The organism is Bacillus marinisedimentorum (assembly GCF_001644195.2).
In the GTDB taxonomy this organism is placed as follows: domain Bacteria; phylum Bacillota; class Bacilli; order Bacillales; family Bacillaceae_O; genus Bacillus_BL; species Bacillus_BL marinisedimentorum.
In genome coordinates, this window is sequence record NZ_LWBL02000013.1 from 1 (window position 1) to 57,671 (window position 57,671).

The 57,671-nt window shown below is 46.7% G+C and carries 53 protein-coding genes and 3 pseudogenes; 25 read left to right on the plus strand and 31 right to left on the minus strand.

The genetic code is table 11. The annotated features are described in order from the left end of the window. Positions 1–316: 316 nt before the first annotated feature. The 3 genes from A4U59_RS03570 to A4U59_RS03580 form a co-directional block, all read right to left on the minus strand. Positions 317–493: a hypothetical protein gene (locus A4U59_RS03570; RefSeq protein WP_169823904.1), complete on the minus strand. Its 177-nt coding sequence runs from the start codon at positions 491–493 to the stop codon at positions 317–319. A 397-nt stretch (positions 494–890) separates the two neighbouring features. After that, positions 891–1,121, minus strand: coding sequence for a DUF2249 domain-containing protein (locus A4U59_RS03575; protein ID WP_070119960.1), 231 nt, complete (start codon positions 1,119–1,121; stop codon positions 891–893). 165 nt (positions 1,122–1,286) lie between these two features. Further along, positions 1,287–3,653 carry a nitric-oxide reductase large subunit gene (locus A4U59_RS03580; RefSeq protein WP_070119791.1) on the minus strand — a complete coding sequence of 789 codons (2,367 nt, stop codon included), beginning with the start codon at positions 3,651–3,653 and terminating at the stop codon, positions 1,287–1,289. 258 nt (positions 3,654–3,911) lie between these two features. Between A4U59_RS03580 and A4U59_RS03585 the strand changes: the two genes are divergently transcribed. The 5 genes from A4U59_RS03585 (at position 3,912) to A4U59_RS03605 (ending at position 6,715) form a co-directional block, all read left to right on the plus strand. Then, complete coding sequence (locus tag A4U59_RS03585) at positions 3,912–4,613, plus strand: Crp/Fnr family transcriptional regulator (protein WP_070119792.1); 702 nt, start codon at positions 3,912–3,914, stop codon at positions 4,611–4,613. A 72-nt stretch (positions 4,614–4,685) separates the two neighbouring features. Next, positions 4,686–4,934 carry a DUF2249 domain-containing protein gene (locus A4U59_RS03590; protein WP_070119793.1) on the plus strand — a complete coding sequence of 83 codons (249 nt, stop codon included), beginning with the start codon at positions 4,686–4,688 and terminating at the stop codon, positions 4,932–4,934. Next, positions 4,924–5,136: a DUF2249 domain-containing protein gene (locus tag A4U59_RS03595; protein WP_070119794.1), complete on the plus strand. Its 213-nt coding sequence runs from the start codon at positions 4,924–4,926 to the stop codon at positions 5,134–5,136. Before A4U59_RS03590 ends, A4U59_RS03595 begins: the two co-directional genes overlap by 11 nt. 5 nt (positions 5,137–5,141) lie before the next feature. Continuing rightward, complete coding sequence (locus tag A4U59_RS03600; RefSeq protein WP_070119795.1) at positions 5,142–6,392, plus strand: hypothetical protein; 1,251 nt, start codon at positions 5,142–5,144, stop codon at positions 6,390–6,392. A 17-nt stretch (positions 6,393–6,409) separates the two neighbouring features. Then, positions 6,410–6,715: a metal-sulfur cluster assembly factor gene (locus A4U59_RS03605; protein ID WP_070119796.1), complete on the plus strand. Its 306-nt coding sequence runs from the start codon at positions 6,410–6,412 to the stop codon at positions 6,713–6,715. Between the two features lie 693 nt (positions 6,716–7,408). On the opposite strand, the gene moaD is transcribed toward A4U59_RS03605, so the two are convergent. The 7 genes and pseudogenes from moaD to A4U59_RS03640 form a co-directional block, all read right to left on the minus strand. After that, positions 7,409–7,642 (minus strand): molybdopterin converting factor subunit 1, encoded by a 234-nt coding sequence (gene moaD / locus A4U59_RS03610; protein WP_070119797.1) that lies wholly within the window; start codon positions 7,640–7,642, stop codon positions 7,409–7,411. Then, positions 7,639–8,109, minus strand: coding sequence for a molybdenum cofactor biosynthesis protein MoaE (locus A4U59_RS03615; protein ID WP_070119798.1), 471 nt, complete (start codon positions 8,107–8,109; stop codon positions 7,639–7,641). The genes moaD and A4U59_RS03615 overlap by 4 nt, the downstream gene beginning before the upstream one ends. Positions 8,110–8,113: 4 nt before the next feature. Beyond that, complete coding sequence (gene mobB, locus A4U59_RS03620; protein ID WP_070119799.1) at positions 8,114–8,638, minus strand: molybdopterin-guanine dinucleotide biosynthesis protein B; 525 nt, start codon at positions 8,636–8,638, stop codon at positions 8,114–8,116. Continuing rightward, entirely contained in the window at positions 8,623–9,891 is a 1,269-nt protein-coding gene (locus tag A4U59_RS03625) for a molybdopterin molybdotransferase MoeA (RefSeq protein ID WP_070119800.1), read from the minus strand. Before A4U59_RS03625 ends, mobB begins: the two co-directional genes overlap by 16 nt. 332 nt (positions 9,892–10,223) lie before the next feature. Beyond that, positions 10,224–10,550, minus strand: a pseudogene (locus tag A4U59_RS03630) (redoxin domain-containing protein); the annotation flags it as partial. A 15-nt stretch (positions 10,551–10,565) separates the two neighbouring features. After that, positions 10,566–10,745, minus strand: a complete 180-nt coding sequence (locus A4U59_RS03635; protein ID WP_070119802.1) for a hypothetical protein — start codon at positions 10,743–10,745, stop codon at positions 10,566–10,568. 226 nt (positions 10,746–10,971) lie between these two features. Then, positions 10,972–11,283 carry a metal-sulfur cluster assembly factor gene (locus A4U59_RS03640; protein ID WP_070119803.1) on the minus strand — a complete coding sequence of 104 codons (312 nt, stop codon included), beginning with the start codon at positions 11,281–11,283 and terminating at the stop codon, positions 10,972–10,974. Between the two features lie 143 nt (positions 11,284–11,426). On the opposite strand from A4U59_RS03640, the gene A4U59_RS03645 reads away from it, so the two are divergent. Next, the gene (locus tag A4U59_RS03645) at positions 11,427–11,615 is read left to right on the plus strand and encodes a hypothetical protein (RefSeq protein WP_070119804.1); all 189 of its coding nucleotides are present in this window, start codon (positions 11,427–11,429) and stop codon (positions 11,613–11,615) included. Here the strand turns inward: A4U59_RS03645 and A4U59_RS03650 are convergent. Continuing rightward, a complete protein-coding gene (locus A4U59_RS03650; protein WP_070119805.1) occupies positions 11,590–12,366 on the minus strand; it encodes a prolyl oligopeptidase family serine peptidase in 777 nt (258 codons plus the stop codon). The two genes, A4U59_RS03645 and A4U59_RS03650, sit on opposite strands and share 26 nt — an antisense overlap. A gap of 332 nt (positions 12,367–12,698) precedes the next feature. On the opposite strand from A4U59_RS03650, the gene A4U59_RS03655 reads away from it, so the two are divergent. The 6 genes and pseudogenes from A4U59_RS03655 (at position 12,699) to A4U59_RS03670 (ending at position 15,415) form a co-directional block, all read left to right on the plus strand. Next, a complete protein-coding gene (locus tag A4U59_RS03655; RefSeq protein ID WP_070119806.1) occupies positions 12,699–13,514 on the plus strand; it encodes a Cof-type HAD-IIB family hydrolase in 816 nt (271 codons plus the stop codon). Positions 13,515–13,526: 12 nt separating this feature from the next. Then, positions 13,527–13,667: a redoxin domain-containing protein gene (locus tag A4U59_RS22475; protein ID WP_083270634.1), complete on the plus strand. Its 141-nt coding sequence runs from the start codon at positions 13,527–13,529 to the stop codon at positions 13,665–13,667. Positions 13,668–13,679: 12 nt separating this feature from the next. Next, positions 13,680–14,042, plus strand: a pseudogene (locus A4U59_RS03660) (peroxiredoxin family protein); the annotation flags it as partial. A 493-nt stretch (positions 14,043–14,535) separates the two neighbouring features. Continuing rightward, positions 14,536–14,691, plus strand: coding sequence for a hypothetical protein (locus tag A4U59_RS21640; protein ID WP_169823905.1), 156 nt, complete (start codon positions 14,536–14,538; stop codon positions 14,689–14,691). Beyond that, positions 14,692–14,940, plus strand: a complete 249-nt coding sequence (locus tag A4U59_RS03665) for a DUF3813 family protein (protein ID WP_070119808.1) — start codon at positions 14,692–14,694, stop codon at positions 14,938–14,940. Between the two features lie 214 nt (positions 14,941–15,154). After that, positions 15,155–15,415 (plus strand): NifU N-terminal domain-containing protein, encoded by a 261-nt coding sequence (locus A4U59_RS03670; protein WP_070119809.1) that lies wholly within the window; start codon positions 15,155–15,157, stop codon positions 15,413–15,415. Between the two features lie 282 nt (positions 15,416–15,697). Here A4U59_RS03670 and A4U59_RS03675 read toward each other — a convergent pair whose 3' ends face one another. Then, a complete protein-coding gene (locus A4U59_RS03675) occupies positions 15,698–16,186 on the minus strand; it encodes a BsuPI-related putative proteinase inhibitor (RefSeq protein WP_083270636.1) in 489 nt (162 codons plus the stop codon). A gap of 27 nt (positions 16,187–16,213) precedes the next feature. Next, a complete protein-coding gene (locus A4U59_RS03680) occupies positions 16,214–17,053 on the minus strand; it encodes a YitT family protein (protein ID WP_070119810.1) in 840 nt (279 codons plus the stop codon). Positions 17,054–17,273: 220 nt separating this feature from the next. Between A4U59_RS03680 and A4U59_RS03685 the strand changes: the two genes are divergently transcribed. Together A4U59_RS03685 and A4U59_RS21035 are read left to right on the plus strand one after the other, a co-directional pair. Beyond that, the gene (locus A4U59_RS03685) at positions 17,274–18,134 is read left to right on the plus strand and encodes a DegV family protein (RefSeq protein ID WP_070119811.1); all 861 of its coding nucleotides are present in this window, start codon (positions 17,274–17,276) and stop codon (positions 18,132–18,134) included. Between the two features lie 78 nt (positions 18,135–18,212). Beyond that, the gene (locus tag A4U59_RS21035) at positions 18,213–18,341 is read left to right on the plus strand and encodes a DUF3941 domain-containing protein (protein ID WP_106406289.1); all 129 of its coding nucleotides are present in this window, start codon (positions 18,213–18,215) and stop codon (positions 18,339–18,341) included. Positions 18,342–18,713: 372 nt separating this feature from the next. On the opposite strand, the gene A4U59_RS03690 is transcribed toward A4U59_RS21035, so the two are convergent. Next, entirely contained in the window at positions 18,714–20,003 is a 1,290-nt protein-coding gene (locus tag A4U59_RS03690) for a purine/pyrimidine permease (protein ID WP_070119812.1), read from the minus strand. 436 nt (positions 20,004–20,439) lie between these two features. Here A4U59_RS03690 and A4U59_RS03700 point away from each other — a divergent pair, with 436 nt between their 5' ends. After that, positions 20,440–20,931, plus strand: coding sequence for a YajQ family cyclic di-GMP-binding protein (locus A4U59_RS03700; protein ID WP_070119814.1), 492 nt, complete (start codon positions 20,440–20,442; stop codon positions 20,929–20,931). Between the two features lie 654 nt (positions 20,932–21,585). After that, positions 21,586–23,307, plus strand: a complete 1,722-nt coding sequence (locus tag A4U59_RS03705) for a CoA-disulfide reductase (protein ID WP_070119815.1) — start codon at positions 21,586–21,588, stop codon at positions 23,305–23,307. 223 nt (positions 23,308–23,530) lie between these two features. Here the strand turns inward: A4U59_RS03705 and A4U59_RS03710 are convergent, their stop codons facing one another. The 3 genes from A4U59_RS03710 to A4U59_RS03720 form a co-directional block, all read right to left on the minus strand. Next, entirely contained in the window at positions 23,531–24,046 is a 516-nt protein-coding gene (locus A4U59_RS03710; protein WP_070119816.1) for a GNAT family N-acetyltransferase, read from the minus strand. Positions 24,047–24,136: 90 nt separating this feature from the next. Then, positions 24,137–24,709 carry a GNAT family N-acetyltransferase gene (locus A4U59_RS03715; protein WP_070119817.1) on the minus strand — a complete coding sequence of 191 codons (573 nt, stop codon included), beginning with the start codon at positions 24,707–24,709 and terminating at the stop codon, positions 24,137–24,139. 39 nt (positions 24,710–24,748) lie between these two features. Next, entirely contained in the window at positions 24,749–25,885 is a 1,137-nt protein-coding gene (locus tag A4U59_RS03720) for a histidine kinase N-terminal domain-containing protein (RefSeq protein ID WP_070119818.1), read from the minus strand. Positions 25,886–26,077: 192 nt separating this feature from the next. On the opposite strand from A4U59_RS03720, the gene A4U59_RS03725 reads away from it, so the two are divergent. Together A4U59_RS03725 and A4U59_RS03730 are read left to right on the plus strand one after the other, a co-directional pair. Then, positions 26,078–26,944, plus strand: a complete 867-nt coding sequence (locus A4U59_RS03725) for an SDR family oxidoreductase (protein ID WP_070119819.1) — start codon at positions 26,078–26,080, stop codon at positions 26,942–26,944. Positions 26,945–26,980: 36 nt separating this feature from the next. Beyond that, the gene (locus A4U59_RS03730) at positions 26,981–27,199 is read left to right on the plus strand and encodes a CsbD family protein (protein WP_070119820.1); all 219 of its coding nucleotides are present in this window, start codon (positions 26,981–26,983) and stop codon (positions 27,197–27,199) included. A gap of 270 nt (positions 27,200–27,469) precedes the next feature. Here the strand turns inward: A4U59_RS03730 and A4U59_RS03735 are convergent, their stop codons facing one another. From A4U59_RS03735 to A4U59_RS03760, 6 genes and pseudogenes are all read right to left on the minus strand, one after another. Further along, positions 27,470–29,764, minus strand: a complete 2,295-nt coding sequence (locus tag A4U59_RS03735; protein ID WP_070119822.1) for a glycoside hydrolase family 65 protein — start codon at positions 29,762–29,764, stop codon at positions 27,470–27,472. A 72-nt stretch (positions 29,765–29,836) separates the two neighbouring features. Further along, positions 29,837–30,859 (minus strand): LacI family DNA-binding transcriptional regulator, encoded by a 1,023-nt coding sequence (locus A4U59_RS03740; protein ID WP_070119823.1) that lies wholly within the window; start codon positions 30,857–30,859, stop codon positions 29,837–29,839. A 367-nt stretch (positions 30,860–31,226) separates the two neighbouring features. Further along, a complete protein-coding gene (locus A4U59_RS03745) occupies positions 31,227–33,602 on the minus strand; it encodes a glycoside hydrolase family 31 protein (protein WP_070119824.1) in 2,376 nt (791 codons plus the stop codon). A 22-nt stretch (positions 33,603–33,624) separates the two neighbouring features. Then, on the minus strand, positions 33,625–35,160 hold the full coding sequence (locus tag A4U59_RS03750; protein ID WP_070119826.1) for an alpha-amylase family glycosyl hydrolase: 1,536 nt from the start codon (positions 35,158–35,160) through the stop codon (positions 33,625–33,627). 39 nt (positions 35,161–35,199) lie between these two features. Next, the gene (locus A4U59_RS03755; RefSeq protein WP_070119827.1) at positions 35,200–36,039 is read right to left on the minus strand and encodes a sugar ABC transporter permease; all 840 of its coding nucleotides are present in this window, start codon (positions 36,037–36,039) and stop codon (positions 35,200–35,202) included. 1 nt (position 36,040) lies between these two features. After that, positions 36,041–36,964, minus strand: a pseudogene (locus A4U59_RS03760) (carbohydrate ABC transporter permease); the annotation flags it as partial. Between the two features lie 471 nt (positions 36,965–37,435). Between A4U59_RS03760 and A4U59_RS03765 the strand changes: the two are divergent. From A4U59_RS03765 to A4U59_RS03780, 4 genes are all read left to right on the plus strand, one after another. Then, complete coding sequence (locus A4U59_RS03765; RefSeq protein WP_070119829.1) at positions 37,436–39,199, plus strand: alpha-glycosidase; 1,764 nt, start codon at positions 37,436–37,438, stop codon at positions 39,197–39,199. A gap of 63 nt (positions 39,200–39,262) precedes the next feature. Continuing rightward, positions 39,263–40,603 (plus strand): MATE family efflux transporter, encoded by a 1,341-nt coding sequence (locus tag A4U59_RS03770; protein WP_070119831.1) that lies wholly within the window; start codon positions 39,263–39,265, stop codon positions 40,601–40,603. A 168-nt stretch (positions 40,604–40,771) separates the two neighbouring features. After that, positions 40,772–41,113: a P-II family nitrogen regulator gene (locus A4U59_RS03775; RefSeq protein ID WP_070119832.1), complete on the plus strand. Its 342-nt coding sequence runs from the start codon at positions 40,772–40,774 to the stop codon at positions 41,111–41,113. A gap of 13 nt (positions 41,114–41,126) precedes the next feature. Then, positions 41,127–42,494, plus strand: coding sequence for an ammonium transporter (locus A4U59_RS03780; protein WP_070119834.1), 1,368 nt, complete (start codon positions 41,127–41,129; stop codon positions 42,492–42,494). 744 nt (positions 42,495–43,238) lie between these two features. Here A4U59_RS03780 and asnB read toward each other — a convergent pair. The 3 genes from asnB to A4U59_RS03795 all read right to left on the minus strand — a co-directional run bounded on the left by asnB (position 43,239) and on the right by A4U59_RS03795 (position 48,783). Next, positions 43,239–45,086 (minus strand): asparagine synthase (glutamine-hydrolyzing), encoded by a 1,848-nt coding sequence (asnB, locus tag A4U59_RS03785; protein ID WP_070119836.1) that lies wholly within the window; start codon positions 45,084–45,086, stop codon positions 43,239–43,241. A gap of 133 nt (positions 45,087–45,219) precedes the next feature. Next, positions 45,220–48,153, minus strand: coding sequence for an EAL domain-containing protein (locus tag A4U59_RS03790; RefSeq protein WP_070119838.1), 2,934 nt, complete (start codon positions 48,151–48,153; stop codon positions 45,220–45,222). A gap of 285 nt (positions 48,154–48,438) precedes the next feature. Further along, complete coding sequence (locus A4U59_RS03795; protein WP_070119840.1) at positions 48,439–48,783, minus strand: YisL family protein; 345 nt, start codon at positions 48,781–48,783, stop codon at positions 48,439–48,441. 158 nt (positions 48,784–48,941) lie between these two features. On the opposite strand from A4U59_RS03795, the gene A4U59_RS03800 reads away from it, so the two are divergent. Next, entirely contained in the window at positions 48,942–50,144 is a 1,203-nt protein-coding gene (locus A4U59_RS03800) for an ornithine--oxo-acid transaminase (protein WP_281183315.1), read from the plus strand. A gap of 523 nt (positions 50,145–50,667) precedes the next feature. Continuing rightward, a complete protein-coding gene (locus A4U59_RS03805) occupies positions 50,668–52,095 on the plus strand; it encodes an NAD-dependent succinate-semialdehyde dehydrogenase (RefSeq protein ID WP_070119844.1) in 1,428 nt (475 codons plus the stop codon). A gap of 71 nt (positions 52,096–52,166) precedes the next feature. Here A4U59_RS03805 and A4U59_RS03810 read toward each other — a convergent pair whose 3' ends face one another. Both A4U59_RS03810 and A4U59_RS03815 read right to left on the minus strand, forming a co-directional pair. Beyond that, on the minus strand, positions 52,167–53,081 hold the full coding sequence (locus A4U59_RS03810; protein ID WP_070119846.1) for a fumarylacetoacetate hydrolase family protein: 915 nt from the start codon (positions 53,079–53,081) through the stop codon (positions 52,167–52,169). Between the two features lie 21 nt (positions 53,082–53,102). Beyond that, the gene (locus A4U59_RS03815; RefSeq protein WP_070119848.1) at positions 53,103–53,873 is read right to left on the minus strand and encodes a TatD family hydrolase; all 771 of its coding nucleotides are present in this window, start codon (positions 53,871–53,873) and stop codon (positions 53,103–53,105) included. A gap of 156 nt (positions 53,874–54,029) precedes the next feature. Here A4U59_RS03815 and A4U59_RS20775 point away from each other — a divergent pair, with 156 nt between their 5' ends. After that, positions 54,030–54,191, plus strand: a complete 162-nt coding sequence (locus A4U59_RS20775; protein ID WP_083270640.1) for an aspartyl-phosphate phosphatase Spo0E family protein — start codon at positions 54,030–54,032, stop codon at positions 54,189–54,191. 51 nt (positions 54,192–54,242) lie between these two features. Here the strand turns inward: A4U59_RS20775 and A4U59_RS03820 are convergent, their stop codons facing one another. From A4U59_RS03820 to A4U59_RS03830, 3 genes are read right to left on the minus strand one after another with little or no spacing between them, the layout of a single operon-like run. Continuing rightward, a complete protein-coding gene (locus A4U59_RS03820; RefSeq protein WP_157888130.1) occupies positions 54,243–54,779 on the minus strand; it encodes a GDYXXLXY domain-containing protein in 537 nt (178 codons plus the stop codon). Next, positions 54,772–55,968: a DUF2157 domain-containing protein gene (locus A4U59_RS03825; RefSeq protein ID WP_070119852.1), complete on the minus strand. Its 1,197-nt coding sequence runs from the start codon at positions 55,966–55,968 to the stop codon at positions 54,772–54,774. The genes A4U59_RS03820 and A4U59_RS03825 overlap by 8 nt, the downstream gene beginning before the upstream one ends. A 2-nt stretch (positions 55,969–55,970) precedes the next feature. Then, complete coding sequence (locus tag A4U59_RS03830) at positions 55,971–57,191, minus strand: DUF418 domain-containing protein (protein WP_169823908.1); 1,221 nt, start codon at positions 57,189–57,191, stop codon at positions 55,971–55,973. Positions 57,192–57,671: the final 480 nt, after the last annotated feature.

A 57,671-nucleotide genomic window follows, 5' to 3' on the forward strand; every position in this document is an offset into this window, starting at 1 on the left:
GGGAAAAATCATGGTATACGGCGCGAAAGCTGACTTCCGGCAGGACATCCTCCCATTTGCGGCGCGAAAACCCAAGGATTTGGCGTGAAACCTGCCAGTTATGGCGCGAAAGGAAGGCTTTGGCGTGAAACTACTCCTCTTCGGCGCGTAACAAACGGAAAAAGGCGTGAATCCCGACGGATTCGGCGGGAAAATCATGGTATACGGCGCGAAAGCTGACTTCCGGCAGGACATCCTTCCATTGGCGGCGCGAAAACCCAAGGATTTGGCGTGAAACCTGCCAGTTATGGCGTGAGAGGAAGGCTTTGGCGTGAAACTACTCTTCTTCGGCGCGTAACAAACGGAAAAAGGCAATAAACCCGACGGATTCGGCGGGAAAATCATGGTATACGGCGCGAAAGCTGACTTCCGGCAGAACATCCATCCATTTGCGGCGCGAAAATCCAAGGGTTTGGCGTGAAATTTTCAAGTTATGGCATATAACCTCGATCATACAGCGTGAAACGATGGTTTCCTTCCCAAAGTCAGATTCAAATTTCACAAAAATAAACCTTCACTTTATGATGAACAGCCCTTTACCAACCAAATCATACTTAACTCCCAAGTCCATGTCTGTTACTTGTGTGTTTCATCCTCTACCTGCAAGATCAACACATTAACTTCGCCGATTTAATCCGCTCACCTCCCCCGCGTAATCCCGAATAGGAAAATCATCAAAAAAATAATCCTGCAAACCACACACAGTGCAGCTTGCAGGATTTGGGTGAGGTCCGTTTTTTGCCTGTCTACACAAAAAACGTAATTCACCATGATTATACAATGGTTTACAGCAGTAAAGCAATATAAAAATTACAAATTTTTAAACGTTCTAAATATTTACGTTCTTCTTTTTATTTTTTTGCAATGATGACCTTCCATTGGTCAGGTCCTTCTTCGATATATTCCCATGTAAATTGGTTTTCGCGTTCCATCATGAACTGGTAATGAAGCGGGCGCGGGTCATGGTCGTTGCTCAGTTCAAACGATTCCCCTGCCTCCAGCTGGTCAAATGCATCAAAAATGTAAGGGTGCCTGTGTTTCGGTTCAATATCAGGTGCATGGATTTTTAATTTTACGCTCATTTGTCTTTCCCCTTTCCTGTTTGGGTTGATTTTATTGTACTTCTTTGCAGACAGGCCTGCAGTGATATACAACACTTGCACGTTGTTTAACTCCTCACTGACTCATTGCCTGGCAATTGCCAGGGAAGTGCCAGGCAATTGCCAGGCACTCCCCGGACTTTTGTCTCACTCTTCTTCTGCCAGATCTTTCACCGGGAGCTGTACGTTTTCTTTGTGTGTCGGTTTTCGCAGGTTGAACAGTGCTTTGACGGCAAATATGGCGATGCCGGCTGCGCCGATCAGGAAGATGGTGTCCGGTACGGCTCGCCAGGTCAGAAGTCCTTCAACAACCGGCTGCTGCAGGAATTCAGGTGAGCGTGAAGCCCAGTAACCGTTATCGAATGCTTCTTTCAGCTGCAGGAAACCGACCGGGAGCAATGTTATGGCAACCATTCCTGCTAGCCCGATGTTAAGCGCCCAGAAGGAGAATTTAATCCATTTGTCGTTCCAGGCCGATGGTTTCACGATATTGCGCAGTGAATACATTAATACTGCCAGGCCGAACATTCCATATACGCCCATCATTGCCGCATGCCCATGTGCAGGTGTCAGGAACTGGCCGTGCTCGAAGTAGCTGACCGCCGGCAGGTTGATCAGGAAGCCAAGTACACCGGCTCCGATAAGGTTCCAGATGGCTGTGGCAATCAAAAACCAGAAAGTGGACTTGTAAGGGAAATCGACACCGCCGTCTCTCATCATTCTGTATTGTTCATAGGCTTCCAGGACTAGCAGGGTGAGCGGGATGACTTCAAGCGCTGAAAATACTGCGCCAAGGGCAATCCACGCTTCAGCGGAACCATTGTAATAGTAATGGTGGCCAATACCGATGACACCGCTTCCAAGCAGGATTGTCAGTTGGAAGTACAGTGCCCGTACAGTTGATTTTTTCGTGACAAGGTTCATCTGTACGAGCAGGAAACCGATGATGACGACTGCAAATACTTCAAAGATCCCTTCCACCCATAGATGGATGATCCACCAGCGCCAGTAGTCTGACATCGTGAAGTTTCCGCCCGGATTGATGAAGAATGCAAAGATATAGAATAATGGAACCGCAATGGCTGCATAGAACACAAGGTGGATAAGTCCGCCTTTGTCGCTTTCTTTCTTCAGCCCGCTCTTGATGCCGCGGAAAACGATGAACAGCCAGATCATCATGCCTGCTGTCAGAATGACTTGCCAGATGCGCCCCAGTTCAAGGTATTCCCAGCCCTGATGGCCGAACAGGAACCACATGTTGCCAAGGTAACCGTTGACACCGAGCCATTCACCAATCATGCTGCCGCCTACAAGGACAACGAGCGCCCAGAATAGGATATCGACGAGGAGTCCCTGTTTTTTCGGCTCATGACCGCCGACGAGGGGTGCAGCATAAATGCCCATGCCCAGCCAGGAGGTCGCAATCCAGAAAATCGCCAGCTGCAAGTGGTAGCCTTTTGTGATGCTGAACGGCAGGATATCGTGAATCCATTCTATACCGAAAAAACTGTCCGGTTCGATATAATAGTGGGCCAGCAATGCGCCAAACAGTGATTGTACAAGGAACAGAACCGTCACGATTGCAAAGTATTTCCCTGTTTTAACTTGTGACGAAGTCAACGGCTGGCTTTTCAAATCAAATTCCGGGAATTTCCCGTCTTTATAAGCTTCCTGCATTCCTAAATGATATCGATAGAAGACAAATAAAATAATAGCTACAAACAAGATCAATACAGTGACACTGGCACCGCTCCACCATACGGCGGAAAACGCCATTGTGTTGCCGGCATCTTCATAAAACGGCCAGTTATTCGTATAGGTAATATCATCATCTGTTCGATAGGTGCTTGAAAGCCATGCTGTCCAGAAGAAGAAATCTGCTATTTGTGTAATCTGATCTCCTTCAGCGACGTGGGCACGGTTTTCATCTGGCATGTGGCTTTCCTGGATGAGTCCTTCCTTCAGCCCCCAGCCATCGCCTTCCGTGAACACTTCCCGGTAATAATCACGGACACGCTCAACCCCGTATACTTGCGCATCTGTCAGCGGCAAGGTGTCTGTGGAAGAATCATAGCGATTCACCCGCATTTCTTCAATGACGGCCTCTTTTATGACGACCTGTTTTTCAGGAGCAAGATCGGCATAGTTAGCGCCATATGTTTCCTGTGCCTTGAAATCCTGCATGCCTTCTGTATAAATTTTCAATGACTCAGCTGTGTAATCCGGCCCCATGTAAGAACCGTGTCCGAGAACCGTTCCGTAATCCATCAGCCCGTACTTTTGGAAAACGCCCTGCCCACCGATGATCGATTCCTTCGACATCACTTCTTCCCCGGCCGGTCCGGTCACTTCTGCCGGGCGCGGCGCCATTCCTTTAAAGATCCAGAATCCGCCGACCAATAATACGGTGAAGCTGGCCACCAGGGTCAATACTAAAATTGACTTCAGCATGCCGTTCTTCACACCCGGTTTTTTCTCCGGTTCCAGGTGCTGTTCAAGTTTTCTGGCTTCCATCACTCTCATCTCCCTTTTGTTTTCTGAGTCAAGGTTACCACCGTTGCAAAAGGAAGAACTGTGCGCTATTTGGGAGCAACCAAGTGAAAAATATCACCAATCCGCCGTTTGTTTGTCAATCAGGTGACAGATGGCACCCTAAAGGCAAATTCTATGACATTTGTCACTTTTCTGCTCATGTGAGTCCGTTACACTAACACTAAGAACAATAAATACCTTTCCTATGATGGAAAAGCAAGAAAGGAAGGATGCAAATCAATGAACCATCATCATTCCATAAAGTCCCTTTTACAGAAAATGCATATATTCAAGGAATTGAGTGATACAGAACTTGATCCGATCCTTAATATTTCATACCCGCGCCAATTCAAGAAGCGTACGCTTGTATTCATGCAGGGCGATCCGCTTGATAAGGTATATTTCATCTACTCCGGGAGTGTGAAAATTTATAAAACGGATATGACCGGAAAGGAACAGATTGTCTCCATTTTGCAGGCGGGTGATATGTTTCCGCATGTCGGCTTTTTCCGGAAAGGTGATTATCCGGGCCACGCTGAAATCCTTGAAGATGCGACATTGATCGTCATTCCCATTGAGGAGTTTGAAAACATCATCATGACTTATCCGGACATCAGCATCAAGCTCTTCAGGGTACTGGGAGAAAAAATTGTGGATTTGCAAAACCGGCTGGAAGAACAGATTCTTTCCAACTCTTATGAACAAATCATAAAACTGCTGCTTCGTCTCTCCAAAAATCACGGTGTCGAGATTGAAGGTGGAAAATTCCAGCTGACCACCAATTTTACTAACCGTGAAATGGCGAATATGATCGGCACATCGCGTGAGACAGTGAGCCGGACACTGAATGGGTTTAAGAAAAACGGCATCATTACAATAGAAGAAAATGGCTTTTTCATTATTGATTCGGTCAGGTTGAAAGATGAACTGATTTACGGGTAGTGACCTGGTTCACTTCATCATTGACTGAGAATGAGTATAATTTTCATTAATCAAACACAGGGAGGAATTCATATGGCAGCACCATCAGTTGTTGAATTGGATGTACGCGAGGATTTATTGAATAAACGGGAGCCTTTCCAAAAAATCATGGAGGCGGTCGGTTCACTTCAGCCTGAAGACGTATTTGTCCTTCATGCGACCATCAAGCCGGTGCCTCTTATCTCGCTTATGAAGGCAAAAGGCTATAAAGCGGAAAGCGAAAAGATCGACAGCAAACATTGGCAAATCACATTCAAAAGAGGCGATTCCGATGAAGCTTGACAACAGGGGCCTTGAACCGCCCGAACCGATGATGAGGACGCTCGCAGCGCTGGAAGACCTTGCGGATGGCGAACAGCTGATCATCCGGAACGACCGCCGCCCGATGTTTTTGTTTGCGGAATTGGATGAACGAGGCTGGAGTTACGCATACGAAGAAATGAACGACAGCAGCTTTGAAATTACCATTACCAAGAACGGGTGATCGTGATGATTCCTACAGTCAACGCCAAAACGGAAACGAATGTTAAATTACCGTTTTCCTTCATTTTTTATAGCCTTGCAGCTTTCATCGTTTCCCAAATCCTTCTTCTGGCCAACAGTGATTTGATCGTCCAGGGCATATTCCGGGTTCCAGTCATCTGGGCCGCAGCCCATTTGCTGCTGCTTGGCTGGGCGGTGATGGTGACGATGGGGGCGATGTACCAGCTTATTCCTGTCGTCTTTTTGACGCCGATTTGGAATGAGCGGTTCGGTTTTGTCCAATTTGCCGTAACGGCAGCTGGCATCACCTCTTTTGCGGCAGCACTTGCGCTTTATCCGGCCGCAATTGTATGGACAGGCACACTTACCTTGATCGGCATCCTGATGTTTTTATTCCAGATGGTCATGACGATAAAATCACAGCCGAAGTGGGATATCCTGCACCTGTTCATCGCAACTGCGCTCGCCTTCTTATTTGCGGCTATCGGCATGGGCATCATGCTTGCGGTAAACCTGCAGTCAGGAGTCGGCTGGGTCAACCATGAAGCGCTTCTGAAAACCCATATCCTGTTTGGAATAAACGGCTGGTTCACACTGTTGATCTTCGGGTTTTCATATAAAATGGTACCCATGTTTTCCCTTTCGCACGGATTCACGATGAAATGGAGCAAATATGTATACAGCTTTTACATGGCCGGCCTCGCTGTTTTGACTGCTTCTTACTTTCTCAGCAGTAAATCGCTCATGCAGGCTGGAGCTGTACTGCTCCTGGCCGGATTCAGTTTTTTCCTGTATCACATAAAAGAAATTATCGGCAAACGCATCAAGAAAAAACTCGATAAGCCGTTCATGTTCTCTCTGGCGGCAGCCGTCTTTGGCTGGCTTGTACACGCGGCCGGGACGATCGCCGTTTTCACACCTGATGTGACACCAGTTATGTATGCAATTCTCATTTACCTTTATATCATGGGCTGGATCATTTTCAGCATTCTCGGTTATTTATACAAGATCGTCCCGTTCCTCTGGTGGACACACCGGTACAGCGGCGAGATGGGCAAAGCGGGAGTCCCTGCGCTTAAAGACCTCATCAATGAGAAAGCAGGTGTCATCATTTTCATCGCACTTGCGATCGCACTTGCCGGCATCAGCGGGTCAATCTTATTTACTCAGAAACTTTCATTCCTTGTTTTCCAGACGTTATTCGGCGCGGCGGTTCTCGCGTACAGCGGCACAGTCGCAAGCATTGTGAAAAAATAATCAAGGGGGCAATAAAAATGAATTCACTAGATAAGACAGTCGTTCAGGAAAGATTGAAAACGGTGATTGACCCTGAGCTTGGCATCAACATTGTAGATCTCGGCCTCATTTATGAAGTGGCAGCGGATGAATCCGGAAACCTTAAAATAACAATGACACTGACAACTCCGGGCTGCCCGCTACACGACAGCATTGTCGGCGGAGTGAAAAGCTCGCTGACTGATGTTGAAGGTGTCGCATCGGTAGACGTCAATGTCGTATGGAGTCCGCCGTGGACTCCTGACCGGATGAGTGAAGAAGCAGCCAGAATGCTGCATGGATAAACTGAAAGACTGAAAGCTCAGAGTTTATGAATCATGAAACTCTGGGCTTTTTGTTTTTTGCCAAATTCCATTAAGCATCCTTTAACGGAATAAAAATCCGGGAAAATGATAGCAGACTATTCTGGATGTTATCCGTTCCTTTCCGCTGCAGGCATTCGCTTTCCACGGGGCGACCGGGAACCTGTTCGCGCCGGTGGGGTCTTCCCTGTTCGCTTCCCCCGCTGGAGTCTCATGCCTTCCACTTAAATTCACTTAGTTTTTGAATCATTATTAGTACAGGAAAAAGGACATCTGTGTTCAACTGTCCGTTTCAAAATGCTATTGATTGAAAGTCTCTCCATCTTCCACAACCCTGTCCATTAACAGAAAATGTTTTCCACCTCCCTCTATCACTTTTTGTCCATCAAGAACAAATGCGAAAGGCGACCGCTTAGCGGCGTAAGCATAAGCCGAGGTACCGGCAGGTAGATGCTCTTTCCTTCCGGAGGGGATCACCGGTTATGACGATAGCCTCTGGCGCCTGGAGCTGGACGATTCCCTTCTGGCTCCACAATATTTAAATTTTTATAATTTCCTAAACAACAAAAATCAAGCAGGCAACCCTTTAAGGATTTCCTGCTCGATTTTTGAATTGATTTTTACTATTTTCCGAAATGCTCCGATCGAAGGAGAGTATTGAGATAGAACTGTTTATTATCCCCCGCTTACAGGAGGAATGAAAGCGACGGTATCGCCGTCTTTAAGCTCGGTGTCTTCGTCGGCATACTCCTCATTGACAGCCGTCATCGCACTTTCAAGCGTTGTAAAGCCGTACTTTTCCTTCATGATGCCGCGAAGTTCTTTCACTGATCCTGGAACAGTATCCAGTTCAACCTCATTCGTCCCTGCTGTTTCCTGCAGCTGTGCGAAGAGCAATACTTTTATCATGATAAATCACCTTCTTCTGGGCGTCCGGTCGGATAGGCGGTTTTTTCAAGCTGATCGCCGATCCATTTTTCGCCGTCTTCCCAGTGTTCTTTTTTCCAGATTGGCACAATTTCTTTGATGCGTTCGATCGCATAGCGGCTTGCCTCGTAGGAATCGGCCCGGTGCGGGGTTGAAACTGCAATCACTACTGCAATATCAGAAATCTCCAGTCTCCCGATCCGGTGTGTGATGGCTGTTTCCGCATCCGGCCATTTTTGCTTGATTTCGTCGCCTATTTGCGCAAGCTTTCTTTCAGCCATGCTTTTATAAGCGTCATATTCAAGGTGCAGGGTGCGCTTGCCTTTTGTAAACTCCCTGACGGTGCCGATAAATGTGTTGATTGCACCTGCTTCCGCCCTGAACACCTTTCTCGATACTTCTTCTATGGAAATCGGTTCCCGTATAATCAAAAAACGGTTATCGTTCATGTCATCACCCTTCCAGTTCTTTTAGAATGGATGTTAAATATTCGTCTTCTTCATTGATATGGAATACAGGCAGCTCAGACACTCCCGCAGATTGCAGGTCAAACCAGCAAATAACGGCTTTGATGTTCTCCAATTCATCAAGCAAATGAAGGTCCTCTTCGGTCCTTAACAGGACAGCTTTCGGATATGGCTCTTTTTTGTATCCTTCAATCAGGATGACATCAACCGGCAGCTGTTCGTATATCTTCAAGAAATCTCCTGGTTCCCAGCCGTTTTCACTGGCTGCACTCAGGTTCAATAAGCCTCCGCCTTCCACCAATACTGAAGAAGCACCTGCTTCCCGGTGACGGGCGGTATCTTTTCCCCGGTCTCCTATCTCCGGCATCCCGCCGTGCCCGTGATGCTTGATTGTTCCTGCTTTGACCCCTGCCGCGGACAACCTTTCTATCAGTTTCACAGTGAGTGTCGTTTTGCCGCTGTCCTGATAGCCGACGACCTGGAAAACGGGTTTTGTCATTCCCAGGGCCATTCGCTTCCTTCAAAGTCTTCAAGCAGCAGCACTTCAACCATGTCACCGGATGCGAATCCTCTTGTTCCGCCCGGCAGAATCATCAGTGAATTCGTATTGATCAGGGAAGTCACGACATTTGACTTGTCCATGCCGCTTGGTTCCACGACTGCTCTTCCATCTGAGAAGCCGATCGTGCTGCGGACGAAGCGTGTGAATGGATTTGCTTTCGGGAAATCCGCTGTCAATTCGGCCGTCACCTTTTTAAGGTGCGGTTTGTCTGTTTCAAGCATGGCCTGTATTACCGGGCGCGCATAGATTTCAAATCCGACATAGCTTGCTGATGGATTGCCGCTGAGCCCGAATAAGAGCTTGCCGTCCAGTTGGGCCACAGTTGTTACGCTGCCCGGCCTCATCGCTACTTTGTTAAATAGGACTTCCGCTCCGAGGCGTTCATAAATCGCTGGCATGTGGTCATAATCACCTACTGCCACTCCGCCTGTTGTTACCAGGCAATCGACTTCCTTAAGCATTTCTTTAACTGAATTATACGTAATATCCAAATCATCGATGAGCTGGCCGAAATATTTCACTTCCCCGCCGGCACGGACGATTTGGGATGACATCATATATGAATTGCTGTTTCGGATTTTCCCCGGTTCGAGCTCTTCGTGGACATCAAGAAGTTCTGATCCTGTCGCAAACAGGCCGACGACCGGCTTTTTCATGACAGGCACTTCCGCATAGCCGAACGTGGCGAGTACCGCTTTTATGCCAGGGTTGATTTTGCGCCCTTTTTTGACGAGGATATCGCCTTCAGTTGTTTCTGCCCCTTTGTAAGAAACATTATCTCCCGGCTTATAGCCGCGTTTGATCGACATATATGTTTTTCCATCTTCTCTGAATTCCTTCGCAAGTTCCAGCATGACAACAGCATTGGACCCTTCAGGCATCTTTGCCCCGGTCATGATCCGGATCGCCTTCTTGTCCCCGACAGCATTGCTGGCAATTGACCCTGCTCCGATTTCTTCTATCACTTCAAACGTTACCGGGTTATCCTGTGAGGCCCCTTCGGAATCCTGTGCACGAATGGCGAAACCGTCATAGGGCGCTCGATCAAAATGGGGAATATCATGATCGGCGATAATATCCTCGGCAAGGTATCTGCCGTCACATTCATTGATGGAAACGGTCTCTTTTGTACCCTTGCGTGCATATTTCATTACCTTTTCTGCCGCTTCAGAAACAGGTATCGGTTTACGGTGCAATCCCATGATTCGCTTCAACTCCTATTCAGTCACTCTTTTCCATTGTACCAGAGGTGCCGCTGCTTGATTATGACATCTTTTTAACTCTTTCCACCGTCCCTATGATCCTTAGCATGGATAAAAATGCCTATTTCCTGTTTTATGTTTGTAATAAAGAGGGAATATAGTAGACGGTATTCAATTATCGGTGCTAACTCTTTTTAGGGAAGTTCTGTTTAACTTGATGGGATTGATAACGGTGGAGAGTTGATTTGTGCTTGCTTCGATTCCCTGCCACTGACTGCGATCCGGCATAACAGTGCCTATAGAAAAGAGAACTGAGCTTACTGCTGCCCAGTTCATTTCACTTTTTCATATTCTTTTTCAAGGCGGTTCAGCGTCTCATCAAACTGCTCGCCCCAGTAATCATCAATTTCGTGGAAGATCATTTCACCATTTTTATCGATCAGTCCAAAACCGCGGAATGCTGTTTCATCGTTCCTCATGTCCATTGCTTCAATAAGTTTGAAATCAGGGTCAGATAAAAAATCCACCCTTTTGTCGTAGCGTTCATCAAGAGCGTCCGTCAATTGTTTCAGTTCACTTGGTCTATCATGGGAGATGGCATAAACATCCGCATCAAACTTGTCCAGCTTATCGAGATTTTCATGCAACTCAACTAGTTGCTGCTGACAAGTCCCTCAGGTGTATGTTGTGAAAAAAAACAGGATAACAGGTTTGTCAGCAGGGACTGTCACTTCTTCTCCATCCTGGTTTTTCAGCGTGAACTCACCTGTCTGTTCATCGCCTCCTCCACATGCGGTCAAGGCCAGCATAGCTGCAAGAATAAGTGTGAGAAAATAAAGCTGTTTGTTTTTCATGCCGTTCTTCCTTTCCTAAATACATTGACATAACATTTGAAAAATAGAATGAGGCCTTTTGCTGAATTGATAACAGCACAGTAGAGATGCTCACTTTCTGGGAACGGTCTCGAAGGGCTCGCTTACCCCATTTCATCTAAATAAAATCAATAATGGAATATAACCTGGCAATGCCGTTAAAAAGGAAGCACCCTGTTCAAAGAGTGCCTCCTTCATTATGCCTCAATCAATCCGGTACACCAAGGGCAATTTTCGCAAAACGTGACATTCTGTCTTTTGTCCACGGCGGATTCCATACAATGTCCACTTCTACATCATTCACTTCCGGCAAGTCGGAAAGCGCGCGTTTCACGTCGTTTGAAATCGTGCCGGCAAGCGGGCAGCCCATAGCTGTCAGTGTCATTGTAACCTTTGCATTGCCGTCGTCGTCCATATCGACACCGTATACAAGTCCCAGATTGACAATATCTATACCCAGTTCTGGGTCAATTACGTTTTCAAGTGCACCCATCAAACTTTCTTCCATTTCTTTTTCCATCGTGCCACTCCTTTCAATCATTGTCTTTTCCTATTATAACTGATTTTGATTTTCAATAAAAATGTACTGAACTAAAAAATCACCGCATACGCTTGTTTTACACGAAATTCACTATTGTTTCACACAGGAGGCCTGGGTAATCAATGCCTGAACAATATATCTTTTTTCATCCGAATGGAAAACGAATCGTCATTAAGGATATCCCCCGTGTACAATCAGAGAAACAAGCCTTTGCGCTTAACAGCGCCCTGCAAAAGCAAATTGATGAAATTTGCAGGTCCATCAATCCCCAGGATATATATCGGTTCACCTGGCCAGCAGATGAGACGTAAACCAATCGACTGTGTTCAGAAGGGCTTCGCGAGACACTTTATGTGCCGCCTGCGGATCCGAAATAAATTTAAGCTTCCTGCCGGGGTCTCCATAGTGATCAAGCACTTCCATGTAAAATTGCTCCGAATGGGAATATGGGACCACATTATCCTGCCGGCCATGCCATAGAAGCAAGGGCCTCTCCTGCAGTGCCTCAATATTTTGCCCGAGATCGAAACGGTCAAGCAGATCCAGCGTTTCCTGGAGCTCATTGTGTGAAATTGGAAGCTCCTCTCCATTGTTCTCCATATAACGAATTTGTTCTTCGGCGAATTTTCGATAATACGGTGATCCCATCAAGGTGACCGCTGATCTGATCCAGTCATATTGCGTCAGCGCACCGTATGTCGTGATTCCTCCCATCGAGGTGCCGGCAAGTCCGATCCGGCTGTCTATCAGCCCCTGCTCTTCAAGACGGTTCTTTATGGCGCCGATTTCTTCTATTTCATTAATCACGATACTCCAGAAAAGCGGCCCCATATCACTATTCGAAAGGCCTTTTTCATTCCGTTCCCCGTGATGCAGAGCTTCAGGAAGGACAACCCGGAACCCTTCTTCCGCCAGTAAATAGGCAAAATGCAAATTGTGTTCCTTTGCACTTGTGAATCCATGAATGAAAATGACAAGCGGAAGTTCTGAGTAAAAAGCATCCTCCGCTGCCACATGCAGTGCGGGTATGTCTGCTATCCTGTCATGTTTGATTACAATCATCGGTTCTTCCCCTTTGGTATAAATATGATTATCATTCAGCACAATTTATTTTAACGGCTGCGGGAATGTCTTGCCAGTCATTGACCCGAGATTTTCTGGCCCGTAATTCCAGGCGTCATACTGTTTCTTAAAACGGTATGTAAAGGCTATTTACATCTTTTTAAAAGTTTTCTGTTAGAACTCTTTTTAAAAAAAGGTTAAACTAACAATACCAAATATTTTAAAAAAACCAAAGAAAAGCCACTTCCATTCATAAACGGCTTTCAGGGTAATATTTACACTTTAAAATGCGAAAGCGTTTTTGCTTCCATTTTTGAAATGAGGGTGACACATTGGATAAACATTTAATCGCCGTCGACCTGGACGGCACATTGCTTACGACAGAAAAAACAATTACAGACCGCACAAAACAGGCGCTTCACGAGGCGGCAGCAGCTGGACACCATGTTGTCATCGCAACCGGGCGGCCGGTACGGGCCAGCATGCCTTATTACAAAGAACTGGGCCTTTCCACTCCGATGGTCAACTTCAACGGCGCCTTCGTCCACCATCCCGGCGATAAGAATTGGGGGATCTATCATACGCCGCTGCAGCTGAAAACAGCACGGCATATCATCGAATCTGCCAATGATTTCGATGCCAAAAATATTCTCGCTGAGGTCGTGGATGATGTCTATTTGCATAAATATGACAAAGAATTTCATGCCGTCTTTTCGATGGGAAACCCGAAGGTGACAACCGGGGACCTGCTTAAGTACCTGGCTGATGACCCAACTTCGATTTTGATTCATCCGCATGATCATAATGTGGATGAAATCAGAGAACACCTCGACACGAGGCATGCTGAGGTGATCGAGCACCGCAAGTGGGGTGCACCATGGCATGTCATCGAAATTGTCCGCAAAGGCCTCAACAAAGCAGTCGGCCTGAAGCGCATCGCCGATCACTTCAACGTCCCGAAAGACCGAATCATTGCATTCGGTGACGAAGACAACGACCTGGAAATGATTGAGTATGCCGGGCACGGCGTCGCCATGGGGAATGCAATCGATGCCTTAAAAAACATCGCCAACTCGGTAACAGCCCACAACGATGAAGATGGTGTCGCATTGATGCTTGAAGAGAAACTTGGAATCAAAACCGTGTAGGGGGGACCATCCATGCCGCTCTCTGAAAAAGGTCTGAAGCCCGGCCAGCCTTGCCCGCCCTTTTCCCTGCCTGCAATTGACGGCAGGACATACAGTCTCGAGACGTTTCGCGGAAAACCGCTTCTGCTCCATTTCATGAGGGGAACGTGGTGACCCAATTGCCGAAAGCAGCTCGGGAAGCTGCGTGAACAATATGCGACATTCAAAAATGCAGGTGTTGAGATTGCGGCCATTTTCGGCCAAAAGGCAGATATGGTGAAAAAATTTGCACAAAGCGAACCTTTCCCGTTTCCGCTCCTTATCGATGAAAACCGGAGCGAAATCAAAGCCTTCGATGTCTATCACCCAATCGGCATAGACGCTTTTAATATTGCCAGGCCAAGTACCTTTTTGATCGACGCTGACGGCCGCATCGCCTTTTCTTATATCGGCAAGAGCCAATTCGACCGGCCCGGGAACTCACTGGTGTATAAAGAAGTCCAGCCAATCCTCGGTGAGACATTCAATGACCATGACAATGGACAATGACCTAGATCATTAACCCGGACAGTGTGCCGGGTTTTCTTTTTGAATGGCTCCTGTTATTTAGAGGAAGACTAACTTTTCAGGCCGCAATCAAACTGCCGTGCCTAAAAATAGAGAATAATTGAATTTATAGGGACTGAACCCTCATTCAGTGCGTCTAATTAGTGAAAAGCCACATTTACAGGTGCTGAATCCCTGTTCAGTGCCCCTAACTAGTGGAAAGCCACATTTTCAGGTGCTGAATCCCTGTTCAGTGCCCCTAATTAGTGAAAAGCCTAATTTACAGGTGTTGAACTCTCTTTCACTCCCTTTAGTCAGATAAATCAACAAATTATGAGCATACAAACACACCCCTGATTCCCTATAAACAAGCAAAATCAACATGACAGCCACTGAACTAACATTCCTTGCCGCATCGCACATAAAAATAACGCTTTTGCCTGAAACTAACCATGCAGTACGATATGTCTTAAAACTATTCAGGAGGGATTTTGTCATGAGCAAAAGAAGCAAATCCAAGCGCTTTGTTCAACAAGGTTCTGATTCGGTCAAAAAACATTCTGAACGTTTTCCATACCGTAAGACACTCTCCGACACTGATGCTGAAATACAAGCTGAAATGATCGACCTCACCTCGCGGGGTGGCGCATAGATGGAAAACAAGCGGGTTCAGCTTGCAAAAGCAGCCGTACACCGCGCTGAAACATCCAGCCATGCCGCCATTACACCCGAGGAATTCCGTGAGGCCCGTAATAAGCTGACAGCAGCCAAAAATGACGTATCGTCTGCCATTGCAGACTCATCAAACACTGAAAGAATCTGGCTCAAGGATATGGAGAAGCGGCTGGACGACGCCCGTATGTATATCCAACAAAAAGGGAACAAGCCGAAATACTTCTGAATTGTCCGGTGCCGGAAGATGCGGTTTGCAGTGAAAGCAGCGGGGGCCGGTTTGGGCCGGAATCCCCGCTGTACTATGTTGACAGCGGGAACAACAACTGTACCAGATTGAGTTTATTGCAATTTCCGTCTTTTCTTACTATCCTATACATACATCCACAAAAGAGTTTTCAAATGAAATGACAAGTTCCATATCATGATGAGGAGGTACTTTAATGAATGTATCAGTTGAACATACGCCTAACCCAAACGCGGTCAAAATAACAGCGCCGGAAAACCTTTTCCAGGAAGGGAGTGTTTCCGCAAGCTCGGCCGATCAGACCGAACATCCAGTATTGAAATCACTCCTTTCAATCGCCGGCGTAGATAATGCCTTTGGAAACAGCAACTTTGTCACGGTAACAAAATCCCCTTCGGTTGAGTGGGCAGCCATCATGCCGGAGATCGAAGCGTTTTTTGATGAGTACGGCAAATAAGCTGTTGTGAAACTTCTATAATATTGTGGACCAAAAAGGATGGGAGGCGCTCCCATCCTTTTCATCTTCCTGCAATTTGCAGACAAGCGGTGCCCGTGTCCTGGTTTAGTCAGCGTGAATAATGGCCAGTGCTGCGTGAAAACCATGAGCTGCGAGGGTGAAACCGCGGCACAACTGCTGCCCTTCTGCCCTAACATGAAGAAAGGCCCTGCTGAATGCTGTACATGACCAACAATCAGCAGAAGCCTCCAACAGAAACCGCTATCCTGCTTTCTTACCGTTTCACGGCTGCTCCAGCGTAAACATCTTAACAACTGTCAACTTTTCCGGTTCTGCTTCTTCTCCATCAACCTTTGAAGCTGTTACGGTCAAAGCTGCTTCATATTCACCTGCCGCTGCCTGCTCCGTTTTCCATTCATCAGACCAGCTTTTCGATTCACCGGGCTTGAGGGTGATGGTTTCAAGCGCCTGAGTGAACATTCTGCCGTCCGAGTATCGGTATACCTCATTCCCCGCTGAATCGGTTACGATTATTTCAAATTTCTGTCCGCTGGTAAACTCGATATCCGACTCATTATCCCCTTTGTTCGCGATGGTTATCGTAAAAGCAACAGCGTCCTCTCCAGGTGCGGCTTCACCTGATACTTCAAGGCCGCCAGCCTTCTGTTTTTCATCATCACTGTCAGAACCGTTTACAGGAGCACTTTTTTCAGATCCGCAGCCTGCCGCCAATAACAGCAGGGCTGCAGCAAGAACCCATTTTTTCAGCATAATTGCCGACCCCTTTCATCTCTAAAACTATTCGCGCCGGAAGAAACCGAATATCCCGGTTGTCTCGACAATGTTTGTAAATGCCTGAGGGTCCACTTCCCTGATAATATGCTCAAGATCATAAAGCTCATAACGAGTAATGACCATAATAAGCATTTCCTTATCTTCCTTTGTGAAAGCACCTTTAGCAGGCAGTGTGGTAATGCCGCGGACGAGCTTCGAATGAATCGCCTTTTGCAGCTCTTCACCCTTTTTCGTGATGATCATTGCCGTCAGTTTCTCATGTCGTGTATGGATCGCATCTATGATCCTTGTTGAAACATAGAGGGTGACCAGCGTATAAAGCGCTTTTTCCCAGCCAAACAGCAAACCTGCAGTAACAATAATGACACTGTTCAGGACAAAAATATAATTTCCAACCGGACGGTCTTTCATACGTGAAAGAACCATCGCCACAATGTCAAGCCCGCCTGTCGAAGCACCCCACTTCAGCGTGAACCCGATGCCGAGTGCGGCTATGACACCGCCGAATACAGCATTCAGCAGAATATCCTCCGATAACGGATAAATAGGGATTACTTCCAGAAAAAAGGTGGTTGTTGCAACACTGACGAAGCTGTATATCGTAAAAGACTTGCCGACCTTTTTCCAGCCGAGTACCGTAACCGGGATATTCAGGACAAACAACAGAATACCAGTCGAAATATGTATCGAAGTGAATGCAAAAATACTCGATAACAGCTGCGCTACTCCTGTAAAACCGCTGGCATAGACATTTGCAGGGATTAAAAACAGGTTAAGGGAAAGTGCATTCAAAAGTGCACCGATTACTACAATGACGAATTTTTTCGATTCCAGCAGCACAATCTTTCCTCCTTTTCATTTCCATCAAACCATCTGTCTGTTCCATCATTTATATCCTACCATTTCCTTAATGACTGCAACAGAACAACAGGATGATATATACCCATACCCCACTTGCATTTCTCTTCTAACGCGGAATTGTACAGAATATGGATTGAATTTTTCGATTTTTACGGATAAACTGAAGTAAACTGAGAGTAGAACCGAGAGAAAGGTGAGACGTATGAACGTTAAAATCATTGCTGACAGCGGGACTGACTTGCCGCTTTCCTTCTTCCAGGAAGAAAGCATCGAGTATTTGCCGCTTGTTGTCCACTTGAATAATGAAGACTATTTTGACCATGAAACGATTAAACCGATTGATGTGTATGATGCAATGAGGGCAGGTGCCATTCCTAAAACATCACAGATCTCACCGGTCCGTTTCAAAGACGCTTTCACGAAATATGCCGAACAGGGACAGTCCTGCATCTATGTCGCCTTCTCATCTGAACTTTCCGGCACCTATCAGACAGCCGTCATGATGAAAAATGAAGTCCAGGAAGAATACCCTGATTTCAAACTCGAAATCATTGATTCAAAAGCGGCTTCACTCGGCCATGGCCTTATCGTCAAAGAAGCGGCTAGACTGGCCAAAGACGGCAGATCATTGGATGAAATCAAAGAGCGTGTCCTCTTTTACAGAGACCATATGGAGCACTTATTTACAGTGGACGACCTTGAATACTTATATAGAGGCGGAAGAGTAAGTAAGACAAGTGCGTTTGTCGGTACCCTCCTTAAGATAAAGCCGCTTTTGCATGTTGAAGAGGGAAAACTTATTCCGCTTGAAAAATTGCGCGGCAGTAAAAAGGTGTTAGGCCGGATGGTTGAATTGATGGACGAAAGAGGCGAAGGTCTTGATAAGCAACTTGTTGCCATCAGCCATGCCGACAGCCTTGAGCGTGCGGAAGAGCTGAAAAGCATGATCCAGGATAAATTCGGCACAACTGAATTCCTTATCGAGGACATCGGTGCCGTCATCGGTTCACATGCCGGCCCGGGCACAATCGCGCTATTCTTTTTAAATAAACTTCCACAATAACAAAACTCGCATACATACTGCCTTTCCGCTTGCTGCATCCTATATATAAAGGATTCCAACGGAAAGGAGCGAGCATCCATGCCGACAAAAGATGACGATAAAAAGGCGAAAGACAACAACGCAAAGCGCCAGCTGAAAAATGAACGCCGCGACCAGAACAGACAGCGCGGCGAACGGCAGTTTTCCAAAAAAACAGATCACCTTTAATATTCGAAAACGCACATTTCATCACACCGGGAATGTGCGTTTATTTTTTATTTGGCTGTAGGAAATGCCCCGTTCGGATCGGCAATGTCCCTTTTTTTGCAGCAAGGAGTGTCAGTTTCATGATTGCGTGACAGCTGATGTATGAGTTTTAAACGGTTCTCTGGCAAGTTTCAACCCCAAGCGGAGATTTCACGCGGATTGGACCGCAGCTATGTCATTAAAATGCACGTCACAAATTCGTGTTTTTATGCGGAAATCCCCTATTTCACACCCCAATTTAATATTCAAGCCAGATGATCGCTGTTCCACACCCCACGGCTTCACGGCCACTATGCCCACTCACCCGGCATTCAAACGCCGCACTCAATCCGATCAACCGGCCCTCTTCCATCTCATAAACCTGACAATCTGTTCCATCAGTATGCACACGATAAGGCCAAGGATCAGTCCGTTATTGACCACAGTCTGCAAAAATGACGGCAGGCTGTGTACGGCATCCGCAGGCACAAACATGCCGCCAAAGCCAATCATAATTGAAACAGCAATAATAAAATATTCCGTCTCACTGGGATCAGCCTCCACGTATGACTTGAGACCGATGCCAATGAGACTTGCGATCGGCACGAATACAGTTGCATATCCTACTGGCGCCGGCAGTGCCGCAAAGAATGATGTGACTGCTGGAAAAAGACTGATGGCAGCCAGCAGTCCGCTTCCTATCATAAAAGGGAGCCGTTGCGCCACTTTTGTTTCTTTTATGAAACCAGCTGTGCCAGAAATCGGCACTGGGCCAACTGCTGAAAAAATACCGCTCAGCCACTGGTTCACAGCCATGACGAAACTGGCCTTTTCCATATTGACGGTTTCCGTACGGTGTCCCTGCTTCTCCAAAACAGATTCAACAGCCTGAACGGTCGCAATCATATTTGTCAAAAGGAGCAATCCTACCAAAATGGCTGTCACTCCCATGCCGGCCTGGAAAGATGGCATGCCCCAAACGAAAACTTCGGGAACAGACATCCATCCTTCCGCGGGTTTAACGGCAACGGTTAAATCAAATGCCGCAAACAGGATCCATCCGATGATCAATGTAATTAGAACGGAATAACTGCTCAACAGACGATTGGAAGACTTAGAAAGTAAAATTGAAATGATGACGACTACAAATGACAGCACTGCGACCCGGACATGGATGCCTTCTGTCACATAACCGATGCCGAGCATCCCCTTGATAAAAGATCCGCTCAACTGTGCGCCGAGCAAAATCAAATATGTTCCTGTAACAAGCGGCGTAAACAGCACACGGATATATTTGACAAGCTTAAAAACAGCAAGAAAGGCAAATAAAAAACCGCTGATGAACAGCGCCCCTTCCAACTGCCTCAGCGCATCATAAGGATCGAGACCGCCTGCTGCCGCAAAGCCTGCATAGATTAAAAAGATCCCCCACCACAATCCGGCCGGCCCTTCCATGATCGGCAGCCTATGGCCGAGCGCCGCCTGAAGAATCCCGGCGATGCCAAGGACAAACAGTGTCCGCTGCATAAAAGCAGCGATTTCGGGCAAGGGCAGGCCGAATGCGCTGCCAATGGAAAGCGGAGCAACGATGCTGCCGGCAAGTATGAAAACAAACCATTGCAAAGACCCGAGTGTTGTCCGCATGTTATTCCCCCTTTCGTTTGTGGCTTTTCCTTCCCTTTAGGTTTAGCAGAAAATTAACCGTGACCTTACCTTATTATGAATGCCCATGTTAAGCCTCAAGATTATCATCAGCGTGGTTTTTATCGGACGTAGACTTCTGGTTCCACTGAAAATCACCTCGATTTCCGCGGAGCTTCCGGACAATCTTCCTCACCCGGGCTGCTGGCCTTGTGGCGTCCGTATTCCCAAGGATGTGAATAAGCGTCCCCGGAAGTCCTGTGACTATCCAAACCTCCAGCGAAGCCGGGGCTCGATGGTTCGGCAGCAAAAAGCGAAGACTGGTTTTGACGACCCTCCTATCAACTTGTTAATTCAGCGCCTTCCGTAAACAACTTGATTTTCTTCCGTTAATACAGGATATTATGTATATAAAGAGGTACGGATTGGAGGAATAAAAATGGCAAAAGACAGTTCATTTGATATTGTATCAAAAATTGACATGCAGGAAGTCAGCAATGCAATCAATATCGCAAAAAAAGAAATTCAAAATCGTTATGACTTCAAAGGCTCAAAAAGTGACATATCCCTTGATGACGAAGAACTGGTGCTCATTTCAGACGATGAGTTCAAGCTTGAACAGCTTAAGGACGTCTTGATCGGCAAACTGGTGAAACGAGATGTGCCTGTCAAGAACCTTGATTACGGAAAGGTTGAGCCGGCTTCAGGCGGGACCGTGCGCCAGCGCGCCAAACTCGTCCAGGGCATCGATAAGGAAAACGCCAAGAAAATCAACACGATTATCAAAAACGCCAACCTGAAAGTGAAAAGCCAGATTCAGGACGACCAGGTCCGTGTCACCGGCAAAAGCCGCGATGATTTGCAAAAAGTGATTGCAGCCATCAAAGAGTCCGACCTGCCCATTGATGTACAATTCGTCAACTATCGGTAATCACCTAAAGGAGACATAGGTTTGCAGGATCTGTTTCGGGTAATTCGTTCCCTGAAAAACGGGAATGGTCATGATTACCGGTGTACCATTTCCACTAATCGGATACAAATGAATTTATCCTGCGGCTTTTACAGGAACGATTCACTCAGAATCGTTCCTGTAATTGGGGTATACCTGTTTATGAAGACGATTCCCTTAAAATCGCCCCCTCCCCTAATTGACGAAAATCTAGTTTATAAATGCAACCCTCTCACGCCCTTACCATCCTCCCTGGCCAAAGCAGAAATACAATATGCGAATACTTAGTCATTTATTGAGCTCCACCTGATGCTCCCCCGTAAACTCAGCAGTCCAGTTCCCTACATACCGAGTTTTCACTATTTGTATACAGCTTTCCTGTCTTTCTTCACGTATACTATTGAAAGAATCAGCTCTTTACGTCAAATGGACTTATTCACTTTAAATACGTTAGAAAGTTCACAAACTGTTCAATGAATCCCCATTGATTCCATATACCTCTTCCCGTATTATTGAGGATGTAGATGAGATACCCGCGGGGGTAACAAATAACTCCCCCGCTTTTTAAAAGAAAAAGTTTGTTCATAACTTAACATTTTACTTTTTAAAGGATTAACATCCGTAGGAGGAATTCATATGTCAAAAAAAATCGTAATCGTCGGTGGAGTAGCTGGCGGTGCAACTACAGCAGCGAGACTTCGCAGACTCGATGAAACATCAGAAATCGTTCTTTTTGAAAAAGGTGAATATATTTCATTTGCAAACTGCGGTTTGCCATATTATATCGGCGAGACAATCAAGGATCGTGATGCCCTTTTAGTACAGACAGTTGAAGGCATGTCAAAGAAATTCAACCTGGACATCCGTAATCTAAGTGAAGTTGTCAGCATTGACCGCAATCATAAGACAATTGTCGTAAAGAACGTGCAAACCGGTGAGCTTTATGATGAAACGTATGACAAACTTGTCCTTTCGCCTGGAGCCAAGCCGCTTGTTCCGCCAATTCCGGGCCTTGATAAAGCTGAAGATGTCTTCACTTTGCGCAACATACCGGATACGGACAAAATCAAAGATTTCGTAGATAATGCAAAACCTGGAAAAGCGACTGTCATCGGCGGCGGGTTCATCGGCGTTGAAATGGCTGAGAACCTTCATGAACGAGGCGTGGAAGTGACACTTGTCGAAGCAGCAAACCAGATCATGGCACCTGTTGACTATGAAATGGCATCCATTCTTCATCAGCATTTGCGTGATACAGGGGTCAACCTCATTCTTGAAGACGGAGTGAAGGAATTCAAAGATTATGGCCGCAAAATTGTGCTTAACAGTGGTTTGGAAGTCGAAAATGACCTTGTCATCCTGTCAATCGGTGTCAAGCCTGAAAGCAAACTCGCCGTTGATGCCGGACTTGAAGTCGGGGAACGCGGCGGCATTAAAGTGAATGACTATCTGCAAACGAACGACCCGGACATTTATGCAATTGGTGATGCAATCGAAGTTACCGACTACATCACACGCAAGCCGACAATGATTCCGCTGGCGTGGCCGGCAAACCGCCAGGGCCGGATTGTCGCTAATAACATTTATGGAAAAGAAGAAAGATATCAAGGCACAATGGGTACATCGATTGCCAAGGTATTTGATTATACTGTTGCAGCAACCGGAAACAATGAAAAACTTCTCCAGCGCCACGGTATCGAGTACAAAGTTGTTCATGTCCACCCTGGTTCACATGCAGGATATTATCCTGGATCCTATCCAATTGCGCTGAAATTGATTTTTGATCCGGATACCGGCAAAATCTTCGGTGCCCAGGGTGTCGGCCAGGATGGTGTCGATAAGCGGATTGATGTCATTGCGACTGCAATAAAAGGCGGCCTGACTGTTGAGGACCTGCCAAACCTTGAGCTTGCCTATGCTCCTCCATTCTCTTCCGCAAAAGATCCTGTCAACATGGCCGGATATGTAGCTGTAAATATGATGGAGGAAATGACAGATACGGTCCAGTGGCATGAAATTGATGAAATTGTTGCCAACGGCGGCTACCTGATCGATGTCCGCGAACCGGCAGAACGTAAATTCGGCTATATCAAAGGCTCGAAAAACATTCCGCTTCCTGAACTTCGTGAACGCTTGAATGAACTTCCGAAGAATGAAGTCATTCACGTAACATGCCAGGTCGGCCTGCGCGGATACCTTGCAACAAGACTCTTGACCGAAAACGGCTTTACCGTGAAGAACCTTGACGGGGGATGGAAAACATACTCTTCTGTATTCGGCACAGGAGTTGGAGCCGCTGACACTGAAGTCAATGATTCCGGTGTAGCCCGCGCTGCAAAAAAAGATGAAGAAATATAAGAAATGCGCAAGGCGCCCGCTTAGCGGCGTACGCATAAGCGGGGGTACCCGCAGGAAGGCGGTTTTTCCTTCCGGAGGGGATCACCGCTTATGACGATAGCCGCTGGCGCCTGGAGCTGGACATTGATCCTGCTTGAAAACTTACCTTTCTTACCTATTAAAAGATGAGCCATTTGAAAACCAGGCGTGCGTTTACGCCTGGTTTTTTCGGTCTATAAAGGGATCAGAAATCAAAAAAAACTTCCTTTGAAATGACGAGCATATGCGTGTCGGGATTCCCATCTTCAGCAGGCTTTTCAGGAATGCCTGCCATTTGTTTTTCTCCCTCACTTTTGGCAAACACAAGTGTTTCAAGAGCAGGCGCTGTTAATTCGTTCATTTTATGCACAGAAATATAGACTTCATCAAGCGGCAATGTGCTAAAAGCTGCTTTCAACATTTCTTTAATGGCGGCTGCATAGAAGCCTGGCTTATCCTCCACTATCCACATTTCAAGTTCAGCGTTACGTCTGTCCCTGTCAATGTTAACCAGTGAGGCAATCCCAGCCAGCCGGGCATCCTCATCCAGGATGCCCCTGCTGTAAGTTGTGCCCTTCTCTTCTTCCTCATTCATTTTCTTAATATGATCCATTACATCATAAATCGAATCCATCCGGAAGCCAGGATATTCCGCTTCGTTGTTATTCCGGCTGAGTTTGAATACACCTTCCGCATAACTGCCATCCAACTTGACAAGCATCCTGGAATCACCGTACCTTCCTTTTTCTCTTAAGATATGCCCTTAATCATATCATAAGAAGAGATGTTGTTCAGCGGGTGTATGAAATTGTTACGAGTTTTTAAAACTATCAACGTTTTTAACGAAACGGGACATCAGCAATTCATCGGCATATTCGCCATTTTTCAATTTGATTTGGTTTACTTTCCGGCCTTCTTTACGGAAATTCAGTTTCTCATATAACCGGATTGCATATTCGTTTGTCGCAAACACTTCGAGAGTCACTTTTTCAATAAGCGGGTGGGTGCTGGCCCAGTCAAGCAGGGAAAGAATCATCAGTTTGCCTACCCCTTTGCCGCGCATCTGTTTTTTTACGCTGATCCCGAATGTTCCGGTATGGGCTGTTCGTTTGCGGCGGCCGTTTTTGAAGCTCAGCACGCCGATGATACGGCCATATTCTTCAGCAACGAGCAGAATGTCGCCGTGATGATCGCTGTGTTCTTTGATCCATTGCTTTTCCTGGGTCTCAGAGATGGTGAATTCTTCAGGAGAGGTCAGCATATACTCACTGTCACGGATTACTTTCCATGTATGTTCCATTACAGCGGCTGCATCTCTCACTTCTGCTTCCCGGAGTGTGATGATTTCACCGCTTGCCAGTTTGTATGTCTGTGGAAATGCCATGATTCCCCCGCCTTCCTGTCCCGAATTTTTGTTTTCTGACTAATCTGCCTGTGGAAGAGTGATCATGAAGGTTGTGACACCCTGGCATGATGTGACTTTCACTAAGCCATTATGTTTCTCGACAACTTGTTTGCTTACGGACAGACCCAATCCTGCCTTTAATTCCTTCGTTGTTATAAACGGTTCGAAAATACTGTCCAGAAGATGACCAGGTATCGGCATGCCGTTATTGGACAGGCTCAAGACTATGCTGCCGTCTGTGGAAGGGTGAAGTTTCACCGTAATGCAGCGTTCATTTTCTTTTTTCGTCAGCGCTTCCACTGCATTGTTTAAAATGTTCAGTACAACCTGCTCCAGCTGGTCTTTTGCGCCACATACGATGCAATTGTCTTCAATGTCAGTTGTGACTGAAATATTTTCATCTGCAAAAAGAGGATACATAAATGAAGCCATTTCTGTAACTAAAATGGAAAAATCAATTTTTTCCATGACATCATCAAGTCCTTTTTGCCTGGACAGGAGCAAAAACCGCGATACATTTTCTTCGAGCACCTTCATCTCCTGATCAATCACATCGAAGTAAAGGCCTGTTTGTCCTGTTTCCGATCCGGTTTCTTTCAGCATGCCGATAAAGCCTTTGATACTTGTAAGGGGATTGCGGATTTCATGGGCAAAGCTTGCAGCAAGCTGTCCGAGCAGCGTCAGACGGTCATGGTGCATTTCCTGGATAAACCGGTTTTTGTTCTGGATGACGTAATCTTTCTGACGGGAATATTCTTTTACCGCGTGATACGTGTAAAGATCGAAGACTTCTGCTACAATCCTCATTCCCTTCAGCTTTAAAGTCTCCGTCAAATCCGATTCATAAATGGTTTCATCAATCGCTTTCCGCCCTGCCTGGATGTTGGAAACAAATACACTGATATCCACATCTGCAGCCGTCCGTTCTTTTGCTATTTTATGTGTCAGCTCGACAATTTTGGCTTCATTCGACTTATCCATGAAAGATATAACAAGTTCAATCGTCTGCCAGGCATTCGAAAGGATTTCCCCATAAAATGGATCCTGCTCCGATAAATTCGCTGTTGTTAGCCAGTTATCGATAATGACAGGTCTGTTATCATGCAAGAAATCCTTGAACAGCTTTTGAAAATCATCAGTCACCTGCTCAGCCATCGACAGAATCCTCCCTTCAAAAAACCTGTATAATAGTAGAATTATAACAAATATCCCGACGGGTCTGCCGTTGTTTTTTGTCGATTCCATCTTTTTCCTCACCTTGTTTTTCCATTCTTCAGTTTTAATATCTCTTTGAGGGGATAAAGTATAGTGTTGAAACGATTTTTTTCAACCGAAGGAGGAGCAAGGATGTCAGAAAAGCAAAACAAAAAAACGATGCCTCCGCAGCATCAGAACCATCAGCCTGGTATCGAAGCAGAAATGAATCCTTTGCCTGAGTACGAAGACAAAAATTACACACCAAGCGGAAAACTGAAAGGGAAGACTGCAATCGTTTCAGGCGGAGACAGCGGCATTGGACGCGCAGTATCATTGTTGTTCGCAAAAGAAGGAGCCAACGTCGCCATTTCCTATCTGGAAGAAGACAGTGACGCGGAAAAAACGCGGTCTCTTATCGAAGAGGCAGGCGGCAAGTGTTTGTTGATTCCAGGGGACATCGGTGAAGAGTCTATCGCCCGCGATGTCGTGCAAAAAACAGTCGATGAATTCGGCGGACTTGATATTCTAGTCAATAATGCGGCAGAGCAGCACCCTCAGGAAAAGCTTGAAGATATTTCCGCCGAACAATTGGAGCGCACGTTTAAGACAAATGTATTCGCTTTTTTCCATATGACGAAAGCGGCACTCGCTCATTTGAAAGAAGGAAGTTCAATTATCAATACAACATCAATCACAGCTTACGAAGGGAACCCGCAACTCCTTGACTACTCATCTACAAAAGGGGCAATTGCCGCCTTTACTTACTCGCTTTCCCAGAGTCTTGTCAAAAAAGGCATCCGGGTCAACGGTGTCGCACCAGGACCAATCTGGACACCGCTCATTCCGTCCACGTTCTCTGCTGAAAAAGTCGGGAAATTCGGCGGTAACACTCCGATGAAGCGCCCGGGACAGCCGCGCGAGCTGGCACCGGCCTATTTGTACCTTGCATCTGATGACTCTTCATACGTGTCAGGCCAGGTAATCCACGTCAACGGAGGTACGATTGTAAACAGTTAACACATGAAGACAAACATATTAAAGGAGAGATGAAATATGGCAAACGAAGATCGAATGAAAGGTCAATGGAATCAGTTGAAAGGTGAAGCTAAAAAACAGTGGGGGAAACTAACTGACGATGAGCTCGATATGGTCGATGGCCAACGCGATAAATTATCGGGTAAAATCCAGGAACGATATGGAAAGGCAAAAGAAGATGCCGATCGGGAAGTTGATGACTTTATCGATAACCGTGTCAATACGGACAATCTTTAATATCAAAGAATGAAAAAGAGAAGCGCCCGTGCGCTTCTCTTTTTTTGCTGCCTGGATGGGATGTGGGAATGGGAGCGTGTCTTCCTCTTCTATTGGGTGCAGACTTAACTTCCATATGTCTCGTGACCCAAAGTCTATCTTTATTCGGGTTACGGGCACTGGAAATTGGTTTAAGTGATTAAACCCACTTCATTCCCCATTTCGGGACGCGGCCTCCGTACATTTCGGGCTGCGGCACCGCACCGCCATGCAAATGAATGGCCTCCCTTTTTACAAAGAAACGTTTAAATTTCTATCTTGCGTAAGCGTGTACACCTTTTCAAACACCTGCAGCTCGGCTTTGTCTCCTTTTTCTAGAGTGAACGTCACTTGCTCCTTCATAACACTGATCAGGAAGCGGCGGCCGCGATGGTTGATTTTGAAGGTATATTCATCCCATGCTTTCGGAATGAACGGCTTGAATGAAAGCTTGCCGCCTTCAACCCGCACCCCCGCGAATCCATGCACGATGGACAGCCAGGAGCCGGCCATGCTTGTGATATGCAGTCCGTCTTCGGTATCGTTGTTGTAGTTGTCCAAATCAAGGCGGGCTGTTCGCAAGTAAAGATCATATGCTTTTTGTTCATAGCCGATTTCCGCGCCAATAATGGAATACACACATGGTGACAGCGAAGATTCATGGACGGTGCGGGGCTCGTAAAAATCAAAGTTGCGCTTCTTCTCATCCATGGAATAGCGGTCATTCAAGAAATACAGTCCCTGTAAGACGTCGGCCTGTTTAATGAAACAGGAACGGAGGATTTTATCCCATGACCAGTTTTGGTTCAGCGGCAGATTTCCTTCCGGAAGTTCGCTTACAAGGATTTGTTCTTTATCCATATAACCATCCTGCTGAAGGAAAATACCCTGTTCATCATCAACAGGATAGTACATCTTCTCAATAATCTCCTGCCATCTGGAAGCCTCTTCGCTGCTCAGGGCGAGTTTTTCAACTAGTTCTTCATAGCGGCCGGTATATTTCTCTTTTAAAAGTTCAAAGACTTCGAGCGTATATTCAAGCGTCCATGCCGCAATCCGGTTTGTGTACCAGTTGTTATTGACATTGTTCTCATATTCGTTCGGCCCGGTAACGCCAAGCATCATATATACGTCTTTACGAGCCTGGTAATTGACACGGGATGCCCAGAATCGGCTAATTTCCGCCAACACTTCGAACCCGTATTCAGGCAGGTATCCTTCATCGCCTGTGTAACTTACATAGTTATAGATCGCATGTGCAATTGCACCGTTTCGATGAATCTCTTCGAAGGTGATTTCCCACTCGTTATGGGATTCTTCCCCGTTCATTGTCACCATGGGGTACAGGGCTCCTTTCAAGCCCAGTTTCGCGGCGTTTTCTTTCGCTTTCTCAAGATGTTTGTAACGGTAGATTAATAGATTCCGGGCAATATGCTGATCCGCTGTGCCTAGATAGAAAGGCAGACAGTAAGCTTCAGTATCCCAGTATGTGCTGCCGCCGTATTTCTCGCCGGTGAAGCCTTTCGGGCCGATATTGAGAGTCGGATCCTCGCCGGTGTAGGTATTGTACAGGTGGAAAATATTGAAACGTATCCCCTGCTGTGCTTCCGCATCTCCGAGAATCCGGACATCGGCTCCTTTCCACCGTTCTTCCCATGCGTTTTTTTGTTCATCGAATAGCTGACCGAATCCTTTATTAAATGCTGTTTGCGCCAGTTCACGCGCCCTGTCAGCAAGTACTGTTTTCTCAATGTCCCTGCTTGTTGCGACTGCGGCTACTTTGACGAGTTCAACCGTTTCACCAGCATTCGAACTTACTGCAATCGTGTTTGCGATATATTCTGCTTCATTCACCACTTCTATTACTTCAGCATTCCGTCCGCCGTTAACGCCTGCCTTCATAGCTGATGACACATCGTATTCCGTTTTGCGGGTTCTCATTGTGAGCAAGCCTTCATACTCTACTGCACTGTGTTCCACAGGCATCCAGAAGTCTTCATCATAGTTGGCGTCCTCGTTGCGGACATCTCCATCCAAATACGGAGTAAAGGTAATACGGGCATCATGGTTGAGCGGTGTCACTTTATAGGATACGGCGGCAATCTCCTTTTCGGCGATACTGAAAAAGCGGGTCACTTCCACTTTTGTTCTCCGCCCTTTATCATCAGTCACTGTAAATGTGCGGAAAAGATAGCCGTGCTTCATGTTCAGCTCGCGGTAAAAGTCATTAAACTCAACTTTCGCAAGATCGATCTCGGTATCGTTGATGCTGACATTTATACCTGTTATATTTGTGGCATTCAGCACTTTGGCGAAGTATTCAGGATAGCCGTTTTTCCACCAGCCGACCCTGGTCTTATCAGGATAATAGACTCCGCCGATATATGTCCCCTGGTGTGTATCGCCGGAATACGTTTCTTCGAAGTTCCCCCGCATCCCCATGTAGCCGTTTCCAAGACTCATCATGCTTTCAGCCAGGCGGTTATCTTCTGTATGCAGTTTATCTTCGACGATTTTCCATTCATCCACTTTAAACAGTCTTTTCATCGGTTTCACCCTCTAATCATGTAATGGTAAGCGCAACCGCTTGCACTTTTCTGAAAAAAACGGGTCCCGCGGTTAGGGACGGCTATTGCAGGACTCGCGTTTTACAATATGATGCGGAACAATCACCCGCTTGGCGGGGGTGTCCGGCTGATCTATTTTTTCAATCAGGCATTTGCATGCTTCATAGCCAAGTATATGAATCTGAATATCCACTGATGTCAGGGCCGGACTTGATAACTCGGCAAGCATCAGGTTGTTGAAGCTGATAACGCATACATCATCAGGCACCTTAAAGCCCATATCATCTAGCCTGCTGAGTACACCAAAAGCCATCAAATCATCTGCTACAACGAGTGAGGTCGGCGGCTCTTCAAGGGACATCAATTCCGAAACCGCTTCCCGGCCGCCTTCTCTCAGAAATTCTTCATGAACGATGTATTCTTCTTTCTGCGGCAGCCCGGCCTTCACCAGAGCGGCCCGGTACCCTTCAACCCGGTCGGTTGTAACAGTAAGATCACTTGAACCGCCGACAAACGCGATGCGGCTTTGGCCGGCATCAATCAGATATTCTGTCGCTTCATATGCAGCGTTGAAGTTATCGTTATCAACGTGCATGATCTCATCAGCATGGTCGAGCGGTTTTCCAATAACGGTAAATGGGAAGCCCTGCTCGTATAAATATTCCAGCACGCGATCGTTTTTCCGGGAATATAGAACAATAATGCCATCTACCCTTCTGCCGTGCACCATCCGCACAACGCCTTCGAATATCTCTTCTTCCGTTTGCCCGGTTGTAATGTACAGCGCATATTCCTTATTGTGGGCCATTGTGCTGATCCCGCGGATGACTTCCGGGAAAAAAGGATTTTGCAGTACGTCGTTGGCCGAGCTCGGCATCACGATTCCAAGTGCCTGCGTCGATTTGTTCGCAAGGCTCCTCGCATTGAAATTCGGATGATAATTCAGTTCTGCCATCGCCTCGCGCACACGCAGTTTTGTCTTTTCACTGATGCGCGGACTATCGGCAATCACCCGGGAAACCGTGGAGGGCGCCACTTTGGCCAGGTGTGCTACATCTTTTATTGTGACAGTCATGCTCAACCACTTCCCTATCTGCTTGCTGGAATTTTTGCATATCTTTTTATTTATTTTACACCATTTCCTGTCATGGTAGGACCGGATACTATGAATCCATTCAAAAATCCAGGCTGCTTTCGCAAACATTGCTGCTCTATTAAAAAGGGGACTGATTTAAGCTGCAGGTTCCCGCTTTTCGCACTTGCACAAGCCGTGCTGCCCTATACATTGCCAGGACGCGGCAGCTTTCACCACTGGATCCTTCTTTTTATCGAGCCTCATCATTTCTGTTCCTGCAGGATTAAACATCTTTCGCTACAAACAACCTGTTTTAGAAGCAGAGTATGTTGTCCAATACGATGGTAAAAACAACAATCATTCAAAGTTAAAGTGTTACACGGTAATTGGCAGTACCTGACGTGTCTTTTGCAGAATCCCTGTCCATTTTTTTGCCGTTGACCACCAGTTCTTGATTATCGCCTGCACAATGGACTGAAAGCGTCCAGCTTTTCCAGCCGCTGTCAAATCCGGCACCGCTCTTCTCGATTATCACATCGATTCCGCCGGGAGTAAAACGGGCTTCAAACCCAAGTTCAATATAATTGCCGTCCATATAGGAAAACGTTTTGCCGTCATCATCATAAAGCGTGAAAGATGCGGTCCCGTTTTCAGCTGCAAACAGGTGGATGACCGGGTTTTCTTCTTTTGCTTCGGTCGATTGCTTCACTGTTCCGTGGACAAGGAAAGATCCTTTTTTTATAAATAACGGCAATGTGTCAAGTTCTGCCCTGTATAAAATGAATTGTCCGCCGTCATAGACGGTTCCATCCCAGTAATCCACCCAGGAACCTTCAGGAAGACACACAGCCCTGTGCGTTGTACCAGGTGTCATGATTGGCGCTGCAATGACACTGCTTCCAATCATGAATTGATCGGACATGGTATATGTGTTTGGATCATCCGGATACTCCATGAAAAGCGGACGCATGACAGGAAGCCCTTTATCGCTTGCTTCTTTAAAAAGGGAATATAAATGCGGCAGCCACTTGTAGCGGAGTTCAATATACTTTTTAATGACTGCTTCATATTTTTCACCGAATGACCATGGTTCCTGGCGGACTGTGCCGATTGCGCTGTGATTGCGGAAATACGGCGTGAAAGCGCCGACTTGAGTCCAGCGGGCAAGGAGCTCCCCATTTGAATCATGGGCGAATCCCCCTACATCAGGCCCGGTGAAGGCTACACCTGAAAGTCCGAGATTCATGCACATCGGCAGTGACATTTGCAGGTGCTCCCAGAAACTGCGGTTGTCACCGGTCCATACGGCGGCATAACGCTGCACACCGGAATAACCGGCTCTCGTCAGCAAAAACGGCCGCTTTCCATCAAGCTGCTGTTTCATCCCTTCATATGTCGCCTTTCCCATCAAGAGCCCGTATATGTTGTGGAGTTCACGATGGGTGGCCGGCTTGCCGTCATTTTCATGGATGACTTCCGTGTCCATCGTTTTTGTTTCATTAAAGACGGCCGGTTCATTCATATCGTTCCAGATGCCTTCGATACCGAGATCCGTGTAGAATGAATGTTTTGACCCCCACCACTTGCGGACATCCTTCTGTGTGAAATCCGGAAATGCGCTTTTTCCCGGCCAGACCTCGCCGTAGTAAACATCTCCCTCAATATATTTACAGAACCTGTCCCCGCGGATGCCTTCCTGGTAAGCGGAGTATTCCGGATCCTTTTTCACGCCCGGGTCGACAATCGGGACGATGCGGATACCGGCTTTTTTCAGGTCATCCACCATTTTATCCGGTGACGGGAACCGGTCGCGGTCGAAAGTGAATACACGATATCCGTCCATATAATGGATGTCCAGGTAAATGACATCAAGCGGGATGCCTTTTTCCAGGAACGTGCCGGCAAGCTCACGAACTTCCTGCTCCGTTTCATAACTGTAGCGGGATTGATGATAGCCGAGCGCCCACTTTGGCGGCAGCGGCATCGTGCCGGTCAGTCTCGTATATTGCGATACGACCTCCTTTGGTGACGGGCCTGCAAGAAAGTAGTAATCAAGCTGCCCGCCTTCTGCAAAAAAGGAATATTCTTCTTCGGAAGTTTTCATGTCAAAAACCGTTTTGAATGTGTTGTCGAAGAAAATGCCGTATGCTTTGCCTTTTCCCAATCCCATGAAGTAAGGAATGGATTCATAAAGGGGGTCAGTCTCCGGATTATGCGGTGCATAAACATCCGTGTTCCACATCTCAAATTTTTCTCCCCGTTTATCCAAAAACCCTGACTTTTCTCCGAACCCATAAAAATGGTCCTCAGCAGCCATTTCCTTAAAACAGATCACCTCATTCGATTCTTTGAAGCCCATCCCTTTTTTGCCTTCACTTAAAATTGGCGTGCCGTCCGGGGCGAAAAAAGAAAGCCGGAATGGTTTCTTGCTGATAGAAGCATGTACATTGTCCGTTTGAATGGTGATTATATCTTCCGCTTCCTTAACAGGCACTTCCGCGTTTTCAAATTTGCCGGCAAGTGCTGCACTTGATAAATGCTTCGGCTCAGAAAACGGGTTCATCACAATCCGGATGATATCGGCACTGTATACAATCAAATCAACATTTCCATGTTCACATTGAAAGGAATGGACACCGTTTTTTTCTTCATAATTCACCAGACTGCCAATGTCATGATAAGGTGTGTTATCAAGACTCTTCTTCTTGCCGGGATGAATCGCAAAACTCGTATCGTCTAACATGATGTCCTCCTCCATTGCATTTTTAGGCTCTGGCTTTTTTCCTTCTTTTCAGTGCGAGGATGATGAAAAGGATAAATATGCTGTAGATGATTACCAGCATTGAAATAAACGGAATGTTCAAACCTGACTTTTCTTTTAATAGATATACATTCGCTTTTTCCCTATCCATGATGATGTTATACCCGTTTTCATCGGCCCGCACAAGGTCATCTTCCACAACTCCCTGCAGTTCCATACCTTCTGGAAGCTGGTCATTTCCAAGTGTCACCGATTGCGTCTTCGTTGAGTTGTTGACAGCAAGTACACTCGTTTCCCCTTCATACTCCCTTTTAAAGACAGCCATCCCGCCGTCGCTGTGCAGGAGTTCGAAGGTGCCCCTCCGCAGCGACGGCATATCCTGGCGCATCTGGCCCAGACGTTTCACATTATCCGCATACTGCGTATTGGAGCGGAAGTCCATCAAACGGCGGTTATCCGGGTCAGGGCCGCCATCCATGGCAATTTCTGTTCCCTGGTATAGAATGGGGATTCCCGGTGCTGCATACAAATACGTAAGCGCGAGCTTCAAGCGGGTTTCCGGGTTATGTTTTTTCAGACTCGCTTTGCGGACGAATCTCTCATTGTCATGGTTATCAAGGAAATTCGCCTGCAAATACGGATGGTCAAAAAACGTTTCTGTATGTTTCCAGGTATTGTACATACCTTCCACCTTTGTATCCGGCTCTGAGAAAACCCTCACCGCTTCTTCGTAAAACGGATAATTAACGAACGAATGAATTCCGGTATCCTCGTAGTCCGCTACATAACGCGGATCTTTGTGCCAGACTTCGCCCATCAGGAAAAAATCTTCTTTCACTGTCCGCATTTCCTTTGAAAATTCTTCCCAGAACGGCTTCGGTACGTGTTTTACGGTGTCGAGGCGATAGCCGTCAACATCTGTTTCCTCAATCCACCATTTTGCCATATCAAACAAGTATTCTTTTACTTCCGGGTTTTCCGTATTTAAATCAGGCAGCCCGGCAAGCCAGCCGTTTTCGACCTGCTCCTGGTTTTGCCAGTTGCTTATCGTCATTTCATCATGAAACCAATCCTGCTTATCGGGATCTGGCAGCCACTCGTGCTCATAGCCAGTATGGTTGACGACCATATCAAGCATGACTTTCATGTCACGTTTGTGGGCTTCTTTCACCAGGCGTTTCATATCTTCCATTGTGCCGAAATGTTCATCCACTTTGTAAAAATCTTCAATCCAGTAGCCGTGGTATCCTTTTTCTTCATTGTCCATAACAGGGGTCAGCCAAATGGCTGTCGAACCGAGCTCTTTGATATAATCCAGCTTATCGATGATCCCCTGTATATCCCCGCCTTTATAAGCGCGGGGGTCATCATAATCAACATCATAGTCGTTGCTGTTGTCTCCATTATTAAACCGGTCCACCATAATGAAATAAATTGATTCATCTTGCCAGCTTCGTTCTTCTTTTTCAGCAGCTTCTGCAGGGAAGGCGTAAAAAAGAAGAAACGGGATTAGCAGCAGACTGAAAGCTTTTTTGCTCATCCTCGTTCCTCCTCAGACTAATTATTCATTACCAAAAGATTATCCTTTTGTGCCACCTGCGGTCAAGCCTGAAACGAAGTAACGCTGCAAAGACAGGAACAGGATGCTGATCGGGATGGCGATCAGAACAGAACCGGCTGCAAATTCCGTGAATTTGCTGGCATGCGGGTCTGAAATCAATTTATAAAGCCCGACTGACAGCGTCATTTTTTCAGGAGACCTGAGAACAAGCGATGCCAGGATGAATTCGGTAAATGGCGTAATGAAACTGAACAATGCGACAACAGCCAGGATCGGCTTTGCCAGCGGCATGATGATTTGCCAGAAAATCCGGAAATGGCCGGCCCCGTCCATGCGCGCCGATTCATCCAATTCACGGGGAATCGTGTCGAAATAACCTTTGGCAAGCCATGTGTTCATTGGGATAAGCCCGCCCGTATATAGGAGGATAAGGCCCAGATGGGTATCCATCATTCTTAGCAGGGACATGAGCACATAAATGGCGATGATAGCGATAAACTGCGGAATCATTTGCAAAATCAGGAATGCGATCAAGCCATTTTTGCGGCCGATAAAACGGTAACGCGAAAAGGCATATGCTGTCAGCGAAATCATGATTGTTGCAAACACCATTGTCAAAACGGATACCTTTATCGTGTTCCAGTACCAGATCAGATAATGACTATCTTCCGCGAACAGTTCCTTATAGTGGGAAAGGCTCGCATTTTCCGGAATCATCGATGAACTGGCAAGACTGTTTCCCGGATTGAAAGAGGAACCGATCGTCCATAAAACCGGATAGACCACAATCGCGATTGCCAGGAGCAAAATCAAGTACGAAACAGTTAGCCGGATACGCTTTGATGTTTTTGTATTCATACTACATCATGCCCTCCTCTTTATAAGACTTCGTTCTGCGGAACTGGATCAGCGCGAACGTCATAATGATGAGGGAAAGTACGACTGTGATCGCTGCCGCCTTGCTGTATTGTGCGGAGGTCATCGTCAGGTTGTAAATCCAGGATATAAGGATATCCGTTCCTCCCGCGTTTTGGCCCGCAACCGGCGGCCCGCCGGCATTAAACAGATAAATGATATTAAAGTTATTGAAATTGAATGTATATTGCGTGATCATGATCGGCGCAGTCGCGAACATAATCATCGGAAACGTGATATTTTTGAACTTCTGGAAAATACTCGCTCCATCAATCGTTGCTGCTTCGTAAAGATCATCAGGAATGGATTGCAACACACCGGTGATCATGGCCATAATAAACGGAAAGCCAAGCCACCATTGCATGAAAATCAAAGCAATTCTTGAAAACGTCTGATCTGTCATCCATGGTATGGGATCGATTCCAAAGACTGCCAAAATATCATTATTAATCGCACCAAAAGACTCATTGAACATGTTTGCAAATACCAGGATGGATACGAAAGCCGGAACTGCCCATGGGAGAATCAGCAATGTGCGGATAATCGCTTTATACTTCAGGTCTTTTTGATTCAGGATGATGGCAAGCAGCATGCCGACGGCAATTTGGCCAGTCGTGGCTGCAAGAGTCCAGATGATCGTCCATGACAGAACTCCGAAGAATGTCTTGCGCCAGATCGGAATAGTGAAAATATCAAAGAAGTTTTTGAATGCCACCCAGTCCACCAGCTTTGCAGGCGGCGAATGATATAAATCGTAGTTTGTGAACGCCATGATGATCATGAACAGAAGCGGATACACGACCACAAATGTAAGGAGCAGCACTCCCGGGGAAATCATTAAGTAAGGGAACCCTTTATCAACTACATTTCATAGTCATAAATAAAGCCAAAACCTTTTTCATCGTTGGACCCCCTAAAAGAATGTTTAATAGTTTCGACCGGCAGTACAAACGTTTGCACAAAAACCAAAAAAATAAAAGCGTTTTCAATTTTTGCGAAATCGTTTGCGCAACCTGTCTAGTATCATTATACCTGCTGTGGAAGGTTTGACAACTACTTTTTAATAGAAAATGAATTTTCGCCCTTCACAGAGCCGGATAAAACGCATATTCCCTTAATATTTCACGCTTTTCTATTTTCGTAGCATCTCTTTTACAACGGCCACTTCTACTTTAATTAGTAGTTTTTCACCCTGTTCCCAGAATTCCTTCCCCCTTCAACATAAGATTGAATGTGCTATCTTCACTTATTGACAACAGAAATGGATTCACATACATTTAAACTATTAAATACAAATTGCGCAAACGATTGCGCCCATTCTATTGAAGAGGTGATTCCTTTGTTGAAAGAAGCCATCTATCACCGCCCGAAGAATAACTATGCATACGCGTATGACAAAACAACACTCCATATCCGCATCCGCACTAAAAAAAATGACATGGATGCGGTCGAACTTTTGCACGGTGATCCATATGACTGGATTGACGGCGAATGGCAAGTTTCATACTCGCTAATGCAGAAAAGCGGCAGTGATGATTTGTTCGATTACTGGTTCATCGCCATCAAACCGCCGTTTCGCCGGCTCCGCTACGGTTTCAGAATGTTTAGCGGCACAGAAAAAACAACCTTCACAGAGCGGGGTTTTTATGACGAGTCTCCTGTTGACGACACAGCTTATTATTTTGCGTTCCCTTTTATGAACCCGATCGATGTTTTCAATGCACCAGACTGGGTGCGTGACACAGTCTGGTACCAGATCTTCCCCGAGCGGTTCGCTAATGGAGATTCATCTATCGATCCGGAAGGTGCTCTTCCGTGGGGGAGCACAGATCCGACACCCGAAAACTTTTTCGGCGGCGACTTCCGGGGCATCATCAATCACCTCGATTATATTGAAAACCTTGGAATCACCGGAATCTACTTCACCCCGATATTCAAAGCAAAATCGAACCATAAATATGATACGATCGATTATATGGAAATTGACCCTCAGTTCGGCGACAAGGAAACGTTCAGGGAACTCGTTCAGGAATGCCACAAGCGGGGTATCCGCGTCATGCTTGATGCCGTTTTCAACCATAGCGGCTATCATTATCCCGCTTTTCAGGATGTTCTTGACAAAGGGGAAGCCTCTGAATACAAGGATTGGTTTTACTTACGGGAATTCCCGATCAAAACCGAACCGCGTCCGAACTATGACACATTCGCTTTCGAGAAAAACATGCCGAAGCTGAACACCGAGCACCCCGAAGTGAAGAAATACTTGCTGGACGTCGCCCGATACTGGATCGAAGAATTTGATATCGACGGCTGGCGCCTTGATGTGGCCAACGAAATCGACCACCAGTTCTGGCGCGACTTTCGAAAAGCGGTAAAAGAAGCCAAACCTGATGCGTACATACTCGGGGAAATCTGGCATGATGCGATGCCTTGGCTTCAGGGCGAACAATTCGATGCGGTGATGAACTACCCGTTCACGAACGGCGCCGTCGAGTTCTTTGCAAAATCAACCATGAGTGCCGGTGAATTTGCCGATACGATAACAAAAGTGCTCCATTCCTATCCGGAAAATGTAAATGAAGTGGCCTTTAATCTGCTCGACAGCCACGACACACCGAGGGTGCTGACCCTCGCTGGCGGAAATAAAGAGAAAGTGAAACTGCTTTACCTTTTCCAATTGTCATTCATCGGAACGCCGTGCATTTATTATGGTGACGAAATCGGCATGTCAGGCGGCCAGGATCCGGGTTGCCGTAAATGCATGGTGTGGGAAGAGGCGAATCAGGACCTGGATATGCTCGATCATGTCCGGAAACTGCTGGCATTGCGGAAAAACGTACCAGCATTCGGCAACAGCGGAGGACTCCGCTTTATCCAGGCGAATGATGACTCCAATACGGTTGTCTATGAAAAAGCTGGCGGAGATTCCAGGCTTTTATTCATCATCAACAATTCCAGACAAACCAGAGAAGTTAGCTTTCATTACGACTTTAAAGACAAAACGGCAATAGATTTATGGAACGGGAACCAGATTTATACACAGGACGATTCATTTACCGGCAGTTTCCCGCCTTATTCATTCGCTATTCTGCAAATCAATTAATCGGCAAAGTCAGCCCGGGATAGCTTCCGGGCTTTTGCCTTATGCTTGAAACGGGGAATTGCCATGACAGAAAAAAAGAAACTGACCCTATTCGCCTTAACCTGGCCGATTTTCATTGAAATTTTCCTCCATATGCTGATGGGAAATGCCGATACTCTTATGCTTAGCCAGTATTCCGACAACGCCGTTGCATCTGTTGGTGTTTCGAATCAAATTCTATCAGTCATTATTGTGATGTTCGGTTTTGTCGCAACAGGAACCGCCATCCTGGTAGCCCAGCACCTCGGTGCGAAATCAGGTGAAGAAGCGGCCGAAGTAAGCGGCGCAGCCATTACACTTAATCTCATTTTCGGTCTCCTGTTGAGCGTGATATTATATGTGTTCAGTGCCCCGATATTGAAGATGATGGATTTGCCGGGGGAACTGATGGACAGTTCCAGGAGTTATTTACAAATTGTTGGCGGCCTTGCCTTCATCCAGGCATTGATTATGACGATTTCCGCCATCATCCGCAGTTACGGATACACACGTGATACGATGTATGTCACCATGGGGATGAATGCTCTTAATGTGATCGGAAATTATCTTTTTATATTCGGCCCTTTCGGCATTCCGGTTCTCGGGGTGACAGGGGTAGCCATCTCAACTGCGGCCAGCCGTTTCCTTGGATTGCTCGTCCTTGCATGGCTACTCCATCGCAGGCTATCCCACAACCTTTCGTTCGCTCAATTTATCCGGATCAAAAGAGGCCATGTTGCCAATTTGCTGAAAATCGGCATTCCTTCAGCAGGCGAACATCTATCCTATAACGGGTCCCAAATTGCGATCACCTATTTTGTTGCAGCTATGGGCACAGAGGCACTCACCACGAAAGTCTATGCCCAGAACATCATGATGTTCATTTTTCTCCTTGCCGTCGCAATCGGCCAGGGGACGCAAATCATGATCGGCCGCCTTGTTGGTGCCGGAAAAACAGATGAAGCCTATTACCGCTGTATAAAAAGCTTGAAACTCGCCGTCATCTTTTCCCTTGGTGCTTCAGCAGCCGCTTCCCTGTTTGCTGAAGATTTGCTGCACATTTTTACGGATAACGACCAAATTATCCAGACAGGCGCTTTGCTTATCTATATGACTCTTCTTCTTGAGCCGGGCCGGGCTTTTAATCTTGTCATTATCAATTCACTTCGCGCGGCAGGCGATGTCCGGTTCCCTGTTTATATCGGCATTTTATCCATGTGGGGAGTCAGTGTAACAGTCTCTTACCTTCTTGGAATCACCTTGGGCCTTGGCCTGGCCGGGGTGTGGATCGCCTTCAGCCTTGATGAATGGCTGAGGGGCATCCTGATGCTGAAGAGGTGGAATAACAGGAAATGGGCGTCGATGAGATTCGTCCGGCCGGTATAAGTATGAATATATGTTAGATTTCATAACATATCCGCATCACTTTGATGCGGATATGTTTCTTTTTTTGCTATTTTTCTGAAAAAAACTTGCATACCATGTTCCAGTATCGTAATATTACTTACATAATATGTTAGTTTTTCTGACATTAATAAATTGGAGGGTTGGAACTTGAAAAAAATCGAAACCGTAATCCGTCCCGAACAGTTTCATGATTTACGTAACATGCTAGAAGAAATCGGCATTAGCGGACTTACTGTCACCGAAGCCGCCGGCTGCGGAAAACAGGAAGGGAAACAAGGCGTCTTCCGAGGCAGCCGTTATGAAATCAAATTGTTTCCAAAAGTGAGAGTTGAGATGGTTGTGGAAGATCACCTGACTGGCCAAATCATCGATGTCATTTTACAAACCTGCGGCACCGGGACAGTCGGTGACGGAAAAGTTTTTGTTATCCCGATAGAAGACGCCATTCGCATTCGGACCGGCGAAACCGGTTTGAACGCTATTATTTAAAGGAGGAAAAAACGTGAAAATAAAAGCTGCCATATTGTCCATTGTTGCCCTGTCATTCCCCACTTCAGCACTTGCAGCCGAAAAAGGGGTGGAAGAAGTTTCCGCCTCAGTTGATATGATCTGGATGATCACAGCAGCAATTCTCGTATTTTTCATGCACGCCGGCTTTGCCATGGTTGAAACGGGATTCACCCGTTCGAAAAACTCCCTGAACATCCTCATGAAGAATATGTTGACAATCGCTGCCGCTTCAATTTTATATTTCATTGTCGGATTCGGCCTAATGTTTGGAAAAAGTGCAGGCGGCTTCATCGGAACAGACGGGTTTGCGCTTATCGGCAAAGAAGCGGATATCGGATTCTTTGTCTTCCAGGCCGTTTTTGCAGCCACTTGTGCAACCATCATTTCCGGTGCAGTTGCTGAACGCATGAAACTGTCCAGCTATTTTTTGCTGACAGTCATGATGACCGCTTTCATCTACCCTGTTGTCGGCCACTGGACATGGGGCGGAGGCTGGCTGGCTGAACTTGGATTTGTTGATTTTGCCGGTTCTTCTGTCGTCCACCTCACCGGGGCACTAGGTGCGATTGCGGCGGCAAAAATACTTGGCGGCCGGATCGGCAAATATAAGGACGGCAAGGTGAATATCATTAAAGGGCATAATATCCCGCTCGGTGCACTCGGGGTATTCATCCTCTGGTTCGGCTGGTTTGGATTCAACGGCGGCAGCACTCTTGCAGCCGACCCCGAGTTGATTCCACATGTGGTGACGACAACTCTCCTGTCCGCATCTGCGGCAGTTGTGATGACGGCTCTTTATTCACAACTGAAATACAGGCGGATTGACGCTTCACTGACGTTGAACGGAGCACTTGCCGGGCTTGTCGGAATTACAGCAGGCACAGCCGATGTTTCCCCTGCTGCGGCACTCGTGATTGGTGCAATTGCCGGTATCATCCTTGCTGCAGCCGTCCCATTCATCGACCGTATTATGAAAATCGACGATCCGGTCGGCGCGATTGCTGTACACGGTGTAGCCGGAATCTGGGGAACACTCGCTGTCGGGCTATTCAGCACATCTTCCGGGCTATTCTACGGAGGAGGCGCTGCACTCCTTGGGGTTCAGGCGATTGGAATTGCTGCCATAGCTGCGTGGACACTATCGGCTGTTACCGGTTTCCTTTTGCTCCATAAGCTTTTTTCTCCGATACGTGTCAGTCCAGAAGAAGAAATTGCAGGACTTGATTTCGCTGAACACGGTTCCCAGTCTTATGAATTTAAAGACTTTATTCTGCAAAACGAATCACCAGATTCCGACTCATTCGGCACCGGCCTGATCGAACGCCTGGACAGCGTTGGAAAAGCGGCACGAACGCATTAAGTCTCTTTATAGTCTCGTTTTCGCGCGGTGATCATTAGCGGAAGACTATTCAGTACCTCTTGTGCGGGTTGGAGAGACCCTGAGTGGATAATGAATATTAAAATAGGGGCAGTGCGCTGATTTGTGGTTCAGTGCCTATAGTGTTAGGTTCACTTTGATTATCGGCACGGAAAATCGGATGCCGTGCCTGTAATTTGGTCATACTTCAGATTATGGGCATGGGAAACGGAAGCCCGTGCCTGTAATTTGGCCTTTCCTCAGATTATAGGCACGGGATACGATAGCCCGTGCCTGTAATTTGGCCTTTCCTCAGATTATAGGCACGGGAAACGATAGCCTGTGCCTATAATTTGGCCTTTCCTCAGATTATAGGCACGGGATACGATAGCCTGTGCCTATAATTTGGCCTTTCCTCAGATTATAGGCACGGGATACGATAGCCTGTGCCTATAATTCGACCTTACCTCAGATTATAGGCACGGGATACGATAGCCTGTGCCTATAATTTGGCCTTTCCTCAGATTATAGGCACGGGATACGATAGCCCGTTCCTATAATTCGACCTTACCTCAGATTATAGGCATGGGAAACGATAGCCCGTTCCTATAATTCGACCTTACCTCAGATTATAGGCATGGGAAACGATAGCCCGTTCCTATAATTCGACCTTACCTCAGATTATAGGACAACGGCGCACGCTCTCCCGCCCCGCCGGAAATTCAACGCTTGCAGCAGCCTGTTTCCCTACTCCGCAACCTTCACCCCATACGCCTCAAACCAGTAATTGATCTGGGCAAGGTGCGCGATCAGCTGCGGGCCGGTCATCAGCTGGCCAAACCACGGATCTTTGAACGAGGCGCCGCCTGAGTCATTGATTTCCTTCACTTTCTTGCGGTCAAAAAACTCAAAAAGGGGCGCGTTCGGATCGGCGAGAATTTCTTTCATCCACGTTTGCACAGCCCGGGTATATCCGGGATGATGTGTCTTCGGATACGGGCTTTTTTTCCGGTACAGTACGTCATCCGGAAGCAAGCCTTCAAGGGCTTTTCGCAATATTCCTTTTTCCCGGCCGCCGTGCATTTTCAATTCCCACGGCACATTCCAAACATATTCGACAAGGCGGTGGTCGGCAAACGGCACCCTGACCTCCAGGCTAGCCCCCATGCTCATGCGGTCTTTCCGATCAAGCAGCGTTGTCATGAACCAGACCATGTTCATATAAAAAAGTTCACGCCTTCTTGCATCCACTCCCCGTTCACCTTCCAGCACGGGTGTTTCACTGACAGTTTCAGCATAGCGGCGCTGCACATACTCTTCCAGGTTCAGTTTCGATTGCCATGATGGCACCAGCAGCCTCTGGCGGGCCTTCGTTGACCTCATCCATGGAAACACACCTTTTTCCGCTTCTCCTGGATGATGGAACCATGGGTAACCGCCGAATATCTCGTCAGCACATTCACCGGACAGCCCGACGGTCACATCTTGTTTGATTCTTCTGCAGAACCAGAGAAGAGACGAGTCGATATCTGCCATCCCCGGCTGGTCTCTTACGGTGACCGCCTCCTTCAGCAGGCCGGCAAGGCTGCGGTTTGAAATGACACAGCGGTGATGTGCAGTCCCGTAAGATTTTGACATCATATCTATCCAGGGGCCATCGGGATCAGGCTGATATTTATTCTCTTTGAAATATTTATCGTTCTCTTCATAATCAATCGAATACGTATTAAGCGGACTTTTCCCTGCACGCTTGAATGTGTTTGCCGCAATTGCTGTAATGGCGCTTGAATCCACTCCGCCCGATAAAAATGTGCAAACCGGAACATCTGCCACAAGCTGGCGCTCAACCGCATCAATGACGAGTGCTTTGACGTTCGAAACGGTTTCCGACAGCGAATCGGTATGCGGCCTGCTTTCCACATTCCAGTAACGCCATTTTTTCAGTCCATTTCTTGAATATGTGAGCGCATGGGCGGGCCGCAGCTCCTCCATTCCTTTGAAAATCCCATGCCCGGGAGTACGGGAAGGCCCAACTGCAAATAAATCAGCAAGGCCCTCCCTGTCAACTGCAGGTGTTACATCGGGATGGGCAAGAATCGCTTTCAATTCGGAGCCAAACAGCAGGCGGCCGTCTTTCTCCTGAAAAAATAACGGTTTGACACCCAATCGGTCACGCGCCATAAAAAGTTTCTCTTCGCTTTCATCCCATATGGCAAATGCAAAAATGCCGTTCAGGATGTCGACACATTTTTCTTCCCACTCCAGGTATGCTGTAAGCAGCACTTCTGTATCTGAGTGGGAATCGAATCGGTAGCCCTTGCTTTTTAATTCATTACGGATTGCTGCTGTATTATATAGCTCACCGTTGTAAACGATTGTATAGGAGCTTGCGCCTCTGGTTTTAGTCATTGGCTGTTTGCCGCCGGCAGGATCTACGACTATTAATCTTGTATGCCCGAATGCCGCGGACCCGTTCAGCCAGACCTGAATATCGTCGGGACCTCTCTTTGATAAGGTTTCAGCCATTTTCTTAACAATCCGATGCTCATTGTCCAGGTTTTTCCGCCAATCAATCCAGCCCGTTACTCCGCACATGCCTTTCACCCTTTCCGCTTAATCCCGGCTGATTTCCCTATACTTATTCAGTTTATGCATCCGCGAGCCGGGAAATGAGCAAAGACATGTACCATTCTTGAACGATGACAATACAAAAACCGCTGATCATCTATCAGCGGTTTTTGTATTCGATAAGTTTATCCATTTCTTCCTCAAACAGTTCTTCTGTCAGCGGCCTGTTGATATAAAATCCTTGAATGTAGCGGCAGCGTAAGCTTTTCAGCATTTCCAGCTGACGGGCCGTTTCCACTCCTTCCGCAAGCACCCCGACTGATAATCCCTTTCCCATTGTGATGATTGATTTGGCTATCGCCATATCCGGCGAGCCTTCCTCGAGATTATGGATAAAAGACTTATCAATTTTAATGAAATCAATCGGCAGATCCTTCAAATAACTGAGCGATGAATAACCTGTGCCGAAATCATCGATCGACACCTTTACACCCAGCTGTTTAAGCTGTGTCATCACATCTATCGTATAGCTGGTGTTTCTCAGCATCACACTTTCCGTCAATTCCAGGTTTAAGTAAGCTGGATTGAGGGCGGTTTCAAGCAGGACTTCTTTTACGTCCCTTAAAAACCTGTCACTCTGAAATTGCTTTCCGCTAACATTGACCGCGATTGCCAAACTATTAAAGCCGTCATCATGCCATTTCTTCATCGTCTTGCACGCTTCATACAGGACCCAGCGCCCGATATCTTCAATCATGCCGGTCTCTTCTGCAATCGGGATGAAGTCTCCCGGCGAAACAAGTCCAAGCTTCGGATGGTTCCAGCGAATCAACGCTTCCGCTCCGGTAAGCCGGCCTTTTTCAAGGTCGATAATCGGCTGGTAACAAAGGAAGAACTCATCATTTTGCAGCCCTTTGCGCAAAAAAGACTCGAGTTCGAGACGGTATCTGGCCGTTTCGTTCATTTCAGTCGCATAAAATTCAACTCGGTTCCGTCCCTGCTGCTTGGCTCGGAACATAGCGGCATCGGCATTTTTTATCAGCGTTCCGGCATCCTCGCCGTCATCAGGAAAAACGCTCCCCCCGATGCTTGCGGTAATGAAAAATTCGCGGGCGGCATAGTATACAACTTTTGACAGGGCAAACAGCAGACTGCGGGCGATATTGACCAGCTCATCCATCGAATCCAGATGCGGCACAATCATGATGAATTCATCGCCGCCAAATCTGGTCAGGAAGGCATTCCCGGGCATAGCCCCTTTCAGCCTTTCGATCACGATCTCTAATATCTCATCGCCGACCTGGTGGCCAAGACTGTCGTTTATCACTTTAAAATGGTCAAGATCGATGAACAGCAGGGCAAGCGGAATACCCGTCTGTTTTGCCCTATCCATGAGAAACTCCAATTTCTCCTTCAAATAATAACGATTCGGCAATCCTGTCGCCGGATCATGATAAGCCAGAAACGAAATCTGTTCCTCCGCTTCTTTCTGGTCAGTCATATCCCGTCCGATCCCAAACATACCGACCATTTCACCATTGATCATAATTGGAACGTTTTTCACCTGCATGTGAACCTTGTTTCCATACTGATCATCAACTAGAAGATCATAATGCTGTTCAAAGCCTTGAAGCGTTTTTTCAAAGTGCCATGCCACCCGTTCTCTGTCTTCCGGATCGATGTAATCGAGTGAAAAACTCCCTTCGATTTCCGACCGGCTCACACCGAACTTTTTTTCGAAAGCAGGATTCACACTCATTATGTAACCTTTCAAGTCAGTGGAATAAACGATATCAGGATTATGTTCAAAAAGGGATTTGAAAAGCTGTTCTGACTCTTGCAGATTTCCATTCAGCTGCTGAAGTTCTTCGGTAACAGAATGAAGAAGGTGCGACATGGCCATGAACGGACGGTGTTTATCCGGTACGGCTGCCCGCTTGCCAGAATGAACAGCAGCACCTATGGCTCCTTTTGCCGGCACCGTTTCAGACAACGCCAGAATCGTCATAGACTGGCTGAATAAATCTGTTCCTTTATTATTGCCTCCGAAAAACTCACCGTAAGAAAAGAAACCCGAAGTTGGAAACTCGATATTCAAAGCTTCCAGTTCATAGCTGGCAAAATCCTGAAGGAAGCGCCTCCTTGCCATGCAGGAATAAATAAAAACCGCTTCAGTTGTCCAGTTCTTCAGCTCATTTCCGATAAATCCGGCATCATTCACCATCGCTTCGACATTCCCATAAGCAAACTGAACCTGTTCCCCTTGCTTAACAAACTCAGTCACTTCAAGCGATCCATCATCAAACAGGCCGCTGACAAACAGGGTGATTTCCTCCCCTTCCCTCTCAGTCATCAGCGGAAAACCAGAAGCAGCCATCTTCAGTTCATCATCAGAGGTGAAGCCAAGGTACTTACGGTAAGCGTCCACGGCAGGTTCATTATCAATTGTAATGATGCGTCTCCCGGCCGCCTCCGTCACAGCCATCGTCTTCCCGACCCTTGTCCAGTTCCTGTTCAAAAACGTTTTGACCTGCAGTGTTTCATTACAAAGAGCTACTGCTGCTGCACCATTTTCAAATACCTTCCGGCCTCCGATCACAAATGTTCCCCGGAACAGCCCGTTATCCCCGGCCATTCCTCCGGCAATGACTGCACCAGGATGGATGTCCTCCACCCCTTTTATAAATTGTCTTCCTTCCGTATTAAGCCCATCACTGAAAACTAGCATGACCTGCGGATTGGCACAGCCCAGTTTTCGGGCAAGATCCTTCCCTTCTGCCCGGCTGCCGGTGCTGCTGTCCCCCCAATTTATATGAGCGGTAAAGAGCTCGGTGTTCCTAAAAGCCGAAAACGTTATGACAGTTGCAGAAAAGCTGAGTTCCCCGTTATTTATTTCGCCATCAGTTGTTGCTCCAATAACAGCCGCTTCAGGCAGCAATTCCACTATTTCATCAGTGAGCTGCTGGAGATAGTCCCGGTCAGCGATACCTGAAAAAACCTGGACAAGCACGTTCCCGGCTGTCCGGATATCATGCTCTTCTATGAACCGTTCCAATTTATCTTTTGTTTCATAAAGAGTGTTCCAAGTTTTCACATTCCCACCGCCACACGATTTGTTCAGGCCATTATTCCATAAAACATCGGCCTGTCCTTTATATCGGCACAATTACCTATCTTTTAAAGTCATTAAATCCTGGGTGGTCATCATGCTCTTTATGAAATAACGGAAACTCGCCGGTTGGCGGGCCTTTAGGCTAAGACAGAAGCGCAGGTGCACTTATCGATATTTTTAAAAATGACCGCTTCGCCGAAACACTTTCTTGCTGCCGATTCATTTTCCTATATAAAAAAGCTGCCGGTAAGGGCAGCTTTTACCTTATTAGTAATCGAGAACAATGTAACCATAAAAGAAGACAAGAACAAGTGCGATCAAAAACTGAACCCAGTATGCAAACGTCTTATTTCCTTTACTCTCTTTCACAAGAATCATCTCCATGGCAAAAATCAGCCATAGGCCGAGAACCCCTTTGAAAATTGCTGTATCATAAAAAGAATAAAAGGCCCAAAGCAAGTAAAATCCTGTACCGATCACAAAAAGATAAAACAGCCGCAGGATGTTGTGGACGATCTTTTTAGGTTTGTCTTTCCCAACCCTTTGCAAATAATAACCGACAAAAAACAGGGCAATTGCCAGGAACCATGATGTAACGTGAGCATGAATCATTAGTCGTTCTCCTTTCGGGTATCATTGTGTTTCTATCATATCACGTTTCCACTATTAACAAGTAATTAAGTGAATTTTTAAAAACGTTCTGAATTCTTTGGCCTGACACGTGTTATAATTAGAAATGCGGCTTTGTCGATATTTTAGAATCGGAGGGGATTTCAGTGAGTAAGACACAGGAAATCATTAATTTAACCGAAGAATATGGCGCACATAACTACCATCCGCTTCCTATTGTCATTTCCAAAGCGGAAGGGGTTTGGGTGGAAGATCCCGAAGGCACCAGATATATGGATATGCTGAGTGCATATTCCGCAGTCAACCAGGGGCACCGCCATCCGAAAATTATCGAAGCGTTAAAAGAACAAGCTGACCGGATCACGCTGACCTCCCGTGCTTTTCACAACGACCAGCTCGGACCGTTTTACAAAAAAGTGACCGGCCTGACAAACAAAAATATGGTCCTGCCGATGAATACAGGTGCTGAAGCGGTTGAAACCGCCGTTAAAGCAGCCCGCCGCTGGGCTTATGATGTAAAAGGCGTCCAGGAGGACCAGGCTGAAATTATCGCCTGTGAAAACAATTTCCACGGACGGACAATGACAGCGGTTTCATTATCTTCCAACGAAGAATACAAACGGGGCTTCGGTCCCATGCTTCCTGGCATCAAAATTGTACCGTACGGGGATATTGATGCCCTGAAAAATGCAATCACAGAAAACACAGCCGCTTTCCTCGTAGAACCGATCCAGGGTGAAGCTGGCATCATCCTTCCTCCTGAAGGCTTCTTAAAGGAAGCGTCTGAACTGTGTAAGGAAAATAACGTATTGTTTATTGCGGATGAAATCCAGGCAGGCCTTGGCCGCTCCGGCAAAACGTTTGCCTGCGACTGGGAAGATGTCGAACCGGACATGTACATTCTCGGCAAAGCACTTGGCGGAGGCGTATTCCCGATCTCCTGTGTTGCTGCCAATAATGAAGTGCTCGGCGTATTTGAACCAGGTTCACACGGATCGACTTTCGGTGGAAATCCGCTCGCCTGCGCCGTTTCCATCGCGTCGCTGGAAGTCCTTGAAGATGAAAAATTGGCTGACCGTTCACTTGAACTTGGTGAGTATATGATGGGAAAACTGCGTGAAATCAGTAATCCGGTCATAAAAGAAGTCCGCGGCAAAGGCCTGTTCATTGGCATGGAATTGACGGAACCAGCCCGCCCTTATGCTGAAAAACTTAAGGAAGAAGGCCTGTTGTGCAAGGAGACACATGAAAATGTCCTCCGCTTCGCACCTCCGCTAATCATTGCAAAAGAAGACCTGGACTGGGCGATTGATAAAATTAAGAAAGTTATGGCTGTATCATAAAAGGCAGATTATCCTTGTAACCGTTTTACAAATGGAAAACAGCCAGTCTCCACACATGACGGGTGACCGCAAGGCGCTATGTAGTATCGGAACATTATAATCGGTAAAGAAAAACGCTCAGATTTTTTTAAAAAAATCTGAGCGTTTTTTATAGCAGCCTTTAATTGTAAATCCGGTTAATAGCCTGTTCATACACATAGCATTTCAAAACGGGGAGTTGATTTCCGGATGCTGTTGCTCTCTTTCAGCACGGGCACAAATGCGGCATCCATTCCTGCTTCCCTTCGGCCGCACTCACGGTGTCTGCTTTGCCGGAGGGTGGCCTGAGCCTCCTCATCCCTATCCAAAACAGAACCCGTTATGTCTGAACAACACACTCTTGCAATATACAGGCACTTTTGTTCTTCAATATTTTAACAGCCTTGCAAACCTGTCAAACCCCGTTTAAAACAAATCCAGAAAAGGAATTTATACTAGAGACAGTATGTGCATGAAAGTTTTCAAGAAAATAGGAGGGTGGAAATTGGAAAAACAATTTTTTATTAACGGAGAATGGACAGGCGGCGACCTGGAGCGCCTGGAAGTGAACAACCCTGCCACCGGAGAAACTATCGGTTCTGTTCCGATGGGCGGCAAAAAAGAGACACGCCAGGCGATTAACGCCGCTTACGAAGCATTTGAGGGGTGGAAGAACCTCACCGCTTACGAACGTTCCGGCTACCTGAAAAAACTGAACGATCTTATGCTTGAGAACGAGGATGAGCTGGCTGAAATCATGACAAAAGAAATGGGCAAGCCTTTTGAAGAATCTAAAGGCGAAGTGCGCTATGCAGCATCATATGTGGAATGGTTTGCTGAAGAAGGGAAACGGGTGTACGGACGGACGATTCCCCCGCATAAAGACGGTAAACACATGGAAGTCCGTCATCAGCCTGTCGGCGTGGTCGGCGCAATCACACCGTGGAATTTCCCGGCAGCCATGATCACCCGGAAGCTTGCGCCTGCACTTGCATCCGGCTGTACGTTTGTCGTGAAACCAGCTGAGGAAACTCCGCTTACCGCTGTCAAAATCGTTGAACTGGCAGAACAGGCCGGTATTCCAAAAGGCGTTGTCAACCTCATTACAGGCGACCCGGCTGAAATCGGCGGCGAGCTGCTGAGCCATCCGCACGTGAGCAAAATCACCTTTACAGGATCGACGCAAATCGGCAAGATGCTTATGAAGCAGGCATCCGATTCCCTGAAAAAAATCTCACTGGAACTTGGCGGACATGCACCTATCATCGTTCTGGATGATGCAAATGTCGATAAAGCTGTTGACGGCGTCATTGCTTCCAAATTCCGAAACGGCGGACAGACCTGCATTTGCGGCAATCGCATCTATGTTCAGGAAAACATCCTTGATGAGTTCACAAAAAAATTCGTAGCGAAAACAAAAGAACTCAAAGTCGGCAATGGGATGGAGGCAGGCACAAAAATTGGTCCGATCATCAATAAAGAAGGGTACGAAAAAATTGACAACCATGTTCAAAATGCGGTCAAACAGGGTGCTACTGCCGCAGCGGGCGGCAAAGGATATGTAAATGACGGAGTCTATTTTTATGAACCGACCATTCTTACCGATGTAAAACCAGGTATGATTATAATGAATGAAGAGACATTTGGACCGGTTGCGCCTATTCAGAAGATCTCCACAATCGAAGAAGGTATCCGCCATGCCAATAATACACCATTTGGTCTGGCCGCCTATGTGTTCACGGAAAGCGTCACAAACGGCAACAAAGTCGTCAATGCGCTTGATTACGGAATCATCGGCTGGAACGATGGAATTCCGTCGGCCGCACAGGCTCCGTTCGGCGGCATGAAACAAAGCGGCATTGGGCGTGAAGGCGGAATTGAAGGCATCGAAGACTATCTTGAAACAAAATACGTTTCAATCGGTATTGATTAAAGAAAAAACCGCAGGCAAGAAGCCTGCGGTTTCTTCTTGATTTAGCGGAACAAAGCCAGAGTCGGAAGTGATCATTGCCCCTCATCTGTGACCATATTTGATAATGTACCGATTTCCGGTATTGTGATTTCCATCAGATCTCCCGCTTTTAAGAAACGAGGCGGTTTCATGCCTTTTCCGACCCCTGCCGGCGTTCCGGTTGCGATAATATCACCCGGCTCGAGCGTCATCCCCCTGGAAATGATCGAAATTAAATACGGTATGGTGAAGAGCAGCTCATTCAGTGATCCCTGCTGCCGTACCTCTCCATTGATTCTCGTTTCAATCTTAAGTTTCGCCGGTTCAGGTATTTGCGAGCGGTGCACAATCCAGGGCCCTATTGGACAAGATGTATCAAGACTCTTGCCGAGTAAATATTGCTTATGCTTTTGCTGAAGATCGCGCGCTGTCACATCATTTAAAATGGTATAGCCGAATATGTGTTGAAACGCATCTTCTTCTGTGATCGCTCTGCCTTTTTTTCCGATAATGACAGCAAGTTCCCCTTCGTAATCAAGCTGAGCGGTAACATGTTTATGCAAATGTACAGGGGCTTGATGGCCGACCACAGCAGTCGGGCTTTTTGAAAAAATGATCGGCGCTTCCGGAACATCTTTTTCACTTCCGAGCTCAATCGCATGGTCACGGTAATTTTTTCCGATGCAAAAAATGTTTTTTGCCGGGCGCGGTATCGGTGCGAGAAGTTTGACTTCCTCCACATCAAAGGAATATGGATGGTCTTGCTGTGTTTCGATCCATGACAAAATTTCCTCTGCCCGCTTGATGAACATGCTCCCCATGTTTATCGCTTCCAGCATAGTGCTTGGGACGATTTCCTTTCTGTCCATAACTTGCTCCGCTTTATGTAAATCCACGACAGTCCGGTCCCCGTCCGTAAGAACACCGACAAACGGCAGGCTTTCGGTTTGACCTGTAATAAATTTCAAAACGATGTCTCCCCCTTTTGGCTATTGCTTCCCATAAATTTTCTCTGTATTCTTCGCTGTTACCTGTTTTATTTCCTTTATCGAAATGTTTTTTATTTCCGCGATGGCTGCCGCCGATTTTTCCAGGAGCAGAGGGCTGTTCCTCTTCCCTTCAAACAAGCCGCCCAGCGGCCAGGGTCCGTCTGTTTCCAGAAGGAGCCGGTCTGATGGAACATGAGCAGTGAGCATGCGGTCACGCTCCCGCCAGCAAACTTCGGGTGTGACAGATATGAAATATCCGGCTTCGATTAGCTTTTCCGTCACCTCTTTCGGTGCTTTATGCCAGTGAAAATGGGCACGGAAATGCCGTTCTTTCTGCAATACTTCAAACGCCGGCAGAGCTGTTTCATGTACAGCATGCAGTACAACCGGCAGGTCATGTGCCCTGGCTGTCCTAACGTACTCTGCAAAGACTTCAATATATGGATCCAATGAAGAGATGCCGAGGCGCTCCCTTTCATAGTATGGGAGTCCGATCTCCCCTGCCGCGCTGATCAGTTCCCTTTCCTTTTTTAAAAGTGTCTGCCATTCGAGAATTTCACCTTCCGCAGGCAATTCGTATTCCGGGTGAAAACCGACAGCAGCTTTAATGAAATCCGGAAACTTCTCCTTCAATTCAAGCGTTTTATAACTCGATGGCAGATCCGTGGATACAGCTACCACACCTTTTACACCAGCAGCTTTCCACCGTTCAATGGATGCAGGGATATCCCCGTCCTCATATTTATCCAGGTGGATATGCGCATCATACATTTTATCAGCTCCCTTGCTGGTCTCTGTAGAATTTTGTATATTTCCCACTTCTTTTATCGAAAGTCTATGCAGGCAGATCAATTTATTAGATAATACTCCTAGCCGCCTTTTAATGCTATATTTACATAAGAAAAAATGAGTAAGGAGCCTACAGGGATGATAGAGAAAACAGTAGAGATGAAACGGGAAGAACTGGTGAAGCTCGCGTTTTTATATGGCTTCACTAATAGTAAAACGGTGCAGTGCAGCCAAGAATTGGACAACCTCCTCAACAAACTGCAGTATACGCGGGCAGGTACTGTAAAACGCTACGCCTAAAACAAGAAAAGTTTTCAAAAATAATAACCAGGGGCGCCCTTTAAGGCGCCCTTACTTTTCTTCCCTCTCTTCAGAAATTTCAAGAATTCTTGACTGGCCCCAGGGCGTGATGCTGATTTTCACAATAAACTGTTCAGTCCGGCGTTCCCACTGGGTCCCGGTATTTTCAGGCACAAAATATTTTTCAAAGCCATATTGTATTCTCATTGTCTTGCTGTACTGGTCATAATAGTTCAGCAATCCGGAAACCCACACGCCTTCCTTGCCTTCCGCCTTTTCGTGATATACCCCTTCCGCACAATAAACAGATTCACAGGGCTCAAGCAGGACAAATACCTTTTCATTGCGCCCTTCACGGGGAATAGGCTCTGTCGACCTCCAGAGGTGCTCCGGTAACGTGCTGATTTCATAATTTAAATACACATAATCACCGTAAAATAAATCTCGGGGGTCGATCGGTTCCGTTTTCAGCCGGATCTCTTCGCCGACATCTTCAGCAAGATAATACGAAGCCGTAAGCCCCATCAATACAAGCACCTGGGCTGCGATAAACAGAATTCCGGCTGTCTTCAGCATTTTCTTACTCATCATGTCCGCCTCCACTGCCCCCGGCTGCCCGGCGGCGTTTCTCCAGATACCAGCTTAATGCGAAAAGCAGTACACCGCCGACAAGGAAAAACAAGGATTTCGGCATAAAATCCCAGGCCAGATGAATATAAGCAGCAAGTGTACTGACAAGAAACACGACCGTTCCAAAATTAATTTTTTCAATCCGTTCTTCTTTATAGCCGATCAGCAGACTTAGAATACTGTAGATGAGCAGCAGGATCACATAAAAAACATCCGCTGCCTCACCAATGTAAAACCACGGCAAAAACAGGAGGATATCAGTAAGGTTAGCCTTATCCGTCCTGGAAACGATCAAGAAAAGCACTGCTGCCGCTGCTGAAAAAAATACCGCAAGCAGCACCGGTTGTGAAAGTTCTTCCGCAATGCCGCCGGAAAACACCATGAAAAGGCTAAAAACAACACCGCCGAACAGGCTCACCCACCGAAATGGCCAGTAAACATTGTTCTTGCCCGACACCGCACCGAGAAAATAAAGGAGCGCAAGCAGGACCGGCATCCACAGCCCCGATTCGAGCTCAGCAATGACAAAGAGAAGTCCTGTAACCGCATAGCCCAGTCCGAAAACGGCACTTGTTTCAATCGAAGCACGGTGATAGACAAAGTGCCCTGCTCCTAACAGAAAAATCGCAGCCAGGATATAGCTGAACGAATTAAAGTTTCCGAATATATATACCTGTCCCGCAATCGAAATCAGCATGGGAAGAATGAGCAGGAACCGGCTTGGTATCAGGGCTGCTGCCCCCAGTCCGGCAATGGCCCACAAAATAAATGGTGAAGCGGTAAAGGAAACGAAGTGAAACATTTGCCCGATCAGAAAAATCCCGGCACCGAATGATGCCACCCCGATACCGGCCAGGCCGGCGCCAGCCCTGTCATTTCCTTTTTCATACTGCCGGAATCCAATCCAGTAGAAAGCAGCCATTGCCGTAATAATAATTGAGACACGTACAAGTTCATGAATCTGCTGCCAGTTTGCAGCAACGAAACTTAGAATTCCCAGTGCGATCAGGATACTGGCAAATAGCGGCAACAGGCTTTTGTACCGCTTCCGCGGATAGCGTTTAAGCAAAACATGGTACTGGCCTTCTGTGATAACTCCGTCTTTTACCCATTTCGGGCCTTCTTTTTTCAACCATTGGCGGGACATTGTCACCCCTCCTTTTCAGTTTCCAAACGTTTGAAGCGCTGAAAAGAACCATATGTCAACCCTCTCCACAGCCACTCAACCGGTCCGAATCGATACCGTTTGATCCACCAGATACTTGCAGCTGCCTGCAAACCAAAAATACAAATCACCAAAATAGTGCCAGGTACAGGCCCCACTTCTCCATACAGCCCGAGGCCGTAGCTGTAAAAAATGAGTGTGCCGATTACCGACTGAAGCAGGTAGTTGCTGATTGACATTTTTCCAACAGCAGCAAACGGGCTCATCAAGCGGGAAAAGGTTTTTTTCTTCGTAAACAGCACGATTGATGATGCATAAAAAAGGGCTGCGGCAGGGCCGCCGATTTCATCCTGAAAGTAATCTGCAGCAGGTGAATGCCCGATTACGTACGGCAGAAACTTAAACACGATTGCAAACGCAAACGCAGCAATCCAAATTTTTAAAAGGAAACCATGATGGTCTTCAGTATCTTGAAACAAACAGATTTTTGAAGCGGCGGCCCCGAGCAGGAACATCGGGAACAGGGATAAAAACAGAAATACCGGCCCAGCGCCCCCGGCGATGTTAACATACGACCAATCCTTGATCCGCTGGCTTGTAATCTCCCCATAGGTTCCTGATCCGTATATCTCAATTGACTCATACACCATTGGATGTTTCGAAACATTGTATTCCATGCCGCTATCCGTCATGCTGACAGCCGTCAGCATCATGCCGATCAGCAGCACTTTCACTGCAATGATGGCGAGTGCTGTCAGCGCAAGGGTCCTCGCACTTCGTTTATGAAAAAGAATGAGAATAAAGCCGATAATACTGTATGTGATCAAAATATCCCCGTGCCAGATAAAAAAGGCATGAAGGATACCGATAATAAGCAGCACGGCTAGCCTTCTTGCAAATAACCTTGATGCGGCAAACCCTTTCGCTTCGGCACGTTCCATAAAGATGATCATTCCGTATCCAAACAAAAACGAAAACAGGGTATAAAAACTGGCCTGGGCAAAAATATCGATGAAACGCTGAACAGCAATGTCTGCTGGACGATCCCATATTTGGCCGATATCCAGATAAAGCCATGGAGCGCGAAAATCCTCCATGTTCACGAGGAAGATCCCGAATATTGCAAATCCCCTTATTATATCAAGTGATAAAATCCTTTCTTTTCCTCCGACCGGCTGTGCCTTCCCTTCCAATTTTGCAACCACCTTTCTCCTTTTATTGTACTACAAGCCAGGGAATGAGTCTGTTGAAAGAATAAAGCAGAATGTATTATGGTGCAGTGCAGGTGGCCAGCAACATTTCAGAACAAAATGCACGCTTGAGGCCATGAATAAAATCCAGGCGCCATACTCCGCTGCATGAGGATATTATAGGAACGGAAGCTCGCCTGCCGTTCCTTTATTTGCGGAAGGATTGTTTTTGAGGCACTGAATCGGAATTCAGTGCACTTAAGTTGGCGGGTGGCTTGCTTTACAGGCACTGAATCGATATTCAGTGCACTTAATTGGCGGGTGGCTTGCTTTACAGGCACTGAATCAAAATTCAGTGCACTTAATTGGCGGGTGGCTTGCTTTACAGGCACTGAATCGGAATTCAGTGCACTTAATTGGCAGGAGGCTTGCTTTACAGGCACTGAATCGATATTCAGTGCACTTAATTGGCGGGAGGCTTGCTTTACACGTACT

Bases quoted from the DNA above. Each gene is read 5' to 3' on its own strand.
- A4U59_RS03685 (WP_070119811.1), top strand. From the start codon at position 17,274: ATGAACGTTAAAATCATTGCTGACAGCGGGACTGACTTGCCGCTTTCC.
- A4U59_RS03665 (WP_070119808.1), top strand. From the start codon at position 14,692: ATGGAAAACAAGCGGGTTCAGCTTGCAAAAGCAGCCGTACACCGCGCT.
- asnB (WP_070119836.1), bottom strand. From the start codon at position 45,086: ATGTGCGGAGTAACGGGCTGGATTGATTGGCGGAAAAACCTGGACAAT.
- A4U59_RS03675 (WP_083270636.1), bottom strand. From the start codon at position 16,186: ATGCTGAAAAAATGGGTTCTTGCTGCAGCCCTGCTGTTATTGGCGGCA.
- A4U59_RS03750 (WP_070119826.1), bottom strand. From the start codon at position 35,160: ATGAGCAAAAAAGCTTTCAGTCTGCTGCTAATCCCGTTTCTTCTTTTT.
- A4U59_RS03705 (WP_070119815.1), top strand. From the start codon at position 21,586: ATGTCAAAAAAAATCGTAATCGTCGGTGGAGTAGCTGGCGGTGCAACT.
- A4U59_RS03690 (WP_070119812.1), bottom strand. From the start codon at position 20,003: ATGCGGACAACACTCGGGTCTTTGCAATGGTTTGTTTTCATACTTGCC.
- A4U59_RS03825 (WP_070119852.1), bottom strand. From the start codon at position 55,968: ATGTCCCGCCAATGGTTGAAAAAAGAAGGCCCGAAATGGGTAAAAGAC.
- A4U59_RS03740 (WP_070119823.1), bottom strand. From the start codon at position 30,859: ATGACTGTCACAATAAAAGATGTAGCACACCTGGCCAAAGTGGCGCCC.
- A4U59_RS03820 (WP_157888130.1), bottom strand. From the start codon at position 54,779: ATGAGTAAGAAAATGCTGAAGACAGCCGGAATTCTGTTTATCGCAGCC.
- A4U59_RS03635 (WP_070119802.1), bottom strand. From the start codon at position 10,745: ATGAAAAACAAACAGCTTTATTTTCTCACACTTATTCTTGCAGCTATG.
- A4U59_RS03615 (WP_070119798.1), bottom strand. From the start codon at position 8,109: ATGAACGATAACCGTTTTTTGATTATACGGGAACCGATTTCCATAGAA.
- A4U59_RS03700 (WP_070119814.1), top strand. From the start codon at position 20,440: ATGGCAAAAGACAGTTCATTTGATATTGTATCAAAAATTGACATGCAG.
- A4U59_RS03715 (WP_070119817.1), bottom strand. From the start codon at position 24,709: ATGGCATTTCCACAGACATACAAACTGGCAAGCGGTGAAATCATCACA.
- A4U59_RS03595 (WP_070119794.1), top strand. From the start codon at position 4,924: ATGAAGCTTGACAACAGGGGCCTTGAACCGCCCGAACCGATGATGAGG.
- A4U59_RS03670 (WP_070119809.1), top strand. From the start codon at position 15,155: ATGAATGTATCAGTTGAACATACGCCTAACCCAAACGCGGTCAAAATA.
- A4U59_RS03745 (WP_070119824.1), bottom strand. From the start codon at position 33,602: ATGTTAGACGATACGAGTTTTGCGATTCATCCCGGCAAGAAGAAGAGT.
- A4U59_RS03640 (WP_070119803.1), bottom strand. From the start codon at position 11,283: ATGGAAAAAGAAATGGAAGAAAGTTTGATGGGTGCACTTGAAAACGTA.
- A4U59_RS03600 (WP_070119795.1), top strand. From the start codon at position 5,142: ATGATTCCTACAGTCAACGCCAAAACGGAAACGAATGTTAAATTACCG.
- A4U59_RS03735 (WP_070119822.1), bottom strand. From the start codon at position 29,764: ATGAAAAGACTGTTTAAAGTGGATGAATGGAAAATCGTCGAAGATAAA.
- moaD (WP_070119797.1), bottom strand. From the start codon at position 7,642: ATGATAAAAGTATTGCTCTTCGCACAGCTGCAGGAAACAGCAGGGACG.
- mobB (WP_070119799.1), bottom strand. From the start codon at position 8,638: ATGGCCCTGGGAATGACAAAACCCGTTTTCCAGGTCGTCGGCTATCAG.
- A4U59_RS03575 (WP_070119960.1), bottom strand. From the start codon at position 1,121: ATGAGCGTAAAATTAAAAATCCATGCACCTGATATTGAACCGAAACAC.
- A4U59_RS03720 (WP_070119818.1), bottom strand. From the start codon at position 25,885: ATGGCTGAGCAGGTGACTGATGATTTTCAAAAGCTGTTCAAGGATTTC.
- A4U59_RS03580 (WP_070119791.1), bottom strand. From the start codon at position 3,653: ATGGAAGCCAGAAAACTTGAACAGCACCTGGAACCGGAGAAAAAACCG.
- A4U59_RS21035 (WP_106406289.1), top strand. From the start codon at position 18,213: ATGCCGACAAAAGATGACGATAAAAAGGCGAAAGACAACAACGCAAAG.
- A4U59_RS03570 (WP_169823904.1), bottom strand. From the start codon at position 493: ATGATCGAGGTTATATGCCATAACTTGAAAATTTCACGCCAAACCCTT.
- A4U59_RS03710 (WP_070119816.1), bottom strand. From the start codon at position 24,046: ATGCTTGTCAAGTTGGATGGCAGTTATGCGGAAGGTGTATTCAAACTC.
- A4U59_RS03730 (WP_070119820.1), top strand. From the start codon at position 26,981: ATGGCAAACGAAGATCGAATGAAAGGTCAATGGAATCAGTTGAAAGGT.
- A4U59_RS03755 (WP_070119827.1), bottom strand. From the start codon at position 36,039: ATGAATACAAAAACATCAAAGCGTATCCGGCTAACTGTTTCGTACTTG.
- A4U59_RS03725 (WP_070119819.1), top strand. From the start codon at position 26,078: ATGTCAGAAAAGCAAAACAAAAAAACGATGCCTCCGCAGCATCAGAAC.
- A4U59_RS03590 (WP_070119793.1), top strand. From the start codon at position 4,686: ATGGCAGCACCATCAGTTGTTGAATTGGATGTACGCGAGGATTTATTG.
- A4U59_RS03625 (WP_070119800.1), bottom strand. From the start codon at position 9,891: ATGGGATTGCACCGTAAACCGATACCTGTTTCTGAAGCGGCAGAAAAG.
- A4U59_RS03815 (WP_070119848.1), bottom strand. From the start codon at position 53,873: ATGTATGATGCGCATATCCACCTGGATAAATATGAGGACGGGGATATC.
- A4U59_RS03605 (WP_070119796.1), top strand. From the start codon at position 6,410: ATGAATTCACTAGATAAGACAGTCGTTCAGGAAAGATTGAAAACGGTG.
- A4U59_RS03795 (WP_070119840.1), bottom strand. From the start codon at position 48,783: ATGATTCATGCTCACGTTACATCATGGTTCCTGGCAATTGCCCTGTTT.
- A4U59_RS03770 (WP_070119831.1), top strand. From the start codon at position 39,263: ATGACAGAAAAAAAGAAACTGACCCTATTCGCCTTAACCTGGCCGATT.
- A4U59_RS03650 (WP_070119805.1), bottom strand. From the start codon at position 12,366: ATGATTGTAATCAAACATGACAGGATAGCAGACATACCCGCACTGCAT.
- A4U59_RS22475 (WP_083270634.1), top strand. From the start codon at position 13,527: ATGCCGCTCTCTGAAAAAGGTCTGAAGCCCGGCCAGCCTTGCCCGCCC.
- A4U59_RS03585 (WP_070119792.1), top strand. From the start codon at position 3,912: ATGAACCATCATCATTCCATAAAGTCCCTTTTACAGAAAATGCATATA.
- A4U59_RS03645 (WP_070119804.1), top strand. From the start codon at position 11,427: ATGCCTGAACAATATATCTTTTTTCATCCGAATGGAAAACGAATCGTC.
- A4U59_RS20775 (WP_083270640.1), top strand. From the start codon at position 54,030: ATGATAGAGAAAACAGTAGAGATGAAACGGGAAGAACTGGTGAAGCTC.
- A4U59_RS21640 (WP_169823905.1), top strand. From the start codon at position 14,536: ATGAGCAAAAGAAGCAAATCCAAGCGCTTTGTTCAACAAGGTTCTGAT.